Annotated in this window: 43 protein-coding genes and 2 tRNA genes (1 of these 45 running past the window's edge); 10 read left to right on the forward strand and 35 right to left on the reverse strand. The window is 71.1% G+C overall.

Translation table 11 applies throughout. The features are described from left to right. Positions 1-127: 127 nt before the first annotated feature. Entirely contained in the window at positions 128-1,264 is a 1,137-nt protein-coding gene (gene dnaJ, locus ABT147_RS33340) for a molecular chaperone DnaJ (protein WP_351413192.1), read from the reverse strand. Beyond that, positions 1,265-2,281 carry a heat-inducible transcriptional repressor HrcA gene (gene hrcA, locus ABT147_RS33345; protein ID WP_184894198.1) on the reverse strand — a complete coding sequence of 339 codons (1,017 nt, stop codon included), beginning with the start codon at positions 2,279-2,281 and terminating at the stop codon, positions 1,265-1,267. It lies immediately after the preceding gene. A gap of 276 nt (positions 2,282-2,557) precedes the next feature. Between hrcA and ABT147_RS33350 the strand changes: the two genes are divergently transcribed. After that, positions 2,558-3,298, forward strand: a complete 741-nt coding sequence (locus ABT147_RS33350; RefSeq protein ID WP_351413194.1) for an MBL fold metallo-hydrolase — start codon at positions 2,558-2,560, stop codon at positions 3,296-3,298. A gap of 42 nt (positions 3,299-3,340) precedes the next feature. Next, positions 3,341-4,156 carry a DUF3097 domain-containing protein gene (locus ABT147_RS33355; RefSeq protein WP_351413197.1) on the forward strand — a complete coding sequence of 272 codons (816 nt, stop codon included), beginning with the start codon at positions 3,341-3,343 and terminating at the stop codon, positions 4,154-4,156. A 13-nt stretch (positions 4,157-4,169) separates the two neighbouring features. Here ABT147_RS33355 and hemW read toward each other — a convergent pair whose 3' ends face one another. Together hemW and ABT147_RS33365 are read right to left on the reverse strand one after the other, a co-directional pair. Beyond that, positions 4,170-5,402, reverse strand: coding sequence for a radical SAM family heme chaperone HemW (hemW, locus tag ABT147_RS33360; protein WP_351413199.1), 1,233 nt, complete (start codon positions 5,400-5,402; stop codon positions 4,170-4,172). 80 nt (positions 5,403-5,482) lie between these two features. Continuing rightward, the gene (locus ABT147_RS33365) at positions 5,483-7,804 is read right to left on the reverse strand and encodes a SpoIIE family protein phosphatase (protein WP_502983201.1); all 2,322 of its coding nucleotides are present in this window, start codon (positions 7,802-7,804) and stop codon (positions 5,483-5,485) included. 284 nt (positions 7,805-8,088) lie between these two features. On the opposite strand from ABT147_RS33365, the gene ABT147_RS33370 reads away from it, so the two are divergent. After that, on the forward strand, positions 8,089-12,162 hold the full coding sequence (locus tag ABT147_RS33370) for a HAMP domain-containing protein (RefSeq protein ID WP_351413311.1): 4,074 nt from the start codon (positions 8,089-8,091) through the stop codon (positions 12,160-12,162). Next, positions 12,159-12,731 (forward strand): response regulator, encoded by a 573-nt coding sequence (locus ABT147_RS33375; RefSeq protein ID WP_351413204.1) that lies wholly within the window; start codon positions 12,159-12,161, stop codon positions 12,729-12,731. The genes ABT147_RS33370 and ABT147_RS33375 overlap by 4 nt, the downstream gene beginning before the upstream one ends. 82 nt (positions 12,732-12,813) lie before the next feature. Here ABT147_RS33375 and ABT147_RS33380 read toward each other — a convergent pair whose 3' ends face one another. After that, positions 12,814-14,691 carry an AMP-dependent synthetase/ligase gene (locus tag ABT147_RS33380; RefSeq protein ID WP_351413206.1) on the reverse strand — a complete coding sequence of 626 codons (1,878 nt, stop codon included), beginning with the start codon at positions 14,689-14,691 and terminating at the stop codon, positions 12,814-12,816. A gap of 299 nt (positions 14,692-14,990) precedes the next feature. Beyond that, positions 14,991-16,859, reverse strand: coding sequence for a translation elongation factor 4 (gene lepA / locus ABT147_RS33385; RefSeq protein ID WP_351413208.1), 1,869 nt, complete (start codon positions 16,857-16,859; stop codon positions 14,991-14,993). Positions 16,860-17,077: 218 nt separating this feature from the next. Here lepA and rpsT point away from each other — a divergent pair, with 218 nt between their 5' ends. Then, a complete protein-coding gene (gene rpsT / locus ABT147_RS33390; RefSeq protein ID WP_152168622.1) occupies positions 17,078-17,344 on the forward strand; it encodes a 30S ribosomal protein S20 in 267 nt (88 codons plus the stop codon). Between the two features lie 335 nt (positions 17,345-17,679). On the opposite strand, the gene holA is transcribed toward rpsT, so the two are convergent. The 8 genes from holA to leuS all read right to left on the reverse strand — a co-directional run bounded on the left by holA (position 17,680) and on the right by leuS (position 28,854). Then, a complete protein-coding gene (gene holA, locus ABT147_RS33395; protein ID WP_351413211.1) occupies positions 17,680-18,666 on the reverse strand; it encodes a DNA polymerase III subunit delta in 987 nt (328 codons plus the stop codon). A gap of 144 nt (positions 18,667-18,810) precedes the next feature. Continuing rightward, positions 18,811-19,056, reverse strand: coding sequence for a hypothetical protein (locus ABT147_RS33400; RefSeq protein ID WP_351413213.1), 246 nt, complete (start codon positions 19,054-19,056; stop codon positions 18,811-18,813). 86 nt (positions 19,057-19,142) lie between these two features. Continuing rightward, a complete protein-coding gene (locus ABT147_RS33405) occupies positions 19,143-19,961 on the reverse strand; it encodes an arylamine N-acetyltransferase family protein (protein WP_351413216.1) in 819 nt (272 codons plus the stop codon). 4 nt (positions 19,962-19,965) lie between these two features. Beyond that, positions 19,966-22,593 (reverse strand): ComEC/Rec2 family competence protein, encoded by a 2,628-nt coding sequence (locus ABT147_RS33410; RefSeq protein WP_502983202.1) that lies wholly within the window; start codon positions 22,591-22,593, stop codon positions 19,966-19,968. Beyond that, entirely contained in the window at positions 22,590-23,648 is a 1,059-nt protein-coding gene (locus ABT147_RS33415) for a ComEA family DNA-binding protein (RefSeq protein WP_502983203.1), read from the reverse strand. Before ABT147_RS33415 ends, ABT147_RS33410 begins: the two co-directional genes overlap by 4 nt. Positions 23,649-24,034: 386 nt before the next feature. Next, entirely contained in the window at positions 24,035-24,880 is an 846-nt protein-coding gene (locus tag ABT147_RS33420; protein WP_351413221.1) for a DegV family protein, read from the reverse strand. 110 nt (positions 24,881-24,990) lie between these two features. Then, positions 24,991-25,818: a hypothetical protein gene (locus ABT147_RS33425; protein WP_351413224.1), complete on the reverse strand. Its 828-nt coding sequence runs from the start codon at positions 25,816-25,818 to the stop codon at positions 24,991-24,993. A 156-nt stretch (positions 25,819-25,974) separates the two neighbouring features. After that, entirely contained in the window at positions 25,975-28,854 is a 2,880-nt protein-coding gene (gene leuS, locus ABT147_RS33430; RefSeq protein ID WP_351413226.1) for a leucine--tRNA ligase, read from the reverse strand. A gap of 444 nt (positions 28,855-29,298) precedes the next feature. Between leuS and ABT147_RS33435 the strand changes: the two genes are divergently transcribed. After that, positions 29,299-30,732 (forward strand): cytochrome b/b6 domain-containing protein, encoded by a 1,434-nt coding sequence (locus ABT147_RS33435; RefSeq protein WP_351413229.1) that lies wholly within the window; start codon positions 29,299-29,301, stop codon positions 30,730-30,732. Beyond that, on the forward strand, positions 30,729-32,342 hold the full coding sequence (locus tag ABT147_RS33440; RefSeq protein ID WP_351413231.1) for an NADH-ubiquinone oxidoreductase-F iron-sulfur binding region domain-containing protein: 1,614 nt from the start codon (positions 30,729-30,731) through the stop codon (positions 32,340-32,342). Before ABT147_RS33435 ends, ABT147_RS33440 begins: the two co-directional genes overlap by 4 nt. 149 nt (positions 32,343-32,491) lie before the next feature. Here ABT147_RS33440 and ABT147_RS33445 read toward each other — a convergent pair. From ABT147_RS33445 to ABT147_RS33485, 9 genes are all read right to left on the reverse strand, one after another. Next, positions 32,492-32,564 (reverse strand) — tRNA-Ala (locus ABT147_RS33445). 254 nt (positions 32,565-32,818) lie between these two features. Beyond that, positions 32,819-33,052, reverse strand: coding sequence for a hypothetical protein (locus ABT147_RS33450; protein WP_005479297.1), 234 nt, complete (start codon positions 33,050-33,052; stop codon positions 32,819-32,821). A 400-nt stretch (positions 33,053-33,452) separates the two neighbouring features. After that, positions 33,453-33,525: transfer RNA gene (locus ABT147_RS33455), tRNA-Ala, on the reverse strand. Positions 33,526-33,630: 105 nt separating this feature from the next. Continuing rightward, positions 33,631-34,299 (reverse strand): histidine phosphatase family protein, encoded by a 669-nt coding sequence (locus ABT147_RS33460; protein WP_351413233.1) that lies wholly within the window; start codon positions 34,297-34,299, stop codon positions 33,631-33,633. Then, the gene (rsfS, locus tag ABT147_RS33465; RefSeq protein WP_351413236.1) at positions 34,296-34,742 is read right to left on the reverse strand and encodes a ribosome silencing factor; all 447 of its coding nucleotides are present in this window, start codon (positions 34,740-34,742) and stop codon (positions 34,296-34,298) included. Before rsfS ends, ABT147_RS33460 begins: the two co-directional genes overlap by 4 nt. 170 nt (positions 34,743-34,912) lie before the next feature. After that, positions 34,913-36,679 (reverse strand): LCP family protein, encoded by a 1,767-nt coding sequence (locus ABT147_RS33470; RefSeq protein ID WP_351413239.1) that lies wholly within the window; start codon positions 36,677-36,679, stop codon positions 34,913-34,915. Positions 36,680-36,695: 16 nt separating this feature from the next. Then, positions 36,696-37,406: a nicotinate-nucleotide adenylyltransferase gene (gene nadD / locus ABT147_RS33475; protein WP_351413241.1), complete on the reverse strand. Its 711-nt coding sequence runs from the start codon at positions 37,404-37,406 to the stop codon at positions 36,696-36,698. A 58-nt stretch (positions 37,407-37,464) separates the two neighbouring features. Further along, the gene (locus tag ABT147_RS33480; protein ID WP_351413324.1) at positions 37,465-37,605 is read right to left on the reverse strand and encodes a hypothetical protein; all 141 of its coding nucleotides are present in this window, start codon (positions 37,603-37,605) and stop codon (positions 37,465-37,467) included. A gap of 236 nt (positions 37,606-37,841) precedes the next feature. After that, a complete protein-coding gene (locus tag ABT147_RS33485) occupies positions 37,842-38,012 on the reverse strand; it encodes a hypothetical protein (protein ID WP_351413242.1) in 171 nt (56 codons plus the stop codon). 99 nt (positions 38,013-38,111) lie between these two features. Here ABT147_RS33485 and ABT147_RS33490 point away from each other — a divergent pair, with 99 nt between their 5' ends. Continuing rightward, positions 38,112-39,197, forward strand: a complete 1,086-nt coding sequence (locus ABT147_RS33490; protein ID WP_351413245.1) for a M48 family metallopeptidase — start codon at positions 38,112-38,114, stop codon at positions 39,195-39,197. Positions 39,198-39,321: 124 nt separating this feature from the next. Here the strand turns inward: ABT147_RS33490 and ABT147_RS33495 are convergent, their stop codons facing one another. From ABT147_RS33495 to proB, 5 genes are all read right to left on the reverse strand, one after another. Beyond that, positions 39,322-40,392, reverse strand: a complete 1,071-nt coding sequence (locus ABT147_RS33495; protein WP_351413247.1) for an SCO2583 family membrane protein — start codon at positions 40,390-40,392, stop codon at positions 39,322-39,324. 111 nt (positions 40,393-40,503) lie between these two features. After that, positions 40,504-41,097, reverse strand: coding sequence for an SCO2584 family spore wall biosynthesis protein (locus ABT147_RS33500; protein ID WP_351413249.1), 594 nt, complete (start codon positions 41,095-41,097; stop codon positions 40,504-40,506). Between the two features lie 121 nt (positions 41,098-41,218). Continuing rightward, positions 41,219-42,505 (reverse strand): glutamate-5-semialdehyde dehydrogenase, encoded by a 1,287-nt coding sequence (locus ABT147_RS33505; protein ID WP_351413251.1) that lies wholly within the window; start codon positions 42,503-42,505, stop codon positions 41,219-41,221. An 85-nt stretch (positions 42,506-42,590) separates the two neighbouring features. Beyond that, on the reverse strand, positions 42,591-43,058 hold the full coding sequence (locus ABT147_RS33510) for a DUF8830 family protein (protein WP_351413315.1): 468 nt from the start codon (positions 43,056-43,058) through the stop codon (positions 42,591-42,593). Positions 43,059-43,231: 173 nt separating this feature from the next. After that, entirely contained in the window at positions 43,232-44,359 is a 1,128-nt protein-coding gene (gene proB / locus ABT147_RS33515; RefSeq protein ID WP_351413254.1) for a glutamate 5-kinase, read from the reverse strand. A gap of 356 nt (positions 44,360-44,715) precedes the next feature. Between proB and ABT147_RS33520 the strand changes: the two genes are divergently transcribed. Beyond that, positions 44,716-46,773 (forward strand): CDP-glycerol glycerophosphotransferase family protein, encoded by a 2,058-nt coding sequence (locus tag ABT147_RS33520; protein WP_351413256.1) that lies wholly within the window; start codon positions 44,716-44,718, stop codon positions 46,771-46,773. 195 nt (positions 46,774-46,968) lie between these two features. Here ABT147_RS33520 and obgE read toward each other — a convergent pair whose 3' ends face one another. The 7 genes from obgE to ABT147_RS33555 form a co-directional block, all read right to left on the reverse strand. Then, complete coding sequence (gene obgE, locus ABT147_RS33525) at positions 46,969-48,405, reverse strand: GTPase ObgE (protein WP_351413258.1); 1,437 nt, start codon at positions 48,403-48,405, stop codon at positions 46,969-46,971. A 197-nt stretch (positions 48,406-48,602) separates the two neighbouring features. After that, positions 48,603-48,857, reverse strand: coding sequence for a 50S ribosomal protein L27 (gene rpmA / locus ABT147_RS33530; protein WP_351413260.1), 255 nt, complete (start codon positions 48,855-48,857; stop codon positions 48,603-48,605). A gap of 14 nt (positions 48,858-48,871) precedes the next feature. Continuing rightward, complete coding sequence (rplU, locus tag ABT147_RS33535; protein ID WP_007381993.1) at positions 48,872-49,192, reverse strand: 50S ribosomal protein L21; 321 nt, start codon at positions 49,190-49,192, stop codon at positions 48,872-48,874. 281 nt (positions 49,193-49,473) lie between these two features. Beyond that, positions 49,474-53,628, reverse strand: coding sequence for an Rne/Rng family ribonuclease (locus ABT147_RS33540; RefSeq protein WP_351413262.1), 4,155 nt, complete (start codon positions 53,626-53,628; stop codon positions 49,474-49,476). A gap of 245 nt (positions 53,629-53,873) precedes the next feature. Beyond that, positions 53,874-54,743 (reverse strand): TIGR03936 family radical SAM-associated protein, encoded by an 870-nt coding sequence (locus tag ABT147_RS33545; protein WP_351413264.1) that lies wholly within the window; start codon positions 54,741-54,743, stop codon positions 53,874-53,876. Between the two features lie 48 nt (positions 54,744-54,791). Further along, a complete protein-coding gene (locus ABT147_RS33550) occupies positions 54,792-56,045 on the reverse strand; it encodes a hypothetical protein (RefSeq protein ID WP_502983204.1) in 1,254 nt (417 codons plus the stop codon). Between the two features lie 89 nt (positions 56,046-56,134). Next, the gene (locus ABT147_RS33555; protein ID WP_351413269.1) at positions 56,135-57,298 is read right to left on the reverse strand and encodes a glycosyltransferase; all 1,164 of its coding nucleotides are present in this window, start codon (positions 57,296-57,298) and stop codon (positions 56,135-56,137) included. Between the two features lie 267 nt (positions 57,299-57,565). Between ABT147_RS33555 and ABT147_RS33560 the strand changes: the two genes are divergently transcribed. Continuing rightward, positions 57,566-57,671: the beginning of a collagen-like domain-containing protein gene (locus ABT147_RS33560; protein WP_351413271.1), read on the forward strand. Its footprint extends 1,535 nt past the window's final position; only the first 106 of its 1,641 coding nucleotides appear in the window; the start codon lies at positions 57,566-57,568; the stop codon falls past the right edge of the window.

Genomic DNA, 57,671 nt, shown 5'->3' on the forward strand with positions numbered 1-57,671 from the left:
GTTCCCCGCGCCCCTGAAGATTCAGGCCCCTGCGGGCCTGAGAAGCACAGGGCGCAGCCCGTGCTTCTCAGGGGCGCGGGGAACTGCGCGAGAAGCCCCACGCACCCGTACCCGACAACGCACCCACTCAGCGCCCGTTGAACGCGTCCTTCAGCCGAGAGAACAAGCCCTGCTGCCCGGGCTGGAACTGCCCCGTCGGCCGCTCCTCACCCCGCAGCGCGGCGAGCTGCCGCAGCAACCCCTCCTGCTCGGGATCGAGCTTCGTCGGCGTCTGCACCTCGACGTGGACGATCAGATCCCCACGCCCCCCACCGCGCAGATGCGTGACACCCCGCCCGTGCAACGGAATCGACTGCCCGGACTGCGTCCCGGGCCGGATGTCGACCTCCTCGAGACCGTCCAGCGTCTCCAACGGCACCTTCGTACCCAGAGACGCCGCCGTCATCGGAATCGTCACCGTGCAGTGCAGATCGTCCCCGCGCCGCTGGAACATCGCGTGCGGCAGCTCGTGGATCTCGACATAGAGGTCACCGGCGGGCCCGCCACCGGGCCCGACCTCACCCTCTCCGGCCAGCTGGATCCGCGTGCCGTTGTCGACACCGGCCGGGATCTTGACCGTGAGCGTCCGCCGCGACCTCACCCGCCCGTCGCCCGCGCACTCGGGGCAGGGGTTGGGGACGATCGTGCCGAAGCCCTGGCACTGCGGACAGGGCCGGGAGGTCATGACCTGACCGAGGAAGGACCGCGTGACCTGCGAGACCTCACCGCGACCGCGGCACATGTCACAGGTCTGGGCGGTGGTGCCCGGAGCCGCGCCCTCACCGCTGCACGTGGTGCAGACGATGGCCGTGTCGACCTGGATGTCCTTCGTCGTGCCGAAGGCCGCCTCGTCGAGGTCGATCTCCAGCCGGATCATCGCGTCCTGGCCGCGCCGCGTACGCGACCGGGGGCCCCGCTGGGACGCCGTACCGAAGAAGGCGTCCATGATGTCCGAGAAGTTGCCGAAGCCACCGGCGCCGAAGCCGCCCGCGCCCCCGCCGCCCGCCTGGGACAGCGGGTCGCCGCCGAGGTCGTAGACCTGCTTCTTCTGCGGGTCCGACAACACCTCGTAGGCGGCGTTGATCTCCTTGAACCGCTCCTGGGTCTTCGGATCGGGATTGACGTCCGGATGCAGCTCGCGCGCGAGCCTCCGGAACGCCTTCTTGATCTCGTCCTGAGACGCGTCGCGGCGCACGCCGAGCACGGCGTAGTAGTCCGTGGCCACTTAAGACTCCGCCAGGATCTGTCCGACGTACCGTGCCACCGCTCGTACCGCTCCCATCGTTCCCGGATAGTCCATGCGCGTAGGTCCGACCACGCCCAGTTTCGCTACTGCCTCGCCGCCCGAACCGTAGCCGACGGAGACGACGGACGTGGAGTTGAGTCCCTCATACGCGTTCTCATGACCGATGCGTACGGTCATGCCCGAATCCCCGGCCTCGCCAAGCAACTTGAGGAGGACGACCTGCTCCTCCAAGGCTTCCAGAACGGGCCGGATGGTGAGGGGGAAGTCATGTCCGAAGCGGGTGAGATTGGCGGTTCCGCCGATCATCAGCCGCTCCTCGCTCTCCTCGACGAGTGCTTCGAGAAGGGTGGAGAGCACGGTCGCGACCGTGCCCCGGTCCTCGACGTCGAACGCCTCCGGCAGGTCCTCGACCAGCCGGGGCACATCGGTGAACCGGCGGCCCGCGACCTTGCTGTTGAGCCGGGCCCGCAGATCCGCGAGTGACGTTTCTCCGAACGGCGCCGGACAGTCGACCAGCCGTTGTTCCACCCGTCCCGTGTCCGTGATCAGCACGAGCATCAGCCGGGCGGGGGCCAGCGACAGCAGCTCCACATGCCGCACCGTCGATCGTGTGAGCGACGGGTACTGCACGACGGCGACCTGCCGCGTGAGCTGCGCGAGCAGCCGTACGGTCCTGGCGACCACATCGTCCAGATCGACCGCGCCGTCCAGGAAGTTCTGGATGGCGCGCCGCTCGGGCGGGGTCATCGGCTTGACGCCGGCCAGCTTGTCGACGAAGAGCCGGTACCCCTTGTCGGTGGGGATGCGGCCCGCGCTGGTGTGGGGCTGGGCGATGAAACCCTCGTCCTCCAGCGCCGCCATGTCGTTGCGGACGGTCGCCGGGGAGACACCCAGGTTGTGCCGCTCGGTGAGCGCCTTGGAACCGACCGGCTCCTCGGTGCCCACATAGTCCTGGACGATGGCGCGCAACACCTGGAGCCTGCGTTCACTGAGCACCGCGCACACCTCCAGTCCGCTCTCCTGTGACTCTCTCTTGGCACTCACCCCGGGCGAGTGCCAACACTCCCCGCCCAGTGTACGGCGGTGGGGTACGCCCCCGGCAAGGCCGGTCCAGCCATGTCATGCCGACGTGTACCGACCTGTCCGATGATGTCGGGCGCCTTCCTACCGACGGGTATGCGACGGCTGCCTCCGTCCGGTCCCTCCCTCCGGCACGCGGAATTCGGCGGGGAGGCTCAGTGGGCCTCGGGGAGCTACAGCTAGCGTCGGCGCATGACGGTGACTTGGGAAGAGTGCGGATGGCAGGGATTGACGCCCCGGGTCGGACGGTGCCGCCTTCCCGGCTGGGACTGCACGGTCGGGCTGGTGGCCGGGGACGGCGCGGCCCTCGTGATCGACGCGGGTTCGAGCCTGCGGGAGGGCGCGCGGTTGCGCACCGAGGCGTGCCGGCTGCTCGGCGGCGCCCGTGTGACACATCTCGCGCTCACCCACCCCCACTTCGACCATGTCTTCGGGGCGGCGGCGTTCGCCGGGGTGGAGGTCTTCGGCGCGGTGGGCGTCGACGGTGTCCTGATCCGTGACCGCGACATCCTCCACGCGGACGCCGTGCACCACGGTCTCGCCCCGGTGGACGCGACGGAGGCCGCCGACCTCCTGGTACGCCCCCGTCACCAGGTCTCCGGCGAGTGGACGCTCGACCTGGGCGGCGGCGTCCGGGTCCTGCTGGCGAACGTCGGCCCGGGTCACACGGGCCACGACCTGGCCGTCCTGGTGCCGGGGGCCTCGGACGGCTCCCCCGACGTGGTCTTCTGCGGGGACCTCGTCGAGGAGTCCGGCGAACCGCAGTCGGGCCCGGACTCCGTCCCCTCCCGCTGGCCGGCCGCTCTGGACCGCCTCCTGAACCTGGGCGGCGAGGACGCGCTGTACGTCCCCGGGCACGGGGCGGTGGTGGACGCGGCGTTCGTACGGGCCCAACGCGACGCGCTGGCCCGCCGCTTCGGCGTGTCGGGCTGAGGGCGCGGGCATCCGGGCGCGGCTTCTCCTATCGTCACTCGAATGCGCCAGTACTCACCCGACCTGACCCCTCCCTGGAAGAAGCCCCAGCCGGCCCCCGAGGTCCCGGCAGACCCCGGTCTGGTCGTCGAGGAGCCCACCACCGGGTTCTGCGGGGCGGTCGTCCGCTGCGAGGCGGGCACGGTGACGCTGGAGGACCGCTTCGGCAAACACCGCGTGTTCCCGCTGGAACCCCGGGGCTTCCTGCTGGAGGGCCGGGTCGTGACGCTGGTCCGCCCCTCCTCCGCCGCCCCGGTCCGCCCCAGCCGCACGGCCTCCGGCTCGGTCGCCGTCCCCGGCGCCCGCGCCCGCGTGGCCCGCGCCGGCCGCATCTACGTCGAGGGCCGCCACGACGCCGAACTCGTCGAGCGGGTCTGGGGCGACGACCTGCGCATCGAGGGCGTGGTCGTGGAGTACCTGGAGGGCGTGGACGACCTGCCCGCGATCGTCGCGGACTTCGCCCCGGGCCCGGACGCCCGCCTCGGCGTCCTGGTCGACCACCTGGTCCCCGGCAGCAAGGAGTCCCGTATCGCGGCGTCGGTGACGAGCGACCACGCCCTCGTCGTCGGCCACCCGTACATCGACATCTGGGAGGCCGTGAAGCCGTCCTCGGTGGGCATCACGGCCTGGCCACGCGTGCCGCGCGGGCAGGACTGGAAGACGGGGGTGTGCCGGGCGCTGGGGTGGCCTTCGGAGAACACGGGGGCGGTGTGGCAGGCGATTCTGGCGCGGGTGGGCTCCTACAAGGACCTGGAGCCCGAGCTGCTGGGGCGGGTGGAGGAGCTGATCGACTTCGTCACGGACAGCGGTGGTGCCTGACAGTCGCCCTGGATCAGTCCACCAGGTCCCGCACCACCGCGTCCGCCAGCAACCGCCCCCGCAGCGTCAGCACCGCGCGCCCCTCCTCGTACGGCCCCGCCTCCAGCAGCCCGTCGGCCAGTGCCCGAGCGGCTGCGGCCAGGCCCTCTTCCCGCAGCAGCGACAACGGGCAGCCCTCCCGGAGCCGTAGCTCCAGCAGGATGCGTTCGACCCGGCGGTCCTCGTCCGCGAGGAGCTCCCGCCCGGCGCCCGGTGAGCGCCCGGCGGCCAGTGCGCCCGCGTACGCGCCGGGGTGCTTGACGTTCCACCAGCGGACGCCGCCGACGTGGCTGTGGGCGCCCGGCCCGGCGCCCCACCAGTCGGCGCCGCGCCAGTACAGCTCGTTGTGGAGGCAGCGCCCGGCGTCGGAGGTGGCCCAGTTGGAGACCTCGTACCAGTCGAAGCCGGCGGCCGAGAGCATCTCCTCGGCGATGAGATAGCGGTCGGCGTGGACGTCGTCGTCGGTCATCGGGACCTCGCCCCGGCGGATGCGCCGGGCGAGCTGCGTGCCCTCCTCGACGATCAGCGCGTACGCCGAGATGTGATCCGGTCCGGCGCCGAGCGCGGCGTCCAGGGAGGCCCGCCAGTCGTCGTCGGACTCCCCGGGCGTGCCGTAGATCAGGTCGAGGTTGACATGGTCGAACCCTGCGGCGCGCGCCTCCGCCACGCACGCTTCCGGGCGCCCCGGCGTATGCGTACGGTCGAGGATCTTCAGGACGTGCTGCCGGGCGCTCTGCATACCGAAGGAGAGCCGGTTGAAGCCGCCCGCGCGCAGGGTCTCCAGATAGGCGGGGTCGACCGACTCCGGGTTCGCCTCGGTCGTCACCTCCGCGTCGTCCGCGAGCCCGAACTCCTCCCGGATCGCCCCCAGCATCCGTACGAGGTCGTCGGCGGCCAGCAGCGTGGGTGTGCCGCCGCCGACGAAGACCGTACGGACGGGGCGCGGGTCGTCGCCGAGGACCTTGCGGGCGAGGCGGATCTCGTCGACGACCGTGTCCGCGTAGTTGTCGCGGGAGGCGAGGACGCCGCCGGTGCCGCGCAGCTCGGTCGCGGTGTAGGTGTTGAAGTCGCAGTAGCCGCAGCGGGTCGCGCAGTACGGGACGTGCAGATAGAACCCGAGGGGCCGCTCGGCCGCGCCGGCCAGGGCGTGCGCGGGCAGCGCCCCGTCGTCGGGGACGGGCTCACCGTCGGGGAGTGCGGAAGGCATGTCCTCCATTGTCCAGCACCGGCCGACTGCCGGTTTCCGTCACTTTCCGTGCTTCCGCCGCTCCTCCGCCGTACGTTCCGTCACTCCGCCTGCAGCACCAGCAGCGCCAGATCGTCGTCCGGTGGCCGTTCCCCGAACTCGTGCACGAGTCGGCGGATGCGTTCGGCGATCAGCTGGGCGTCGAGTCCGGCGCAGCCGACGAGCGCCGTGGCGAGACCGTCCTCGTCGTCGAACATGTGCGGCCCGCTGCGTCGCTCGGTGACCCCGTCGGTCACGCACAGCAGCGTGTCGCCGTGGCGCAGCTCGAAGGTCTCGGAGACGTACTCGGTGTCCTCGATCACCCCGAGCAGCGTCTGCGGCTCGGCCACGGCCCGTACGTCGCCGTCGGGGCCCAGGAGCAGCGGCAGCGGGTGCCCGGCGGAGGCGAGGGTGCAGTGGACGCCGCCGTCGAAGGGGACGAGTTCGCCGTAGAGGAGGGAGAGGAAACGGGTCTGCGGGCCGTCGGGGTCGACGAGGCCGGGGTCGCCCGCCGTGACCAGGGCACGGGCGGCGGCGTCGGCCGCCTCGGTGGCGTCGTCGAGGAGGAGCTGATTGAGGCGGTCGAGCACGTCCGCGACGCCGTACCCCTCGCGGGCGAGCAGCCGCAGCCAGGGCCGGGCGAGGCCGATGACCACCGCCGCCTCGGGGCCCTTGCCCTGGACATCGCCGATCGCGAAGCACCAGCGGCCCCGGCCCGCCGGGAACAGATCGTAGAAGTCGCCGCTGGGCCCGCCCTTGTCGCACGGCTCGTACACCAGCGCGCTGGACACCCCGGGGATCTCGGCGACCGCGCCGGGCAGCAGCCCGCGCTGGAGGACCCGGCTGATGGTGGCCTGGCGGGCGTACTGCCGGGCCGCCCCGATGGAGAGCGCGATCCGCCGGCTGAGGTCCTCGACCAGCCCGGTCACCTCGTCCGGGAAGCGGAGCAGTCCGGCCCGGCCGATGACGAGGGTGCCGAGGGGACGCCCGCCGGCGATGAGCCGGTAGGCGAGCGCGGCCCCGCCTTCGCGCTCCGCCGCCGCCCCGTCCTGGCCCTCCGCGACCGCCGAGCCGTCACTCGTCTCCGCCGGCCCGCCTCGGCCGCCGCCTTCCGCGACCGCCGAGCCTTCGCCCTGCCCCGTCACCGAGCCGTCACCCGGGCCTACCGAGCCGTCACCCGTGTCCGCCGGGCCGTCACCCGTGCCCACCGGGCCGTCACCCGTGTCCACCGAGCCGTCACCCGTGCCTACCGGCCCGCCCCCACCCCGTCCCGGCCACGCCACAGGCACCGCCCGTGACCGCACCGACTCGGGCAGCCTGGGCGGGTCCTGCTCCAGGGCGCGGCGCAGTTCCTCGATGCGGTTCTCGCTGCCGTGCCAGACGCGGGCGAGCCGTGGCGCCGGGCCGAGCGAACCGTCGCCGCCGCGCCAGCCCAGCCCCTCGTCCTCCAGCCACACCGCGCACCAGTCGGCCAGCCTCGGCACCAGCAGTTGTCCGGCGAGTGCGGCGACCAGGTCCTCGTCCAGTTGCCCGGCGAGCAGATCGGACGCCTCGGCGAGGAAGGAGAGCGCGCCCCGGTTCAGCCACTCCCGGTCGCGCTCCCCGCCGGGCCGGGGCACAGGGGCGACCAGATCGACCGGGCCCGCGCCGGGGTCCGCGCCGGGGCCAGGACCGGCCTCACCGGCGAAGCCGGAGCAACCGGCGTACGCCCGCGCATCCCAGTCCTGGGCCCCCTCGCCCCCGGCGGCTCCCTCGACCCCCTCATCACCGGCGTACGCCCCGAACGCCCCCTCCACCGCCATCGCCCCGTCGACCGCCATCGCGCCGTCGACCGCGCCGTCCACCGCCATCGCCCCGTCGACCGACAGCCGCGCCCAGACGGTCTTCACGCCGGTCCGGTAGGTGATCCCCCACGCTTCGGAGAGCGCGGCGACCAGGCGCAGACCGCGTCCGTACTCGGCGGCCCCGTAAGGCCGTTCGACGAGGTAGGGGCGTTCGGTGCCCTCGTCCCGTACCGCCCTGGAGGGATGGTGGTCCGAGACCTCGACGAGCAGCCATCCCGCGCCGGTCGGGTCGTCGCTGCCGAGACGGCACAGCAGTTCGACGTCCGTGCCCGCGTGGACGACCGCGTTGGTGACCAGCTCGCTGACCACCACGAGCGCGTCCTCGACGAGGCGGGCGGAGAGGGCGGAGGCGCCGGGCAGATCGAGTTCGGCCCACTCCGCGAGCGCGGCACCGACGAAGCGCCGGGCGGCTCCCGGCGCGAGCGGACCTCCGGGCAGCGCCACATGCGCCACCGCACGCCGGTCGATGCCCGCGTACGCGGGCGCGGCGTACAGCGACTCGGACCCGACGCGCGCCGGCGCATCGGGAGCACAGGACACGGTCTCCCGTTGCGTCGGAATGGCCCCCACTGAGCGGCTCCCTGAGAAAGTTCGGACGAATAGGCCTCAGGCGGCATGGACAGAGTGACAGACTGACCTCGCCCATAAGCGCCGAGTTACCGAAGTGGGCCACCATGAGTGAGAACAGTGCTACGCGGCTGCTCGAAAACGGCCAAAAAGTCGGCCAAAAGGACATCCCAACGGACAGCCACGAGGGCGGCCGAGAAGGCAGCCGCACCGACGGACAGATCCACGCATCGGATCTCCGCGCGCTGACCGCCGCCATGACCGCCGCCCGGGACGGCAGCTTCACGAAGGTCCCGGAGGCGGGCCCCGCGCCGGTGGCGGAGCTGTGCGCCCTCTTCAACCAGATCATCGACCGTAGCACCCACTTCGGCTCCGAAGTGCAGCGTGTAAGACGGGAGTTGGTCCGGCACGGCCGTCTCGACGAGCGGCTGTCGGCCAGCCCTGGACAGGGTGCCTGGGCGACCCGTGTCGACGACGTGAACCAGACGCTCGACGCCCTGGTGGCGCCCGCCGCGAACGCGACCCGCGTCCTGGACGCGGTGGCCGGCGGCGATCTGACCCAGCGCGTCGACCTGCACGACGGCAACCGTCAACTCCGGGGCGATCTACGGCGGTTGGGCCGTGCCGTGAACAAGATGGTGGACCAGCTGTCGCTGTTCACGGGTGAGGTGACCCGGGTCGCCCGCGAGGTCGGCACGGAGGGGCGGCTCGGCGGCCGGGCCAAGGTCCGGGGCCTGTCCGGGAGTTGGCGGGACGTGACGGAGGCCGTGAACACCATGGCCGCCCGGCTGACCGCGCAGGTGCGTGACATCGCCCTGGTGACCACCTCGGTGGCACGCGGCGATCTCACCCGTACGGTGACGGTCGAGGCGACCGGCGAGTTGCTCGAACTGAAGCTCACCGTCAACACGATGGTCGACCAACTGTCCGCCTTCGCCGACGAGGTCACCCGGGTCGCCCGCGAGGTCGGCACCGAGGGGCAGCTCGGCGGCCGGGCCCAGGTCAGAGGTGTCTCGGGGGTCTGGAAGGACCTCACCGACAACGTCAACTTCATGGCCTCGAACCTGACGTCGCAGGTCCGCAACATCGCCCAGGTCACCACCGCCGTCGCCAACGGCGACCTCAGCCAGAAGATCACCGTCGACGCGCAGGGCGAGATCCTGGAGCTGAAGTCGACCATCAACACGATGGTCGACCAGCTCTCCGCCTTCGCCGACGAGGTCACCCGGGTCGCCCGCGAGGTCGGCACCGAGGGCAACCTCGGCGGCCGGGCCCAGGTCCGGGGCGTCTCCGGCGTCTGGAAGGACCTCACCGACAACGTCAACTTCATGGCGGACAACCTGACTTCCCAGGTCAGGAACATCGCCCTCGTCTCCACCGCCGTCGCCCAGGGCGACCTCGGCAAGAAGATCACGGTCGAGGCGAAGGGCGAGATCCTCGAACTCAAGTCGACCATCAACACGATGGTCGACCAGCTCTCCGCCTTCGCCGACGAGGTCACCCGCGTGGCCCGCGAGGTCGGCACCGAGGGCAACCTCGGCGGCCAGGCACAGGTCCGGGGCGTCTCCGGCGTCTGGAAGGACCTCACCGACAACGTCAACTTCATGGCCCTGAACCTGACGTCGCAGGTCCGCAACATCGCCCAGGTGACGACGGCCGTCGCCAACGGCGACCTCTCCAAGAAGATCACCGTCGACGCGCGCGGCGAGATCCTGGAACTGAAGGACACCGTCAACACGATGGTGGAGCAGCTGCGGGCCTTCGCCGACGAGGTGACACGGGTGGCCCGCGAGGTCGGCACCGACGGCGCGCTCGGCGGCCGGGCCCAGGTGCTGGGCGTGTCGGGCGTGTGGCGGGACCTCACCGACAACGTCAACTACATGGCGGACAACCTGACTTCACAGGTCAGGAACATCGCCCAGGTGACCACGGCGGTGGCCAACGGCGACCTCTCCAAGAAGATCGACGTGGACGCGCGCGGCGAGATCCTGGAGCTGAAGACCGCCATCAACACCATGGTCGACACGCTCTCCTCCTTCTCCTCCGAGGTCACCCGGGTCGCCCGCGAGGTCGGCTCCGAGGGCCAACTCGGCGGTCAGGCAAGGGTGGAGGGCGTGTACGGCACCTGGAAGCGCCTGACGACGAACGTGAACGAACTCGCGTCGAACCTCACCACCCAGGTCCGCGCCATCGCCGAGGTCGCCTCCGCCGTGGCCCAGGGCGACATGTCCCGCTCGATCACGGTGGAGACGCAGGGCGAGGTCGCCGAGCTGAAGGACAACATCAACCTGATGGTGGCCAACCTCCGTGAGACCACCCGCGCGAAGGACTGGCTGGAGTCCAACCTCGCCCGCCTCGCCGCCCTGATGCAGGGCCACCGCGATCTGATGGAGGTCGCCGACCTGATCCTGCGCGAGCTGACCCCGCTGGTGAACGCCCAGTACGGCGCCTTCTACCTGGCCGACCCCGATGAGGACGGCGCGGCCCCGCTCCCGGTGGCGCCCACCAAGGGCCTCGCCTTCATCGCGGGCTACGGCGCGGCACAGGGCGCGACCGTCGAGACCGGCGGCCTTCCCGTGCACGGCCTGGTGGCGCAGGCGGCCCGCGAGAAGAAGCGGATCCTGGTGGAGGAGGCCCCACCGGGCTACATCAAGATCAACAGCGGCCTTGGCGAGGCCTCCCCGTCCAGCGTCGTGATCATCCCGATCCTCTTCGAGGACAAGCTCCTCGGCGTGATCGAGCTCGCCTCCTTCTCCCGCTTCTCCGATGTCCACCTGGCGTTCTTCGACCAGTTCGTGAACACCATCGGCGTCGCCATCAACACCATCATCGCCAACTCCCGTACGGAGTCCCTGCTCGGCGAGTCCCAGCGCCTCGCGATGCAGCTCCAGGAACGCTCGGACGAACTCCAGAAGCAGCAGGCGGAGTTGCAGCGCTCGAACGCCGAACTGGAGGAGAAGGCAGCCCTGTTGGCCACCTCTTCACAGTACAAGTCGGAGTTCCTGGCGAACATGTCCCATGAACTGCGCACCCCGCTGAACTCCCTGCTGATCCTGGCGCGGCTGCTCTCCGACAACCCGGACGGCCACCTCACCGACCAGGAAGTGCAGTTCGCGACCACGATCCACCGCTCCGGCTCCGACCTCCTCCAGCTGATCAACGACATCCTCGACCTCTCGAAGATCGAGGCGGGCCGGATGGACGTCCGCCCGAAGCGCCTGCCGCTCATCAAGCTCCTGGACTACGTCCACGCCACGTTCCGCCCGCTCACCCTCGACCGGGGCCTGGCCTTCGAGGTCACGGTCGGCGAGAACGTGCCGCGCGAGATGTACTCGGACGAGCAGCGCCTCCAGCAGATCCTGCGCAACCTGCTCTCCAACGCGATCAAGTTCACCGCGTCCGGCCGGGTCGAGCTGACCGTCAGCCGCGTCAAGGACCCGGACCACCGTTTCACCCGTGAGGACCACGACGAGGTGATCGCCTTCGCCGTCTCCGACACCGGCATCGGTATCGCGGCGGAGAAACTCCCGGTGATCTTCGAGGCGTTCCAGCAGGCCGACGGCACCACCAACCGCAAGTACGGCGGCACCGGCCTCGGTCTCTCCATCAGCCGGGAGATCGCCGGCCTCCTCGGCGGCCGCATCATCGCCGAGAGCGACCCCGGCCAGGGCTCGACCTTCACCCTGTACGTCCCGGTGTTCAGCCCCGGCCACGGGGTGACGGGCCCGGCCGCCGAGGAGCCCGGCAGCCTCGTACCCGAGCAGCCGGCCGGCGAGCCGTACCCGGCCGCCCAAGACAGCGACGACACCTGGCCCGCGCCCACCAAGCTGGAGGCGTGGAAGGCGGGTCGCGCGGGCCAGGTGCTGCCCGGCCGCCGGGTGCTGATCGTGGACGACGACATCCGCAACGTCTTCGCGCTCACCCATGTCCTGGGCCGCGTCGGCATGCCCGTCCTGTACGCGGAGAACGGCCGCGAGGGCATCGAGACCCTGGAGCGCAACCCGGACGTCGAACTCGTCCTGATGGACATCATGATGCCGGAGATGGACGGCTACGAGACGATCTCCGCCATCCGCCGCACCCCCCGCTGGGCCGGTCTGCCCATCGTCGCCCTCACCGCCAAGGCGATGCCCGGCGACCGCGAGAAGTCCATCGTCCGCGGCGCCAACGACTACGTACCGAAGCCGGTGGACGTCGACCAACTGCTCACGGTCGTCTGCGCGGTCCTGGACCCGGACGGCGCGGAGAACCTGCGGGCCGACGCCGAGCCGTCCCCCGGGAAACGCACCGGCGAGAAACGTACCGACGAGAACGAGGCACCCTCACCATGACCACTCAGGACCGGACCGACGGACGCGCGGGCATCCTCCTCGTCGACGACATGGAGGACAACCTGCTCGCCCTGGAGGCCGTCCTGGCATCCCTCAACGAGCCGCTCGTACGCGCCCGTTCGGGCGAGGAGGCGATGAAGGCCCTCCTGCGGCAGCGCTTCGCCGTCGTCCTCCTCGACATCCGTATGCCGGGCATGGACGGCTTCGAGACCGCCGCCCACATCAAGCGGCTCGACCAGACCAAGGACGTCCCGATCATCTTCCTCACCGGCACCGACGCCGACGCGGGCTACACCTTCCGCGGCTACGCCACCGGCGCGGCCGACTACCTGACCAAGCCCTTCGACCCCTGGGTTCTACGGGCCAAGGTGAGCGTGTTCCTGGACCTGCACCGCAAGAACCAGCAGCTGGAGAGCTTATTGGCGCGGCAACAGGAGCACACAGAACTGATCAGCTCCCGCCTGGCGGCCGTGGAGAAGCAACTGTCCGAAGCATCCCCGGACTTGACGGAGGCCCGAATACAGATCCAAGACCTCCGAGCCCTGGTGACAAGGGCCGACGCCGGCTAGGTCAGGGGCGCGGGGAACTGCGCGACCAGCCACGACGATCCCGCAGCCGCCAAGCAGTCCCCGCCACCCCGTACATCAGGCGCTACGCTTCCCGAGCCCCCGCGTACATGTCCTCGATGAGGTGCTGGTACTCCTTCTCCACCACCGGCCGCTTCAGCTTCAGACTCGGCGTCAACTCACCGTGCTCGACATCGAGATCCCGAGGCAGCAACCGGAACTTCTTGATCGTCTGCCACCGCTGCAGCCCCTCGTTCAGCTGCGCGACATGTCCCGCGATCATCTCCACCGTCGCCGGCGCCGAGATGACCTCCTCGTACGACTTGCCCGCCAGCCCGTTCTCCGCGGCCCACCCCTGGAGGGACACCTCGTCGAGGGCGATGAGCGCGGTGCAGAAGTTACGGTCCGCGCCGATCACCATGACGTTGGACGTGAACGGGCACAGCGCCTTGAACTGCCCCTCGATCTCGGTCGGCGCGATGTACTTGCCGCCGGACGTCTTGAACAGGTCCTTCTTCCGGTCGGTGATCCGCAGATACCCGTCGGGCGACAGCTCCCCGATGTCACCGGTGTGGAACCACCCGTCGGCCTCCAGGACCTCCGCGGTCTTCTCCGGCAGCCCGTGGTAGCCCTCCATGATGCCGGGGCCGCGCAGCAGGATCTCGCCGTCGTCCGCGATGCGCACCTCCGTACCGGGCAGCGGCTTGCCCACCGTGCCCGTACGGAAGGCCTCGCCCGGGTTGAGGAAGGAGGCGGCGGAGGACTCGGTGAGACCGTAGCCCTCCAGGATGGGGATGCCCGCGCCGGCGAAGAAGAAGCCGATCTCGGGCGCCAGCGCGACCGAGCCGGAGACACAGGCGCGCAGCCGGCCGCCGAACGCCTCGCGCAGCTTCTTGTAGACCAGCGCGTCGGCGACCTTGTGCTTGGCCTCCAGCCCGAACGGCACGGACGCGGTACCGGTGCGGCGGAAGTTGTCCTGGCTGACCTTCGCGTACTCGCGGGCGACCCCCGCCGCCCACTGGAAGATCTTGTACTTGGCCGGACCGCCCGCGCGCGCCTTGCCGACGACGCCGTTGTAGACCTTCTCGAAGATGCGCGGCACGGCGGCCATGTACGTCGGCTGCACGACCGGCAGATTCTCGATGATCTTGTCGACGCGGCCGTCGACGGCGGTGATGTGCCCGACCTCGATGTGCCCCGAGAGGAGCACCTTGCCCATGACGTGCGCGAGCGGCAGCCACAGGTACTGCACGTCCTCCGGTACGAGCAGACCGGTCGCGCCGATGGCCTTCGCCATGTACGCCCAGTTGTCGTGCGGCAGCCGGACACCCTTGGGGCGGCCCGTGGTGCCCGAGGTGTAGATGAGGGTGGCGAGCTGGTCCTTGGTGATCGCGCCGACCTTCTCCTTGATCAGGTCGGGCTTCTTCTCCAGGTACGCGGCGCCCCGCTTCTCCAGCTCGGCGAGCGAGAGCACCCAGTCCTCCGAGAGGTCGGCGCCCTCGGGGTCGATCACGATGACATGGGTCAGCTCGGGCAGCTCGGCCTTCTTCTCCCGGGCCTTGTCGAGCTGCTCGGCGTTCTCGGCGATGAGGACGCGGCTGCCGGAGTCGGACAGGATGTACGCGGATTCCTCGGCGTTGGTCTGCGGATAGACCGTGGTGTTGGCCGCGCCCGCGCACATGATGCCCAGGTCGCAGAGGATCCACTCGATCCTGGTCGCGGACGACAGGGCGATGCGCTGCTCCGGCTGTACGCCGAGCTCGACGAGGCCGGCCGCGATGGCGTTGACCCGCTCGGCCGCCTGCGCCCAGTTCAGCGACTTCCAGTCCGAGGGTCCCTCGCCGGAGGCGGGCGGCACGGGGTAGCGGAATGCCTCGGCATCGGGCGTGGCCGCCACGCGCTCCAGGAAGAGGGCCGCCATGGACGGCGGACGGTTCTCGATCAGTGTCTGTGTGTCGCTCACGACATCCTCCGGGGCACGCGACAGTGCGGCTGGCTCATGGACTGTGCGGCTGGCTCAAAGCGGCTGTTGTTTAACTCGCGAGTAACCATCGAGTGGTGATCAGGGTAGAGCGAGGTTGGCTGGTTCGTAAGGGGCGGCGGGCAGTCACTTTCCACCGAGAACGACCGTACGAACACGCGCCGGTGTCTCCCGGAAGACCTGCGGGCCCGCCGCGCCGAAACGCGACGAGCCCGCATTGTGCCCGAGTTTCCGGGGGTAACAGCGACCGCCCCACGGACGGCGGCGGTCACCTCCGGTGGCTACTTCTTGCCCTTGCCGCCCCCGCCGCTGTCATCGCTGGACAGCACGGCGATGAAGGCCTCCTGCGGAACCTCCACAGAGCCCACCATCTTCATCCGCTTCTTGCCTTCCTTCTGCTTCTCCAGCAGCTTCCGCTTACGGGAGATGTCACCGCCGTAGCACTTGGCGAGGACGTCCTTGCGGATGGCGCGGATGGTCTCGCGGGCGATGACACGCGACCCGATGGCGGCCTGGATGGGCACCTCGAAGGCCTGCCGCGGGATCAGCTCGCGCAGCTTGGCGACGAGCCGCACCCCGTACGCGTACGCGGCGTCCTTGTGGGTGACCGCCGAGAAGGCGTCCACCTTGTCGCCGTGCAGCAGGATGTCGACCTTGACCAGGCTGGAGGTCTGCTCGCCGGTGGGCTCGTAGTCCAGCGACGCGTACCCGCGTGTCTTCGACTTCAGCTGGTCGAAGAAGTCGAAGACGATCTCCGCGAGCGGCAGCGTGTAGCGGATCTCGACCCGGTCCTCCGACAGATAGTCCATGCCGAGCAGGGTGCCGCGCCGGGTCTGGCACAGCTCCATGATCGACCCGATGAACTCGGAGGGCGCGAGGATCGTGGCCCGGACGACGGGCTCGAACACGGAGTCGATCTTCCCCTCGGGGAACTCGCTCGGATTGGTGACCGTGTGCTCGGCGCCGTCCTCCATGACCACGCGGTAGACCACGTTGGGCGCGGTCGCGATCAGATCGAGCCCGAACTCGCGCTCCAGCCGCTCACGGATCACATCGAGGTGCAGCAGCCCGAGGAAACCGACACGGAAACCGAAGCCCAGCGCCGCCGAGGTCTCCGGCTCGTACACCAGCGCGGCGTCGTTGAGCTGGAGCTTGTCGAGGGCGTCGCGCAGCTCGGGGTAGTCCGACCCGTCGAGCGGATAGAGCCCCGAGAAGACCATGGGCTTGGGGTCCTTGTAACCCCCCAGCGCCTCGGTCGCGCCCTTGTGGAGGGTGGTGATCGTGTCACCGACCTTGGACTGCCGGACGTCCTTCACACCGGTGATCAGATAGCCGACCTCACCGACACCGAGCCCGTCGGCCGCCTTCATCTCCGGGGCCGAGACACCGATCTCCAGCAGCTCGTGCGTGGCACCCGTGGACATCATCCGGATCCGCTCACGCTTGTTGAGCTGCCCGTCGATGACACGGACGTACGTCACGACACCCCGGTAGGAGTCGTACACCGAGTCGAAGATCATGGCCCGCGCCGGGGCGTCCTGGACACCGACGGGCGCCGGAACCTCTGCGACGACCCGGTCCAGCAGCGCCTCGACCCCCAGCCCGGTCTTGGCGGAGACCTTCAGCACATCCTCGGGGTCGCAGCCGATGAGGTTGGCGAGCTCCTCGGAGAACTTCTCCGGCTGGGCCGCCGGCAGGTCGATCTTGTTCAGTACGGGGATGATCTTGAGGTCGTTCTCCATCGCCAGGTAGAGGTTGGCGAGGGTCTGGGCCTCGATGCCCTGGGCCGCGTCGACGAGGAGCACGGTCCCCTCACACGCCGCCAGCGACCGCGACACCTCGTACGTGAAGTCGACGTGCCCGGGGGTGTCGATCATGTTGAGGATGTGCGTGTTGCCCGGATCGTCGGTCGGCGCCCAGGGCAGACGCACCGCCTGGGACTTGATCGTGATGCCACGCTCACGCTCGATGTCCATGCGGTCGAGGTACTGAGCACGCATCTGCCGCTGCTCGACCACACCGGTCAGCTGAAGCATCCGGTCGGCGAGCGTGGACTTGCCGTGGTCGATGTGCGCGATGATGCAGAAGTTGCGGATCAGAGCCGGGTCGGTACGGCTCGGCTCGGGCACATGGCTAGGGATCGCGGGCACGCAGGGTCCTGATTCTTGAGGTGTCCGCAGCCGTCTGCGGTCTCGGGTCGGATCTGGAGGGTCTGACGAGTCTGGTACGTAGGCACCATGGTCCCACGGGTGGAGAACTGCGACCGGTTTGGGCCGACCCGTGGACGGCTGGTAGCGTGGGCGGCTGTGTCTCATGCCCTCTCAGCAGGAGGCACATCCCAAGAAAATCAAGCTGAAAAGGCTCATTCGTGGCGAACATCAAGTCCCAGATCAAGCGGAACAAGACCAACGAGAAGGCGCGCCTTCGCAACAAGGCCGTCAAGTCGTCGCTCAAGACCGCGATCCGCAAGGCCCGCGAGGCCGCTGCCGCGGGTGACACCGAGAAGGCAACCGAGTACCAGCGCGCTGCCGCGCGTCAGCTCGACAAGGCCGTCTCCAAGGGCGTCATCCACAAGAACCAGGCCGCCAACAAGAAGTCGGCGCTTGCTTCCAAGGTCGCTTCCCTCAAGGGCTGAGCTTCACCTTTGATCTGACAGCCGGCTGGACCCGAGCGGGCCCTCTCTCTCCGCTCCCACCCGGCCCCCCGGACCCGTACGCGGCCTGCGTTCGCCACGCGGGTATGGGTCCACCATCGTGACCCGAGGCCCCGCCCTCCGTCCCTTCCCCAGGGCCGGATGCGGGGCCTTTGGCATAGGGCTCAGCCTCATGCTTTTCAGGGGCGCGGGGAACGGCGCGACAAGCCCCAACGCTCCCGCACGTACGAAACTCACCGCACACCCCCTCCCCCCTCCCGGGGTCGAAGGGGCAGCGCCCCTGATGATGGGACGGGTAGGGGCGGCGGGGGCGAAAATCACCCCCGACGAGACCGCGCCGCCCGAGCGATCACCACAACCGCCTTCTCCAACGCGTACTCGGGATCATCCCCCCCACCCTTCACCCCTGCATCGGCCTCGGCCACCGCCCGCAACGCCACGGCCACCCCATCCGGCGTCCACCCCCGCATCTGCTGCCGCACCCGATCGATCTTCCACGGCGGCATCCCCAACTCCCGCGCGAGATCCCCCGGCCGCCCACCCCGCGCCGACGACAACTTCCCGATCGCCCGCACCCCCTGAGCCAGCGCACTGGTGATCAACACCGGCGCCACCCCCGTCGCCAGCGACCACCTCAGCGCCTCCAACGCCTCCGCGGCCCGCCCCTCGACGGCCCGGTCGGCCACCTCGAAGCTCGACGCCTCGGCCCGCCCGGTGTAGTACCGCCCGACCACGGCATCGTCGATCGTCCCCTCGACATCCGCGACCAACTGCGACGCCGCGGCCGCCAGCTCCCGCAGATCACTCCCGATCGCGTCGCAGAGCGCCTGACACGCCTCGGGCGTGGCGGACCGCCCGAGCGTCCGGAACTCCCCCCGCACGAACGCCAGCCGATCCGCCGGCTTCGTCATCTTGGGGCACGCCACCTCCCGCGCCCCCGCCTTGCGCGCCGCGTCCAGCAGCGCCTTCCCCTTGGCGCCGCCCGCGTGCAGCAGCACGAGGGTGATCTCCTCGGCGGGAGCCCCCAGATACGCCTTCACGTCCTTGACCGTGTCGGCCGACAGATCATGCGCATTGCGCACGACCACGACCTTCCGCTCCGCGAAGAGCGACGGACTCGTCAGCTCGGCGAGCGTGCCGGGCTGCAACTGGTCCGAGGACAGATCCCGTACGTCCGTGTCGGCGTCGGAGGCCCGGGCAGCGGCCACCACCTCCCGCACGGCACGGTCGAGCAGCAGATCCTCCTGGCCCACGGCGAGCGTCACGGGGGCGAGAGGGTCGTCATTCACACTCTTCTTGGCCATCCCCCACAGCATCCCACGGCCCACTGACAACCCATCCCCGCGGCAACCGCGCCCCTGTCAAGGGCGCGGGGAACCGCGCGAACACCCCCACCACCCCGCAGCCGGCGAACAACCGAGCAGTCACCCGGCGCCCCCGGCGGAGCGTCACGGCTCCTCCCGCCACCCCTCCCACTCCCCCGCGAACGCGTCCAACGCCACCGGATCGAGCCGCCCCCTCTCGTCCCGCAGCACCAACAACCACTGCGCGTCCTCGGCGTCGTCCTCCCCCGCCAACGCGTCCCGCACCAGCTGCGGCTCCTCATCCAGCCCGAACCGCTCCCCGAGCACCTCGGCCGCCGCCTCCGCCGCGTCCCGATCGGGCAACACCAACACATGCCTCACATCACTCACGCCCCCATTTTCCGCCACGCCCACCCGACCTTGGCCCCCTCCCCCCCTCCCTCCCCCTCCCCCTCCGCCCTCCCTCCCTGCCCCTCTCAGCGCCCCCCGCGTCCCTCCCTCACCTCCGGCACCCGCCCCAGCTCCATCCCGAAGCGCTCCCGGTACGCCGCCAGCACCTCCCCGTCCGTCGTCAGCTCGGTCACCTCCCGGGTGCCCTCCGCCGAGGTGACCGTGAGTGTGCGGCCGCTGAGGGTGATGCGGCCACCGTCCTCGGCGACCCGGGAGCAGACGAGGGAGCGGGTGAAGTGGGAGGCCGGTGAGGTGCTGTGCCACCAGGCCCCGGCCACGAAGTCCCCGAGCTCTCTCGGCCGCGCCTCCAGTCGGTACTGGGGCTTGCCGTCCCGGAACACGTCCAGGTCCCCGAACTCCCGCCCCCCACTCTCCCGGTCCGCCTCCGCCACCCGGAACGTGCCGCCCGGATCCGCCTGCTCCCCCCGGTCCCCGAACTCCAGCGGATAGTGGCTGTTCGTCCCGAACCCCACATCGGCCAGCCAGTCACCCCCGTCCACCGTCCGCACCCGCAGCGCGAGATGGTCGAACGGGATACCGAGCCGCCCCTCCTCTCCGTACACCCGCGCCGCGAGCAGCGTCACGTCGAAGCCGAGCGTCGCGAGCAACGCCCCGAACAGCCCGTTCAGTTCGTAGCAGAAGCCGCCCCTGCGCTCCCCGACCACCTTGTCCAGCAGCCGCTTCTCCTCCAGGACGATCTCCTCTCCGAGGTGGATCGACAGGTTCTCGAACGGCACCGTCCGCAGATGGCGCAGGTGCAGTTCACGCAGCACGTCGACAGTGGGCCAGGCCGGCTGCTCCGCTCCGAGACGGCGAAGGTAGGCGTCAAGCTCTGCGGTATCCATGCCCTCAGTCTCTCGCCACCAGCAGCTCCTTCGCCGTACCCGCGACGGCGATCGCGCCGTCCTCGTCCGTACGCAGCACCGTCGCACCCCCGGCCCGCAGCGCCGCGACCGTACTGGGCGCCGGATGCCCGTACGGGTTGTCCGCACCCACCGAGATCAGGGCCAGCCGGGGGGCCATCGCCCGTATCAGGCCCGGGTCCTGGTAGGCCGAACCATGGTGGGCGACCTTCACCACGTCCACGCCTCCCAGCGCCGCGGCCTCCGGGGATCTCACCAGTTCCCGCTGGCCCGGTGGTTCAAGGTCGCCCAAGAGCAGCAGGGTCAGCCCGGCCGTGCGGACGAGCATGGTCACACTGGCGTCGTTCGGCCCGTCCGGTGCGACGGCGTCGCCCGGCGGCCACAGCACCCGCCAGGTGAGGCTCCCCGTGCGCCGCTCCTCCCCGGCCACGGCCCGCGTCAGCGGAATCCGCCGGGCCGCCGCCTCCCTGCGCACGAACGCGGCCTGGTCCGCGGGCTCCTCGAACCCCGTCGCCGCGATCGCCCCCACCGAACGCCCCCGCAGCACTCCCGGTAGCCCCACCACATGGTCGGCGTGGAAATGGGTGAGCACGACCAGGGGGACCCTGGTGATACCGAGTGCCGTCAGACAGCGGTCGACCAGCACCGGATCGGGACCGGCGTCCACGACCACCCCGGCACCGTCGCCCGCCGCGAGGACGGTCGCGTCCCCTTGTCCCACATCGCACATCACGAAGCGCCAGCCCGGCGGCGGCCAGCCCGTGATCACCCTGGTCAGCGGGGGTGGCTGCACCACGACCAGCAGGAACGCCACCAGACAGGCCCCCACCAGCCAGGGGTGGCTGATGAGCCGCCGCCCGACGAGGACGACGACCACGGTGACCAGGACGAGCAGCAGCGCGCCGGTCCAGCTGCCCGGCCAGTCCACTCCCGCGCCGGGCAGCGACGCCCCGGTGCGGGCGATGTCCGCGATCCAGCCGGCGGGCCAACCCGCGCACCAGGCAAGGCACTCGGCCACCGGCATCGCCACCGGGGCCGTCGCCAGCGTGGCGAACCCCAGCACCGTGGCCGGGGCCACCGCGAACTCCGCCAGCAGATTGCACGGCACCGCCACCAGGCTCACCTTCGCCGACAGCACCGCGACGACCGGCGCGCACACCGCCTGCGCGGCTCCCGCCGCCGCCAGCGCCTCCGCCGGACGCGGTGGCACCCGGCGCCGCTGGAGCGCCGCACTCCAGCGCGGGGCGAGCGTGAGCAGGGCCCCGGTCGCGAGAACGGACAGCAGGAATCCGTAACTACGGGCCAGCCACGGGTCGTACAGCACCAGCAGCAGGACCGCCGTCGCCAGCGCGGGGATGAGGGATCTGCGGCGCCCCGTCGCGATGGCCAGCAGGGCGATCGAGCCGCAGGCCGCGGCCCGCACCACGCTCGGGTCCGGCCGGCACACGATCACGAAGCCCAGCGTCAGCGCGCCGCCGGCCAGCGCGGTCGCCCGCAGCGGAATCCCGAGCCGGGGCGCGAGCCCCCGCCGCTCGGCCCTCTGTGCCAGCCCCGGCGGCCCGATGAACAGGGCCAGCAGGATCGTGAAGTTCGCCCCGCTGACGGCGAGCAGATGAGTGAGGTCGGTCGCCTTGAACGCCTCGTCCAGCTCGGCCGGAACCCGCGAGGTGTCCCCCACGACGAACCCCGGCAGCAACGCCCGCGCGTCCGGGTCCAGCCCGTCGGTCGCCTCCCGCAGCCCCGCACGCAGCCGCCCCGCGAACCGCTGCACCGCGCTGGGCTCCTCCACCACCACCGGCGCCCCACCGCCCCGCACCCTCAGCACGGCCGCCACCCGGTCTCCCCCGACCATGGCCGGTACGACCTGCGCCGCCACCCGCACCCGCGTGGACGGCAGCAGCGAGAGCCACGACGATCGACCGGACCGCTCCCGCACATCGACGATGACCAGCACCGGTGCCCGCGTGTCCACGACCGCCCCGTCCGGGCTCCCCACACGTCGTACCTCGGCCTGGAGGAGCACGGCCGCCGGGGCCGCGTGGTTGCCCCTGATCCGGGGGCGGGTGAGGCGCGGGTCGGACGTCAGCTCGACCTCCGCGGTCGCCCGGGCGTACCGCTCGGCCAGCGCCGGCACGGGCCCCCGCCTCAGATCAGCCCCATGCAGCCCGGCGGAGGCGGCAGCCGCCCCCGCACACAGCAGCACAGCGGCGACGGACACCTTCGTCCAGCCCCCGGCCCCACGCCGCCCCCACCCTCGCCCTTCCTCGTCCTGGTCCGGGTCCTGGTCCTGGTCCTGCTCCCGCCGCCCTTGCCCTTGCCCTTGCCCTTGCCCTTGCCCTTGCCCTTGCCCTTGCCGAGGAACGAGCAGGGCCAGGCCCCCTACCAGGCAGACCGCGACCACTCCCGTCACCCACCCCGGCGAGGCGTGCACCATCAGCGCCGCCGTCCCCCACGCGGCCAGCGCCGGCGGCACGAGACGTAGATCGGTCGGCCCCTCCTGCCTGGGGTGCGCGTCGCCGAGCCGGGTGCCGGAGGCCGCGTGCACGGCGGGCCGCGCCGGAGCGGCCCGCGCACCGGCCGCCGCCGTCCGCACCCCCTCTTCCGTCGCCCTCATGGCCGTACGAGATTCCGCAGGTCGGCGAAACGGCGGTCGCCGATGCCGTTCACTTCACGCAGTTCGTCGACCGAGCGGAAACCGCCGTGCTGGGCGCGGTAGTCGATGATGTGCTGGGCGAGGACAGGGCCGACGCCGGGCAGGGTGTCCAGCTGGTCGGCGGTGGCCGTATTGAGGGAGACGGGAGCCGCAGGAGCGGCCCCGCTCCCGACCGCACCACCACCGCCCGCCACTGCCCCCGCCCCGGGCACCGGCGCCGGAGTGCCGACCAGGACGTGTTCGCCGTCCACGAGGAGCCGGGCGCGGTTGAGCCCGTCGGTGTTCGCCCCCGGCCGCACACCGCCCGCCGCCCGCAGCGCGTCGGCCACCCGGGAACCGGCCGGCAACCGCTGGATGCCTGGTCTGCGTACCTTCCCGCCGACGTCCACCACGATCGAGGGCCCGGCCGTGGCACCGACCGCCCCGGCCGCGTCGCCCGACACCGGAGCCGCCCGGCCGTCCCCGGGCACCCCAAACGAGGCCGCCGGACCTCCCGCGTCCCCCGAAGCCCCTGGGGCACCCGCCCGCACCACCTCGGGTGCGCTCACCGGCTGGGTCCGGCCCGCCCAGAAGTGCTGTGCCGCGAACACCGCCGCGACGACCAGCACCACGCTCAGCGCGACCACGCTCTTCCGCTCGATGCCGCACCGCATCTGCAACCACAACGGCAACCGCTCCCGCACGGCGGGCGCCACCCGCTCCCGCCACGCGCCCCGCCCCTCACGACCGACAGCGCTGTCGTCGGCGTCACGGTCAGGCACGGCCCGCTCCCCAGCGGAAGCACCGGAGCCCTCAGCCCTCCCCACCCGAACCTCGCCGACCCCACCGCCTCCGCCGACCCTGCCAAGCCCATCGACCCCGCTGACCCCGCTGGCCCTGTCGGCGCCACCAACCCTGCCGACCTCGCCGACCTCGGCGACCCCGCCCCCTACCGTCCCCCTGCGCGCCCCCGGCGGCCCATGCCCCAACTCCCTTGGCTCCCTGGCCCTCTCGGGAAACAGCGCCTCCGCGCGCATGCGGAGCGTCTCCGCCGATGCCCGGCGACGGCCGGCCCTGCCCCTCGGCTGTCGGGAGCGGTGCCGGGCGCGCCCGTCGGAGGACGGGCCCCGGCCCGGGCCGCTGGTGACCGTCGCAGTACCTGAACGTGAACGTGAACCTGATCGAAGTGCCATGCGACGAGGATCGGGCAACTCCGCCCACTCGCGATGATCTTGCTGATTTCCCGTGGATTACTGCCCAGTTGTGGATAACTCCGTCACCCACACGAGCGACGACCCCACACACGAGCCAGCCTCGATCACCTACCACGGCCGGGGTCACCTCACCCAGACACGGCATCACCCCACCCAGGCAGGAATCACCTCACCAAGGCAGGACTCACCCCACCAAGGCAGACATCACCTCACCGAGGCGACACAACCGCCCCCAACAACCCAGGCCCCGTATGCGCCCCGATCACCGCCCCGACCTCGCTCACATGCAGATCGACCAGCCCGGGCACCCGGTCCCGCAGCCGTTCCGCGAGTGCCGAGGCCCGCTCGGGCGCGGCGAGGTGGTGGACGGCGATGTCGACCGGCGCGCCGCCCGCCCGCTCGGCGACGATCTCCTCCAGGCGGGCGATGGCCCTGGACGCCGTACGGACCTTCTCCAGCATCTCGATGCGGCCGCCGTCCAGCTGCAGCAGCGGCTTGACGGCCAGCGCGGAGCCGAACAGCGCCTGTGCCGCGCCGATCCGTCCGCCCCGGCGGAGGTAGTCCAGGGTGTCGACGTAGAAGAAGGCGGACGTCCCCGCGGCGCGTTTCTCGGCGGCCGTGACCGCCTCGTCCACGGTGCCGCCCGCCTCCGCGGACTCGGCGGCGGCCAGGGCGCAGAACCCGAGGGCCATCGCGACCATCCCGGTGTCCACCACGCGCACCGGCACGGGTGCCTCGCGTGCCGCGAGCACGGCCGCGTCGTACGTGCCGGAGAACTCGGCGGAGAGGTGGAGGGAGACGATGCCCGTGGCGCCCGACTCCGCGACCCTGCGGTAGGTCTCCGCGAACAGTTCGGGGCTGGGGCGGGAGGTGGTGACGGATCGTCGTTTCTGCAGGGCCTGGGCCAGGGACCGCGCCGAGATCTCGGTGCCTTCTTCGAGCGCCTGGTCGCCGAGGACCACGGTCAGGGGCACCGCGGTGATGCCGTGACGCTCCATCGCCGGCGGCGGCAGATAGGCCGTTGAATCGGTGACGATCGCGACATGGCGGGACATGAGCTGGAGGTTACCCGCCAAGCCCCGCCGACGGCAGCCCGGCCCCTCTCACCTGCGATCGTACAGAGCGGCATGGCCGACGGCCGGGGCGCCCGACGGAGCCCACCGGCTCAAGTCGTGCTCTCCGGGCGGGGCTTCTTCTGCCACGGGTACGTCGGCCGCGCGCTCGGCGGCGTGATCGCGGGCTTGGGCGGCTCCCCACCACGGGACTCGGCACCGCGGGAACCGGCGCCACTCGACTCACCACTACGGGCCCCGGCGCCACTCGACCCACCACCACGGGCCCCGGGCGTCTCCTGCCAGGTCTGTCCCGTGGAGGCGTTGGCCTCGGGCTTCGGCGCCTCGGGCCACACCGAGGCGGGTTCCGTCGTCCAGTGCCGCAGCGCGCCCGCCTCGACGTCTATCTGCGCGCTGAGCGTGTCCAGGTCGTCCTCCGCGAACTTGCGGGCCCGGTCGTGCGCCGCCCAGCGCAGTGAGTCGGCGGACTTGATGATCCGCTCCGTGCGTTCGCGCAGCGCCGGCAGCCGCTGGGCCAACTTGGCGCGGTCCGGCTCGGGCTCCAGGCGCCGCAGCTCGTCGTCCAGCTCCCGGCCGTGCTTGCTGAGCTGCTCGAAGAGGGCCAGGGACTCCTTCAGGGACGCGTCCTCACCCACACCCGCCTGCAACGCCTCCTGGGTGGACCGCATCGAGGTGCGCAACTTCAGCCGCAGATCGGCCAATTGCCCCACCGGGCCCGGCTGGGCCAGGCTTCTGGCGCGCAGGGTGGTGTCCTCGACGGTCCGCTTGGCCTGGGTGATCGTACGGTCCACGCCGCGCTTGGCCGCGCCGACGGCCTTCACCGTGGCGTACACGCCCAGCACCACGAACAGCACGAAGAGCAGGGCGACGACTGCGATGACGGCTTCCACGACGCGCTCCTTCTCCGACCGGCACGGCATGTGCTGCGGCGCTCTTCAACGGTAAACGCAACAGGCAGGTCCCGAGTTCCATCGGAACCCGGAACCTGCCCGTAGGGGACGACCCCGAACCGCTACCCGCCGGCAGTCGAACGACTACCCACAGCTACCACACGGCTATCACCCGGCTCTCATCGCCTACGTGACGATGTTGACCAGCTTCGGCGCCCGCACGATCACCTTCCGGATCGGTGCCCCGGCCAGCGCGGCGACCACCTTCTCGTCGCCCAGGGCCACCTTCTCCAGCTCCTCCTCGGAGATGGCGGGCGAGACCTCCAGGCGGGCCTTGACCTTGCCCTTGATCTGGACGACGCAGGTGACGGCCTCGTCGACGACGTACGCGGGGTCGGCGACGGGGAAGTCGTGGTGCACGACCGACTCCGTGTGCCCCAGCTTGCGCCACAGTTCCTCGGCGATGTGCGGGGCCAGCGGCGCGACCAGCAGGACCAGCGCCTCGGCGACGGAGCGGGACACCGGGCCGCCCACCTTGGTCAGGTGGTTGTTCAGCTCGGTGACCTTGGCGATCGCGGTGTTGAACCGCATGCCCTCCAGGTCCTGCCGTACACCGTCGATGGCCTTGTGCAGCGCCCGCAGGGTGTCCTCACCGGGCTCGGTGTCGACGACCGTCACCTCGCCGGTGGCCTCGTCGACGACGTTGCGCCACAGCCGCTGCAGCAGCCGGAACTGGCCGACCACCGCGCGCGTGTCCCACGGCCGGGACACGTCCAGCGGGCCCATCGCCATCTCGTACAGACGCAGCGTGTCGGCGCCGTACTCCGCGCAGATGGACTCCGGAGTGACCGCGTTCTTCAGGGACTTGCCCATCTTGCCCAGCAGGCGGCTGACCTTCTCGCCCTCGTAGAAGAAGGCGCCGTCGCGCTCCTCCACCTCGACGGCCGGCACCGCGAAACCACGGCTGTCGCGGTAGACGAAGGCCTGGATCATGCCCTGGTTGAACAGCTTGTGGAACGGCTCGGCCGACGAGACGTGCCCCAGGTCGAACAGGACCTTGGACCAGAAGCGCGCGTACAGCAGGTGCAGCACGGCGTGCTCGGCGCCGCCGACGTACAGATCGACACCGCCGTGCGGCTGCCCCTCGCGCGGGCCCATCCAGTAGCGCTCGATCTCCGGGTCGACCAGCTTCTCGGAGTTGTGCGGGTCCAGGTAGCGCAGCTCGTACCAGCAGGAACCGGCCCAGTTGGGCATGGTGTTGGTCTCACGGCGGTACGGGCGCGGGCCCCGGCCGTCGCCCAGGTCCAGGGTGACGTTCACCCAGTCCTCGTTGCGCGACAGCGGTGTCTCGGGCCGGGTGTCGGCGTCGTCCGGCTCGAAGGTGCGCGGCGAGTAGTCCTCGACCTCGGGCAGTTCCAGCGGCAGCATCGACTCGGGCAGCGAGTGGGCGACGCCGTCCTCGTCGTAGACGATGGGGAAGGGCTCGCCCCAGTAGCGCTGGCGGCTGAACAGCCAGTCGCGCAGCCGGAAGTTGACGGTGCCCTGACCGATGCCGGACCGCTCCAGCCACTCGGTGATGCGCGCCTTGGCCTCGACGACGCCCAGGCCGTCCAGGGAGACACTCCCACCAGCGGAGTTGACGATCTTCGCGTCGTAGGACACGAAGGCCTCGTCCCACGTCGACGTGTCCGTGCCACGGCCGTCCGTCGGCTCGACGACGCAGTTGATCGGCAGCTCGAAAGCGCGCGCGAACTCGAAGTCGCGCGAGTCGTGGGCCGGGACGGCCATGATCGCGCCGGTGCCGTAGCCCATCAGGACGTAGTCGGCGATGAAGACCGGGATCCGCTCGCCGTTGACCGGGTTGGTCGCGTACGAGCCGGTGAAGACGCCGGTCTTGTCCTTGGCCTCGGCCTGCCGTTCGACGTCGGACTTCGAGGCGGCCTGCGCGCGGTAGGCGGCGACGGCGTCGGCCGGGGTCGCGTGACCGCCGGTCCACACGTCGTGGGTGCCCTCGGGCCAGGCGTCCGGGGTGAACTTGTCGACCAGCGGGTGCTCGGGCGCCAGGACCATGTAGGTCGCGCCGAACAGGGTGTCGGGGCGGGTGGTGAAGACGGTGATGTTCTCGCCGTCGATGGGGAAGTCGACGCGGGCGCCCTCGGAGCGGCCGATCCAGTTGCGCTGCTGCAGCTTGATGGCCTCGGGCCAGTCCAGCTCGTTCAGGTCGTCCAGCAGCCGGTCGGCGTACGCGGTGATGCGCATGTTCCACTGGCGCAGCTTGGCCTTGAAGACGGGGAAGTTGCCGCGCTCGGAGCGGCCGTCGGCGGTGACCTCCTCGTTGGCCAGCACGGTGCCCAGGCCGGGACACCAGTTGACCGGCGCGTCGGAGGCGTACGCCAGGCGGTACTCGCCCAGGACGTCGGCGCGTTCGACGGCGCTCAGCGCGCTCCAGGAGCCGCCGCCGGGCAGCGCGCGCTCACCGGACTCGAACTGGGCGACCAGTTCGGCGATCGGGCGGGCCTTCGCGGCCTCGTCGTCGTACCAGGAGTTGAAGATCTGCAGGAAGATCCACTGGGTCCACTTGTAGTAGTCCGGGTCGATCGTGGCGAACGACCGGCGCTTGTCGTGGCCCAGGCCCAGCCGGCGCAGCTGGGACTTCATGTTGTTGATGGCGGCTTCGGTGGTGATCCTGGGGTGCTCGCCGGTGGCCACGGCGTGCTGCTCGGCGGGCAGGCCGAAGGCGTCGAAGCCCAGGGTGTGCAGGACGTTGTGGCCGGTCATCCGCTGGAAGCGGGCGAAGACGTCGGTGGCGATGTAACCCAGGGGGTGGCCGACGTGCAGGCCCGCACCGGACGGGTACGGGAACATGTCCATGATGAACTTCTTGGGCCTGGCCGCCTGGTCGGGGTCGCCCGCCAGGTCGCCCTTCGGGTTCGGGGCCGCGTAGGTGCCCTCGGCGTCCCAGAAGTCCTGCCAGCGTGCCTCGATCTCGGCCGCGACGGCGGCCGTGTAGCGGTGCGGCGCGGCCTCCACCGATACACCTGTGGCGGCGGGGTTCGTCTCGCTCATGATCCTCAAAGCTCCATCGATCGTCTCTGCCAGCGGCTGTGTCGTCAGGAAACGAAAAATCCCCTCGCACAGGAGGGGACGCCGCGCCGATTCCGACCACGCCGTTCATCGGCGGTCGGGACTGATCAGCGCGGCTCACTAAGCAGAAGGCGTACGGCACGCATGGCGTCAGGGTACCGCAGCCCTCACAGCCGTCGCGACGAGGTTCCGGCCCGCGGGAGCGTCCCGACGGGCGGGAATCAGCGGTGTGTCAGCCACGGGATCCGGCCAAAAAAGTTGAACTTTATTCAAAACTTACTTCGCGTAACAACCTCTAAGGGGCATCACAGATGTGAGATTGCCCCTTGATAACAACGCAATAACTCAAACCTCGTACCGCTCGGTTTGGCACCACTTACAGTTCGATGACGGGACCGCTTTCCCGAACTGTTCGGAGTTGCCCCCATGAACCCTCGTCGCAGTAACAGCTCGCTGCCCCAGACAGGCCGCTCGGCCTACGGGATAGCCACAGCTGCCGCGCTGCTGCTGATACCCGTAAGTGTGCTGGTCGGAGGTGACGCGTACCGGGAGTTCCTCGACTTCGGAGCGGGCGTTCTCTCGCTCGTCTCGTTGACCTGCTCGGTGCTCTGGGGGCTCGTCGCCCAGGACCGGACCCTGCTCACCGTGCGCCAGCGGATCATCGGCCAGGCCGTCCACCGGACGACCGCCATCGCCTCGGTCGCGTTCCTCGTCCTGCACGTCTCGGTGAAGCTGGCGCTGAACCACGTCTCCGCGATCGCCCTGTTCCCCTTCGCCCTCGGCGTGACGGGCACGGGAGCGCTCATCGGCTTCGGCGCGACCGCCGGGGCCATGATGGTCTTCGTCGCCATCACCGGTGCGCTGCGAAGCAACTTCGCGTCCCCCGCACCGGTCGCGGCCCGCTGGCGCGCGATGCACATGATGGCTTACCCGGCCTGGTGTTTCGCGCTCGTGCACGGACTCTACGCGGGTCGCGAAGCCAAGCCGATCTTCGTGATCCTCTACTCGGCCGGCCTGATCGCCGTCGCCGCAGCCCTGCTGCTGCGGGCCGCGCCGCGCCAGGTCAAGCGCCAGGTGGTCGAGCGCATCGCCGCCATCCTGGGCACCGACGGCCAGCGTCCCCCCGAGGTCGACGAACTCGTGAAGTCCCGTTCGGCCCTGCAGGGCATGGACGAGCCCGGCGGACGGCGCGAAGGCGGTCGTCGCGAGGGCGGTCGTCGCGAGGGCGGACAGCGCGACCAGATGCGCGACACCGGCCAGTTCCCGCTGCCCGGCTTCGGCGGCGGCCAGGGCCAGAACCCCCCGCTCGGCGACCCGCTGGTGCCCCCGCAGCGCGGGGCGGCAGCCGCGGCCGACAGCGGCCCCGGCTTCGCGGCCGCGTACCGCGCGGTGTCGATGACCCCTCGCGCACAGGAGCCCACGGCGCCCTATCTGACCCAGCAGCAGCCGCCGTTGGACATGCAGCCCACGCAGGCCATGCCCCGGATGGACGACGGCTCGACCACGGGCGGCACCCGCTGGCCGGCCCCGTCCCCGCCGCCGGTCGGCGAGGCGCCCCCGTCGTCGTACGACCCGATGCAGGACACCTTCGCCGGACAGCCGCTGGGCGGACAGCCGTTGGGCGGGCAGACCTATCCGGGCCAGGCGTACCCGGGTCAGGCCTACCAGGGCGAGACGTACAACACAGGCGCTTCCGAAACTTCCTACGGAACGGCTGAGACGAACGCCCCCTACGGCACGTACAACCCGAACGACACGTACAACAGCGGTCCCGCCACTGAAACGCTGCCCGGCTACGAGGATTACAACCAGCCGGGCTCAGGCGAACCCTGGAACGCGCCTTCCGGAGGATTTAAGTGAACGAGGCCCTTCCCGACGTCCCCGAAGTCCGTGTGGTGGGGCTCCCCCAGCTCACCTCGGGCTTCGACCTCGTCGAGAGACTCGACCTCCCCATGCACCTGAAGGTGCATGGTCCGCTCGAACCGATGGGCGGCGAGCAACTCGCCCAGCTGTCCGAGCGGATCAACCTGAAGGGCAGGGGCGGCGCGGGCTTCCCGTTCCACAAGAAACTGCGGTCGGTCGCCGAGTCGGCGATCAAGCGCGGCATCCGGCCCGTCGTGGTCGTCAACGGCAGCGAGGACGAACCCGCCTGCCGCAAGGACACGGTGCTGATCAACCGTGCCCCGCACCTCATCCTGGACGGCGCCCTGCTCGTCGCGGAGGCCCTGGGCGCCCGACAGCTGGTCATCGGGGTGACACGTGAATCCACCGAGCGATCGATGGAGGCGGCCCTCGCCGAGCGCGGACTGAGCAACCGGCGCGGCGCCGCCATCCGCGCCAGCGTGCAGCGCAACCCGGTCCGTATGGTCACCGGCGCCGCCGGCTCGCTGATCCGTTCCATCGACGGCGGCCCGCCCATCCCGCCGGGCCGCAAGACCAGCGCGTCCAAGAGCGGTGTCGGCGGCGCGCCGACCCTGCTCTCGAACGCCGAGACCTTCGCCCAGCTCGCCATCGGCGCCCGCATCGGCCCCGAGCGGTACGGCAACACCGGTCTGTACGACGAGCCGGGCACCGTCATGCTCACCGTGTCCGGCGCGGTCGCCCGCCCGATGGTGATCGAGGCGCCCACCGGCGTGCCGCTGCGCTACATCCTGCAGCTGGCCGGCGCGCCGCCGGTCCCGCAGGGCGTGCTGACCGGCGGCTACCACGGCAAGTGGATCGACGCGGCGACGGTCAACGAGGCGGTCGTCTCACGCAACTCGCTGGACGCGGTGGGCGGTGCGCTGGGCGCGGGCGCGATCCTGCCGATCAGCCAGGACACCTGCCCGCTCGGCGAGTCGCTCCAGGTCGCCAAGTGGCTCGCCGAGGAGAGCGCGGGACAGTGCGGTCCCTGCTACCTCGGTCTGCCGGCCGCCGCGCGCGGTATGGAGGACATCCTCAACGGCGGCGGTCCTGCGGCCCTGGAGGCCCTCAAGCAGGTCGCGAAGAACGTCAAGCGGCGCGGCGCGTGCTCGCACCCGGACGGTTCCGCGATGTTCCTCGAATCGACCGTCAAGGCGTTCACGGACGACCTCGCCGCCCATGTCCTCGGCAACGGCTGCGGCCGTCCCGTGGAGGGCGTACTGCCGCTCTTCGAGGGCGGCAGGATGCCGACCGGTATCCCGGGCGGCGCGGCCGAGGAGGAGAGCGGCAGCCGCCAGAAGATCTTCGTCGACTGGACGCTCTGCCGGGGTCACGGCCTGTGCGCCGACATCCTCCCCGAGGTCTTCCAGCTCGGCGCCGACGGCTTCCCCACCGTCGCCCAGGCGAAGGTCCCCCAGTACGCCGAGGCCAAGGCCCTGCGCGCGGTGCGCCGCTGCCCGGCGCTCGCCCTGCGCCTGGAGGAGGACAACCGCGCCTCCGCCCCGTCCCGCAACCTCCCGGTCCTCTCCCAGGGCCGTGGCCGGCGGGCCCTGGGCAGCGGTCGCTGAAGTCCCTTACGACGAAGGGCGGGCCACCCGGTGAGGTGGCCCGCCCTTCGTCGTCGACCACCGCGGCTCGTCCGCCCGTTCGCTCGCCCATCCGCCCGCCCGTCCTGGACAACGCGAAGACCCCGTCCATGTGGACGGGGTCTTTTCTGTGGAGCTAAGGAGAATTGAACTCCTGACCTCCTGCATGCCATGCAGGCGCTCTACCAACTGAGCTATAGCCCCTTGCGGTGTTGTCCGCCCGGTCTCCCTGGCGACGACGCCAACATTACCGGTCCCCCGCGCACACCACCAAATCGTTTCCGTCGCGTGCGAATTGTGGGTGGATTTGGTGGTTGATGCCGGATTCCGAATCACCCACGGCACATCCGGCGCTCGCGCCCCCGCCGACGATGGCCGTCACGAGGGCGCTGAAGCACCCGTGGCGGCCCAACGGCGGCCGGTGGGCAGTACGGGGCCCACCGGCGCCGAGGCGACGCTCAAGCCGTCACGAACGAGTAGAACCGCTTGAGCGTGCAGTGCTCTTCGAGCAGCCGGCCATAGATCGGCTCACCCTCCAGCTCGCGGTACGTCTCGATCGGGTCGCCTTTTATGATCAGCGCCCGCGCGCATTCCTCGCACCAGTACTGGTAGTCGGCGTTGACGGGCTCCATGTCGCGGACGATGGGCGTGCCGCTGCCGCACCAGTCGCACTTTCTCCTGTGTGCACCCATCGATCAGCTCCAGCTGTGGCCGCAGGCCGTGCACACGTAGGAGATCCCTCCGTTGTCACCGAGGACTTGGGCAACGTGGAGCGAGCCGCAGGAAGGGCAGAGGAGGGTGGTCTTGCTCCGCATCACCACCCCTGCGGGAAGGTCGTGGACCCTCCCGCGGATGCTCGCAGGCATCGCTTCTCCCTCCCGTCGGGCCGCGCCCCCTTCCGGCCGTTTGATTCTGCCACGGCCGGACCAATACGGTCAGCGACGCCTTCGTACCAGTCCGGGCGAGCGGCGGGAAAGAAGGCAGTCCGCAGAGGTATACGCCTCCGGAGCGGCGCGTGCTCAAGAAGGGACGCAGGTCACACACGAAAAAATCCCGCTCCCTCACGGGAACGGGATCTTCTGTACCGATCTGTGGAGCTAAGGAGAATTGAACTCCTGACCTCCTGCATGCCATGCAGGCGCTCTACCAACTGAGCTATAGCCCCTTGCGTTCTTCCCGCTCGGCGGGCGAACAAGAAGAACTTTAGCCTGCGACCAGCCGGAAAGTGAAATCCGGGTCCCGGGCCGCGTGACCAGGCCTCTTACGGGGCTCAGTCGTCGTCGCCGAGCACCGGCTCGGGCAGCGTGCCGGCGTTGTGCTCCAGGAGCCGCCAGCCGCGGGCGCCCTCGCCGAGGACGGACCAGCAGCAGTTGGAGAGGCCGCCGAGGCCCTCCCAGTGGTGGGGGTCCAGGCCGAGGAGGCGCCCGATGGTGGTGCGGATGGTGCCGCCGTGGCTGACCACGACGAGGGTGCCGTTCTCCGGGAGTTTGTCGGCGTGCCGGAGCACCACGGGGGCGGCGCGGTCGGCGACCTCGGTCTCCAGTTCGCCGCCGCCGCGGCGGATCGGCTCACCGCGCTTCCAGGCGGCGTACTCGTCGCCGTGCCGGGCGATGATCTCGTCGTGGGTGAGGCCCTGCCAGACGCCCGCGTAGGTCTCGCGCAGGCCCTCGTCGTGGCTGATCTCCAGCCCGGTGAGCGCGGCCAGCTCGGCGGCCGTGTTCGCGGCGCGCCGCAGGTCGGAGGCGACGATCGCGTCGGGCCTGAGGGAGGCCAGCAGCCGGGCGGCGCGGCGAGCCTGACCGAGGCCGGTCTCGGTCAGCTCGACGTCCGTGGTGCCCTGGAAGCGGCGCTCCACGTTCCACGAGGTCTGGCCGTGCCGCCAGAGGATGAGGCGGCGGCCCCTGCCCTTCCGCTCCGCGGCGTCGATCCCCGCGGTCACCGCAGTTCTCCGCCCAGCTCCGCTTCCTCCTCGGCGGCGCGCAGCTTGGCGTGCTCCGCGCCCTTGCCCCGGGTGGCCTTGGCGTCGGCGGGCAGCTCCAGCTCGGGGCAGTCCTTCCAGAGCCGCTCCAGGGCGTAGAAGACCCGCTCCTCGCTGTGCTGGACGTGCACGACGATGTCGACGTAGTCCAGCAGCACCCAGCGGGCCTCGCGGTCGCCCTCACGGCGGACCGGCTTGGCGCCGAGCTCCTTGTTCAGGCGCTCCTCGATCTCGTCGACGATCGACTTGACCTGGCGGTCGTTGGGCGCGGAGGCGAGCAGGAAGGCGTCCGTGATGGACAGCACATCGCTGACGTCGTACGCGATGACGTCGTGCGCGAGCTTGTCGGCGGCCGCCTGCGCGGCGGTGGTGATGAGCTCGAGAGAGCGGTCGGTGGCGGTCACTACACGGCTTTCGGTCGTCGGTCAGGAACCCTCACGGGCTACCCCAAGGGTCTCACGGCCCACCGACCCCGCCCCACGTGTTAATCGATCAGGCCCCGGAGCAGTGCCGATACGGCGGCTCCGGGGCCTGATCGCTGATCACGCCGGTTCGATCTGTTCGATCTGTTCGATCAGCCCGTGGTTCCCGTAGTTCCCGTGGTTCCCGTCGTCCCCGCGTCCCCCGTCGCGGCCGTCGTCTCGTAGTTCTGGCCGAGTACGACCGAGACGTCGGCGTTGGACGTGGTCTCGCCCTTCTTCACCGCGCCGGCCGGGAGGCCGAGGGTCTTGGCGACCTCGACGGCGTCCTGCTTGCGGGCCGCGTCGGAGTAGGTGACCTGGGAAGTGGCCTGGGAGGTGGCGGTGGTGCCGGCGTCGAGGAAGGTGTAGCCGCCGTTGAGCACGGCCACCCGGGCCTGTTCGGTGGCGTCCTTCTCGCCGGTGGCGTTGCGGATGCCGACCCGGACGGCGTCCCCGGCGTCGGGGCTCTTCGCGGTGCCGCCGAGCAGGTTCTTGACCACGCTGTCGGAGTCCTCCGCGCTGAGCGTGCCGTCCTGCTGGACGGGCAGCGCCTCGGTCTTGTAGTCGCCGCCCTTGGCGTGGTCGGCGAGCTTGGCGAGGAAGGTGCCGAGGTCCTTGTCGCTGAGCGAGGGGTCGAGGATCTGGGCCAGCGTCTGCACGGTGACCGTGGCGGCCTGCGCGTCGGAGGACAGCTTGCGCAGCACGCCCTGCATGACCTGCCCGAACCGCTCCAGCTGCGCGTTCTGCGACTCGCCGGAGGCCCGGTAGGTGGCGTAGGCGACGGCCATCTTGCCGCTGAGGGTCTGCGCCTTGCCCTTGGTGACGAGGGGGGCCGCGCCCCTCTTCTCGGCCTCGGGGTCGGGCACGTCGGCGTTCGTGTCGATGTCGATGTTGCCGACGAGTCCGACGAGGTTGTTCAGGTACGGGGTGTCCAGCCGCCAGGTGCCCTGGATGTCGGTGCCGAGGACGGTGTCGAGCGCGTCGCGGGTGCCGGAGGAGCCGTCGTCCTCGACGGACTTGGCGAGGGTCGTCGTGATGCCGTCGTCGCCGGTCAGGGCGAGGGCGTTGGGGATCAGGACGGTGGCGCCCTGCTTGGTGGTGGTGTTGTCGACGAGCAGCGCCGTGGAGGTGCCGCCGTTCTTGGTGTCGTGCAGATGCACGACGACCACGTCCCGTTTCTGGGCCGCGGCGGAGGTCGTGGTGCCGGTCTGCTCGTCCGAGGACGCCCCGGGCAGCATGCCCGCCCACCACATGTAGCCGACGCCGCCGACCGCGACCAGGGCGAGGACCACGGCCAGGGCGACCAGCCGGCTCTTGGCCCGCCGCTTGGCCTCCTCACGGCGCTCGGTGCGGTTCTCGGTGAAGTTCAGCCAGTCGATGACGTCCTCGGAGTCGCCGTCGGGCTCCTCGACGAACGCGAACTGCTCGGTGCGGTAGTCCGGTTGACCGTCGGCGTCCCGCTCCGGGCGGGTGTCACCGGTCCGGGGCCCGCTCTCCTCGGCGGTCCCCGGCGGCGCCGACTGCTGCGGGATGTAGGCGGTCTGCTCGGCGACGGGCGCCTGCAGGCCGGTGACCGCGGTCTGCCCGTAGGGGTCGTACGGGTCGTAGGCGGGCCCCGGTGCCTGCTGGCCGGTGTCGTAGCCCGTGCCGTACCCCTGCGGGTGCTGCTGCGGGACCTGGCCATGGCCGGTCGCGTACGGGTCGTAGCCGTAGCCCTGGCCGTACCCCTGGGGCACTTGCGTCCCGTAGGGGTCGTACGCCTGTTGCTGAGGCACCTGCTGGGCGGGCGCCTGTCGGTACACCGGCTGCCCGTACTCGTCGTAGCCGACGAGTTCGTACTGCTGGTCGCCCCCGTGGCCAGCGTCGTATCGGTCGTTCACCGGTGCCCCTCTCGGCTCACTCGCCGCGGTACAGCTGCCGCTTGTCGATGTAGCGCACCACGCCGTCCGGCACCAGGTACCAGACGGGATCGCCCTTGCCGACTCTCGCACGGCAGTCCGTGGAGGAGATGGCGAGCGCGGGGACCTCGACCAGGGAGACCCCGCCCGCGGGCAGGCCCGGGTCGGCCAGGGTGTGACCCGGACGGGTGACCCCGATGAAGTGCGCGAGGGAGAAGAGTTCCTCGGCGTCGCGCCAGGTGAGGATCTGGCCGAGCGCGTCGGCGCCGGTGATGAAGAAGAGGTCCGACTCGGGGTTGAGCTCGTGCAGTTCGCGCAGGGTGTCGATGGTGTAGGTGAGGCCCTTGCGGTCGATGTCGATGCGGCTCACGGAGAAGTGGGGGTTCTCGGCCGTCGCGATGACCGTCATCAGATAGCGGTCCTCGGCCGCCGAGACCGAGCGGTGGGACTTCTGCCAGGGCTGGCCGGTCGGTACGAACACGACCTCGTCGAGACCGAACTGCGCGGCGACCTCCTGGGCCGCCACGAGGTGTCCGTGGTGGATCGGGTCGAACGTCCCGCCCATGACGCCGAGACGGCGCCGACCGGGCGCCGACGGGCGGTTTCCCGGTGCGCCGGAGGCGCTGTCGGCCCGGCCGTCCGTGGTGTCGTGTGCCTGGTCCGCCGCCTTGTCGTGCTCCGGACCGGTAGGCATTTCCTGCTCTCCCATGCGTGGAGAGCCTACCGGCCCGGCCGACGCGCACCGTTCGAACGTCCTTTTGCGCGGATTAGCGATCGCGGTTGAAGCGAGTGGTGATCCACAGCAGCAGCATCAGGGCGAAGAAGGCTCCGCCGCCGGTCAGGTAGGGGCTCAGGCTCTCGTGGTTGCCGCTGTGCTCCCCGCCGCCCTCGGCGGCGAAAGTGACCAAGTCGGCAGCTGTGCTGTGGAAGCTCATCGTCGGCGTGACCTATCCGGGTGTGGGATCGGGATAAAGACCCGCCCATCGTATGCGGGAGCCTCGACCGCGCTCACGTCGACTCCGCCCAGCGGTGAACGCGGGCACCGCCGGCCGCGTACTTCCCTCACGAGACACGCGTACTTCCCGTCGCTTCCCGTACGAGACAACCGTTCGCGCGTGCCGGGCGTCCTTCCCGTCGGCGGGCGTCATTCGTCCCGCTTGTATCCCCGTAGCAGGAACCACGCCATGAGGACGGAGCCCAGGACCATCACGATCAGCACCACACGCAGCAGGTTGCCCGCTCCCTGTTCCTTCGCGGCGGTGTCCGCGGCCTCGGTGAGCCAGGCGGATGCCGGCAGGTGCGGGAGATGTCCCATGGAGATCGCTCCTTACGGTTGATGCCCTGCCACGGTAACTCCGCCTAGGCTGGACCCCGCTTCGGGGGCAACATGGGCAAAACAGAGCATGGGGGAAACATGCCGGACGACAGCCACGAGCAGAACGGGCACGAGAACGTGCCGAGCAGGCAGCGCAGGCGCTTCGAGGGGATCTCCTCCCGGGCGTACGAACACCCCGCGGACCGCTCGGCGCTGGTGGCGCTGCGCAAGCTCAGCGGCTTCGACACGGTGTTCAAGGCACTCAGCGGTCTGCTGCCGGAACGCAGCCTCAGGCTGCTGTTCCTGTCCGACTCCGTACGGGTCTCGGACCAGCAGTTCGCCCACCTCAACACCATGCTGCGGGACGCGTGTTACATCCTGGACCTGGAGAAGGTCCCGCCGATGTACGTGAACCAGGACCCGCAGCCGAACGCGATGTGCATCGGTCTGGACGAGCCGATCATCGTCGTCACCACCGGGCTCGTCGAGCTGCTCGACGAGGAGGAGATGCGGGCGGTCATCGGGCACGAGGTGGGCCACGCGCTCTCCGGCCACTCGGTGTACCGGACGATACTGCTCTTCCTGACGAGCCTCGCCCTGAAGATCGCCTGGATCCCGCTGGGGAACCTCGCGATCATGGCGATCGTGACCGCGCTGCGTGAGTGGTTCCGCAAGTCGGAGCTGTCCGCCGACCGTGCGGGTCTGCTGGTCGGCCAGGACGTCCAGGCGTCGATGCGCGGTCTGATGAAGATCGCGGGTGGCAATCACCTGCACGAGATGAACGTGGACGCGTTCCTCGCGCAGGCCGAGGAGTACGAGGCAGGGGGCGACCTGCGCGACTCCGTCCTCAAGATCCTCAACGTGCTGCCCCGCTCGCACCCCTTCACCACCGTGCGCGCGGCGGAGCTGAAGAAGTGGGCCGAGTCCCGCGACTTCCAGCGGATCATGGACGGGCACTACCCGCGGCGCAGCGAGGACAAGGACACCTCGGTGACCGACTCCTTCCGCGAGTCGGCCTCGCACTACTCCAGCACCGTCAAGAACTCCAAGGACCCGCTGATGAAGCTGGTCACGGACATCGCGGGCGGCGCAGGCGACCTCGGCGGCCGGGTCCGGCGGGGCTTCGGAGGAGGAGGCGGCGGCACGGCCACCGCCCAGGAGGACCCGCCCCGCGACGACGCGTAGGACGTCGGGTGCGGGTGGGTGGGGGCTGGTCGCGCAGTTCCCCGCGCCGCTGCCTTTTCAGGGGCGCGGGGAACTGCGCGAGAAGCCCCACTCACCCGCGGCCGAAGAACGACCCGGCCCGCCCTCACACCTTCGGCTGCGCACTCTCCGCCAAGGTGCCGCACAGGGCCGTCGCGGCGCCCGTGCCGTACGGGTCCGTGCCGGCGGACGGCCCGCCCGCCTTGGCCGTCTGCCCGGCAAGCAGCGGCCGCAGATGGTTCGTGGCGTCGTCGGAGCAGGCCAGCGGCCCGGCCTGGACGTAGGAGACGACGACCTCCACCTGGTGGGTGCGCAGGTCGTCCTGGTCGAAGCGGAAGTGCAGCTCGCGCCGGACCGTGAACAGCGAGGCCTCCGCCCCCGCCTCGCCGCCCGCCGGCCGCAGCGCGTACACGAAGGTGTGGGCGGCGACGACCTCCAGGGTTCCGGAGTCGAACTCGGCCGCCTGGAGGGTGCCCTGGACACGCACCTTGCGGTCGGCGAGTTCCGCGCGGGACGGGTCGAAGCGGACCAGCCAGCCGGTGGGGGCGTGCCGCCCGTCGGCCGCCGGGCGGTCGAAACTCTGCTCGAACTGGTCGAGCTGCTCCGAGTCGAGCAGCCGCCGTACGGGCTGGACGGTGGCGCCGCCGAGCACCTCGGGGTCGAGCGCGGAGGCGACCAAGTACTCCTTGGCGATGGCCAGCGCGGAGACGACCTGACTGTCGGTGAAGTGCTCGGTACGCCGGGTGGCCGGCATGGTGATGCCCTCGGCGCCGATCCGGAACTGGGCGGCCGGGCTGTGCGCGTACAGCGTCTCCGGCTCTACGGCGCCGGGCACCGCGGCCTGCGGGGACAGCGGGATCACCGTCATCCGCAGCGGTTCGGTGGGCTTCGCGGCCGGGGTGTCGTACGGGTGGCGGACGCCCATGTAGATCGCGGTGCCGAAGGCGAGGGCGACCAGCAGGACGAGGACCAGGGCCTGCCGGGAGAGGCCGCGGCGCAGGGGCGGGCGGCGGCGGACGGCCGGGGCGTGGTCGGAGAGGCGCTCGTGGGCGGAGAACTCCTGGAGGCGGGCAGCACGGACGAACGATTCGTCGAAGACGACGGATCGGTATTCGTCCTCTCCACCGCCGGGGGCGCCCTCGGGACTCCCCTCAGGTGGGTTTCCAGGCCCGCCCATACATGGAGAGTAGGTCTTCCGAGGCCTCGATAAACGCGCCGGTACACGTCAAGTTCTGACAGGTCCTCACCAGGTCCGCGAACCGCTCGCCAGGGCCCGTGCGAGGCCGCCTCAGGGCGTGCGGGGGTCCGCCGACACCGCCGGCTGGGAGAAGTCCGCGGAGGCGGAGGGCCCGGTCGGGGTGCCCTGTCCGACGCCGGTGGTGGCGGGCGGCGGCGGGACCTCGCCACGGCCCGAGGAGGCGCCCCGGTAGACCGCGGTGAAGGCCAGTGCGACCATGCCGATGCCCATCACGAGGGCGAGGATCCAGGCGACGGGCCGGTGCCAGCGGGTCTGCTTGCCGTACGGACCGTAGGCCCCGTCGGCGCCGTAGCGGCCCTGAAGGATCTCGGAGTCGTCGAGGTCGTCCAGCTCGTCGTCTCGGCCGTGGCCGAAATCGGGGCCGAAGCCGTCGTCGTAGCGGTCGTCGTCGCCGCGGGCGCCTCTGGAGTGCGCCCGGCGGGCCTCGGCCTCCTGGGCCGCGGCGCGGGCCTCCGCGGCTGCGAGCAGACGTTCGACCGCGGTCGGCTCGTGGACCACGGCCGCCCGTACGAAGTCCTCGTCGAAGACCACGGAGGCGAACTCTTCGTCCATACCCCCGCGGTCGCGGTCGTCGTCGGGCTCCCAGCCGTCAGGGAACGGCGTGCCCCCCACGTCCTCCGGCACGGATCCAGAGTAGACCGGGGTGGTCAATTTGGGCAGACGGTAAGGAAATTCATCCGTTTTGCCAGCTGGGTGCCAGGCTGTTCACAGAAACCGCCCGGCACCCCACACGCCCCGCGCCCGGTTAGCGGCGGACGTGTCCGTCGCCCGTGACGATGTACTTCGTGCTGGTCAGCTCGGGCAGACCCATCGGGCCCCGGGCGTGGAGCTTCTGGGTGGAGATGCCGATCTCGGCGCCGAAGCCGAACTGACCGCCGTCGGTGAAGCGGGTCGAGGCGTTGACGGCGACCGTCGTGGAGTCGACCAGCTGGGTGAAACGGCGGGCGGCCTGCTGGGAGGTCGTCACGATCGCCTCGGTGTGACCGGAGCTCCACAGCCGGATGTGCTCCACGGCCCGGTCGAGCGAGTCGACGACGGCGGCGGCGATGTCGTACGACAGGTACTCGGCCTCCCAGTCGTCCGTGGTGGCCTCCACGACCGTGGCCCGGCTCTCCTTGGCGAACGCGAGCACACGTTCGTCGGCGTGGACCGTGACCCCGGCGTCGGCGAGCGCGTCGAGGGCGCGGGGCAGGAACTCGGGGGCGATGTCCTGGTGGACGAGGAGGGTCTCGGCGGCGTTGCAGACGCTGACCCGGTGGGCCTTGGAGTTGATCAGGATCTCGATCGCCATGTCGAGGTCGGCCTGGGCGTCGACGTAGACATGGCAGTTGCCCGTGCCGGTCTCGATCACCGGGACGGTGGACTCCTCGACGACCGTGCGGATCAGGGAGGCGCCGCCGCGCGGGATGAGCACGTCGACCAGGCCGCGGGCGCGCATCAGCTCGCGCACGGACTCGCGGCTCTCGCCGGGGACGAGCTGGACGGCGTCGGCGGGCAGGCCCGCGCCGCCGACGGCGTCCCGCAGGACCCGTACGAGGGCGGCGTTGGACTCGTAGGCGGAGGACGAGCCGCGCAGCAGGACCGCGTTGCCGGACTTCAGGCAGAGGGCGGCGGCGTCCACGGTCACGTTCGGGCGGGCCTCGTAGATGATGCCGACCACGCCGAGCGGGACACGGACCTGGCGCAGGTCGATGCCGTTCGGGAGGGTGGAGCCGCGGACGACCTCGCCGACCGGGTCGGGCAGGGCGGCCACGTCACGGACGTCGGCGGCGATGGCGCGGACCCGCTCCGGGGTCAGCGTCAGCCGGTCGATGATCGCCTCGCTGGTGCCGGCCTCCCGCGCCCGCTCGATGTCCTTGGCGTTGGCCTCGACGACTTCGCTCGTACGGACCTCCAGCGCGTCCGCGATGGCGAGCAGCGCGTCGTCCTTGTCGGCGCGCGGGAGCGGCGCGAGGTCGGCGGCGGCGGCCTTGGCACGGTAGGCGGCCCGGGTGACCGGCGTCATGGAGTCGTACGGCGAGAGCGAGGTCATGGGAAAAGGGTAGTGCGCCCGGCGGAGGCGTTCATCGGCTGTTCCACAGCGCGAGACGCGCTCTGCGGGGCCGCCCGCGGGACGGTCAGAAGGGATGGACGCCGACGGACGTGGCCGGGGGCGGGCCGAAGCCCTCGGCGATGCGCAGGTGGTACGTCTGGCGGTCGATGACCTCCAGGCCGACGATCTCCCAGGGCGGCAGCCCGGCCGTGCGGCGGTGCTCGCCCCACAGGCGCAGGGCGACGGCGGCCGCGTCGTGGAGGTCGCGGGCCTCCTCCCAGTAGCGGATCTCGGCGTGGTCGTTGGCATAGCGGCTGGTCAGCAGAAAAGGGTGGTCGTGGGCGAGCTGTTCCAGGCCGCGCCGCACCTCCTTGAGGGGGGCCTCGGGCCCGGACACGCTGAGCGTGACATGCCAGAGCCGGGGCAGGTCCTGCGGCTTCTCGGCGCTCTCGCCCTCGTACGTGTCCGAGGCGGCGACGCTGGTGAGCGTCCGCTCCTCGCCGGCCGCACGGGAGGTACCACCACCACGGGACGCCGCGGCCCCGGGGCGCACTCGTCTCACGACGGCCTCCTTCGCAACGATGTCGTGCCTGGCAATAGGTCGTGCAATGGGTCGTGCGGAATCTCCCTGGGACAAAGTTGAGCAGGCTCAGGGGCTTCGCGTGGCGGTTTTACGGAACGCGCACCGCCGGGGCACGCGCTCCACCCCCTCTCCGGGGCCGCTGGTCAGGGGCGCAGGAGGACGAGGTCGTCCCTGTGTACGACCTCTCGTTCGTACGCGGGACCCAGCTCGCGCGCCAGTTCCCGGGTCGAGCGGCCGATCAGCTGGGGGATCTCCTTGGCGTCGAAGTTCACCAGTCCGCGTGCGACCGCCCGGCCCGTGCCGTCGCGCAGTTCCACGGGGTCGCCGGCGGTGAAATCGCCCTCGACGGCCGCGATCCCGGCCGGCAGCAGCGAGGTGCGGCGCTCGACGACCGCGCGTACGGCCCCGTCGTCGAGGGTGAGCGCGCCCTGCGGGGTGGAGGCGTGCTGGAGCCACAGCAGCCGGTCGGCGGACCGCTTGCCGGTGGGGTGGAAGTAGGTGCCCGTGTCACGGCCGCCGAGCGCGTCGGCCGCGTGGACGGCGCTGGTCAGGACCACGGGGATGCCCGCTCCGGTGGCGATCGAGGCCGCCTCGACCTTGGTCACCATGCCGCCGGTGCCCACGCCCGCCTTGCCGGCGCTGCCGATCTCCACGTGCGCGAGGTCGGCGGGACCGCGCACCTCCGCGATCCGCGAGGTGCCGGGCTTGCCGGGGTCCCCGTCGTACACACCGTCCACGTCCGACAGCAGGACCAGCAGATCCGCCCGTACGAGGTGGGCGACGAGGGCGGCGAGGCGGTCGTTGTCGCCGAAGCGGATCTCGTCCGTGGCGACGGTGTCGTTCTCGTTGACCACCGGCAGGGCGCCCATAGCGAGGAGCTTGTCCAGGGTGCGGGAGGCGTTGCGGTGGTGGGCGCGGCGGCTCATGTCGTCGGAGGTCAGGAGCACCTGGCCGACGCGGATGCCGTACCGGGCGCAGGAGGCCGTGTAGCGGGCCACCAGCAGGCCCTGGCCGACGCTGGCGGCGGCCTGCTGCCGGGCGAGGTCCTTGGGACGGCGGCGCAGGCCCAGCGGCGCGAGTCCGGCGGCGATGGCGCCGGACGAGACCAGCACGACCTCCCGCTCGCCCCCGCTGCGGGCCTTGGCGAGGACGTCCACCAGGGCGTCCACCCGGTCCGCGTCGAGGCCCCCGGACGCGGTCGTCAGCGACGAGGAGCCCACCTTGACGACGATCCGGTGCGCTTCCGCCACGCCCTGCCTTGCCGCTGACACGCCTATCCCCAATGCTCCGAACAGCCCGGTCTGTGTACTCCGCAATCTACGGGAGCGCGTGGACCGGCCGCGTCCTCATTTCGAGGGGCGGACGGCACCGGATCCCGACGGGGACCGCCCCGCTCCCGGGGCGGACCGTGGCCCTCCGTCTCTGAGCCCTTTATGAGGAGATGCCGAGACACCCCTCAAGGTTCCCTCAAGGTTCCCTGCGTTATGCCCGGCTTCCGGTGATTGTTCCCACCGAAGATTGCTCCCCGGCCTCCCTAGGTCATACGGTCAGGGATCGGCCTGCCTCAGGCCGCCCCCGGACTCACCCTCCCCCCTCCGTCGTCGCACCCTCCGCAGGAGCCCAGCCCGTGCCCTCCGCAGGCCTCGCACCCCGCCGCATCGCGCAGCTGTCAGCGCTGCTCGCGATGTTCGCGCTCTTCACGGCCCAGATCGTCTCCGCGCTGCTGCCGAACATCCCCCTGTTCGTCGCCGCCGGCGCGGCGGGCCTCGCCCTGGACACGTATCTCCAGTACCGGGATCCCGGGCTGCTCGCACCCCTGGGCAAGGTCCGCTTCGACGCGCTGGTCCGCCAGCTGATGCGCGACATGCTGCTCCTGGTGGGGCTGCTGCGCATCGACGGCCTGCCGTTGAGCGAGCAGGCCCCGCTCGTGGTCGGCCTCCTCGTCTTCTACGGAGTGCACTTCACCTGTCAGGCCGTCTCGGTACTGGTCCGCCGCACCCGGACGCTGCCGATCGTCACCCGTAACATCGACGCCTCCGAGCTGCGGCTGACCGCCGCCCCGCCGCGCATCCTGGCCCGCCGCCAGGCCCACCGGCTGCTGACCTTCTCCCTGCCGATCACGGCCGGCCTGGTCCTCACCGCGGCCACCCAGGACGCCACCTGGGGCGGCCTCGGCCTCGGTGCCTCCCTCACCCTGCTCGTCGCCGGTACCGCGTACCTGGCGACCTGGCTGCTGCCGAAGAAGCGCGCCAGGAGCGAGCAGCAGGTCATGGAGTGGCTGGACAAGTGGCTGGCCGACTACCGGCCGACCACCGCGATGTACTTCTCCGGCGGTACGACGTCGGCGTACCAGGCCAACATGTGGCTCTCCACGCTCGCCCGGCTGGAGAAGCCGCTGATCGTGCTGCGTGAGCGTTTCATGGTCCAGAAGATCGACGCGACGGACGTGCCGGTCATCTGCTTCCCGAAGGTCTCGACGATGTTCTCCCTGGAGACCTCGACGCTGAAGATGATGCTGCACCCGGCCAACGCCGCGAAGACCTCCCAGGTGCTGCGCATCCCCACGATCAAGCACGCCTTCATCAACCACGGCGAGAGCGACAAGCTGTCCTCCTGCAACCCGTACGCGAAGGCGTACGACGAGGTGTGGGTCGCCGGTCCCGCGGCGCGCGAGCGGTACGCGCTCGCCGACGTCGGCGTCGAGGACAAGGACATCGTCGAGGTCGGCCGTCCGCAGCTGGCGCCGATCCGCCCGTACGCGGGCCCGCCGACCGGCACGTACACGACCGTCCTCTACGCCCCCACCTGGGAAGGCTGGGACGGCAACCCCGGCAACACGTCGGTGGTCCTGGCCGGCGAGAACATCGTCCGGCAGCTCCTCGCCGACGACAAGGTCCGGCTGCTCTACAAGCCGCACCCGATGACCGGCTCGGTCGACCCGCGCGCGGGCGCCGCGAACGAGCGCATCAAGGCGATGATCCGCGAGGCCAACACCAAGCGCTCGGGCGCGCGGCCGGGCGCCGAGGCGGCGGCCGAACTCGCGCGCCGTACGGCCGAGTTGGACAAGCTCACCTCGACCTCCTTCCGTGCCAGCGCGGACGAGATGGAGCGGATGCTGCTGCAGGGCACGCCCAGCGGGGACCGTGAGGCGGCGATCGCCGAGGCGACGCTGGCCTGGGAGAAGGCGTACTGGGCGTCGTTCCCGGAGTGGGAGCACCTGATCGTCACCGAGGCGCGGCCCGCGATCTTCGCCTGCTTCAATGTGTCGGACCTGCTGATCAGCGATGTCTCGTCGGTGGTCTCGGACTGGCTGTCCAGCGAGAAGCCGTACTCGGTCGCCAATACGTCCGGACTGCCGGAGGCGGCGTTCCGGGCGGCCTTCCCGACGGTCTCCGCGGGTGTCGTCCTGACGCCGAAGGCGGGCGGTGTACCGGACCTTCTCGACTCGGTCCGCCACCCCGAGAAGGACCAGTTCACCAAGGCTCGCGCCGATCTCAAGGAGCAGTTGCTCGGTCCCTCCGACCCGCCGTCGCTCGTCCGCTTCGACCTCGCGGTGAAGGCGCTGTGCGCCGAGGCCGACGAGCGTCGGGTGCGGATGGGGTCCCGGCTCGTCGACGAGATGCCGTCGCCTCGGGAGGCGGGGGACGAGCTCACCGAGGGGGAGCCCAGCGAGGCGCTCCGCTAGGGAGCAGCCGAAGGGGCCCCGGGGATGTTCCCGGGGCCCCTTCTTGTTGTTCAGGTGTGAAGTGCGACGCCTGATAGCTCGGGGGGTGCGGTCGTGCGGCGGCTGCGGGTGCGTCGTGGCTGATCGCGCAGTTCCCCGCGCCCCTGACGGGGCCTCCGCCCCGGCCGGCACCAGCCCCGGGCGCCCAGGGAACCCCTAGAACGGCTCGAAGTCGTCGTACTCCTTCTGGATCTCGTCCCGCTCCGCCTGGCGGTCGCGGCGGCGCTGGACGGCCGGGCGGGGCTCCTCGAAGCGGTGGTCCTCGCCGCGGCGGCCGAGCATCTCCGCGCCGGCCATGACGGTCGGCTCCCAGTCGAAGACGACCGCGTTGTCCTCGGGGCCGATGGCGACGCCGTCGCCGGAGCGGGCGCCCGCCTTCATCAGCTCCTCCTCGACGCCGAGGCGGTTGAGGCGGTCGGCGAGGTAGCCCACGGCCTCGTCGTTGCTGAAGTCGGTCTGGCGGACCCAGCGCTCGGGCTTCTCGCCCCGGACGCGGAAGAGTCCGTCCTCCTCGCGCACGACCGTGAAGCCCGCGTCGTCGACGGCCTTGGGCCGGATGACGATCCGCGTCGCCTCCTCCTTCGGCTTGGCGGCACGCGCCCCGCCGACGAGGTCGGCGAGCGCGAAGGACAGCTCCTTCAGCCCCGTGTGGGCGACGGCGGACACCTCGAAGACCCGGTAGCCACGGGCCTCCAGGTCCGGCCGCACCATCTCGGCGAGGTCCTTGCCGTCGGGCACGTCGATCTTGTTGAGGACGACCATCCGGGGCCGCTTGTCGAGCCCGCCGTACTGCGCCAGCTCCTCCTCGATGATGTCGAGGTCGGAGACGGGGTCGCGGTCCGACTCCAGCGTCGCCGTGTCGAGGACGTGGACGAGGACGCTGCAGCGCTCGACGTGGCGCAGGAACTCAAGGCCGAGGCCCTTGCCCTGGCTGGCGCCCGGGATGAGGCCCGGGACGTCGGCGATCGTGTAGACCGTGTCGCCGGCCGTCACCACGCCCAGGTTCGGCACGAGGGTCGTGAACGGGTAGTCGGCGATCTTCGGCTTGGCGGCGCTCAGTACCGAGATCAGCGAGGACTTGCCCGCGCTCGGGTAGCCGACCAGCGCCACGTCGGCGACGGTCTTGAGCTCCAGGACGATGTCGCCCATGTCCCCGGGCACGCCGAGCAGCGCGAAGCCGGGCGCCTTGCGGCGGGCGGAGGCGAGGGCCGCGTTGCCGAGGCCGCCCCGGCCGCCCTGTGCGGCGACGAAGGAGGTGCCGTGGCCGACGAGGTCCGCGAGGACGTTGCCCTGCCGGTCCAGCACCACGGTGCCGTCCGGCACGGGCAGGACCAGGTCCTGCCCGTCCTTGCCCGAGCGGTTGCCACCCTCGCCGGGCTTGCCGTTGGTGGCCTTGCGGTGCGGGGAGTGGTGGTAGTCGAGGAGAGTCGTCACGGACTGGTCGACGGTCAGGATGACGTCGCCGCCCCGGCCGCCGTTGCCGCCGTCGGGGCCGCCGAGCGGCTTGAACTTCTCCCGGTGGACGGAGGCACAGCCGTGGCCTCCGTTACCCGCGGCGACATGCAGCTCGACGCGGTCCACGAAGGTGGTCATGGTGGGTGCCTCCAGATACGCGCTCCATACAAGCCGTAAGCCGTATACGCGCTGTGCGTGATGTTCGGGAATCTCTTACCTGTAACACGTCAAAGGCGGACCCGCTTCCCGTACGGAATCCCGTACGAGAAGTGAGGTCCGCCTCGACGAATCGCTCTACGGAAGCCTTGGTCGTGAGACCGGGCGAGTCAGCAGACTCAGGCGGCCGGAACGATGTTGACGACCTTGCGACCACGGCTGGTGCCGAACTCGACCGCACCGGCGTTCAGCGCGAACAGCGTGTCGTCCTTGCCGCGGCCGACACCCGAGCCCGGGTGGAAGTGCGTGCCGCGCTGGCGGACCAGGATCTCACCGGCGTTGACGAGCTGACCGCCGAAGCGCTTCACGCCGAGCCGCTGAGCGTTGGAGTCGCGACCGTTCCGGGTGGACGATGCGCCCTTCTTGTGTGCCATGTCTCCTCAGTCCCTTACTTCGCAGCCGCGGGGATCTCAGTGACCTTGATCGCCGTGTACTGCTGGCGGTGGCCCTGACGACGGCGGTAGCCGGTCTTGTTCTTGTAGCGAAGGATGTCGATCTTCACACCCTTGTGGTGGTCCACGACCTCGGCCTGGACCTTGATGCCGGCCAGCACCCACGGGTCGCTGGTCACAGCGTCGCCGTCGACAACGAGCAGGGTCGAGAGCTCGACCGTGTCGCCAACCTTGGCAGTGGAAATCTTGTCAACCTCAACGATGTCACCGACAGCAACCTTGTGCTGGCGGCCACCGCTGCGCACGATGGCGTACACGCGGATCTCACTCTCTCGCTCGGGAACGGCACCCCCGCAGTCCAGCCGCCCGACACGCGAGCGGCCTCTCCCACGGCGCCCGGCGCGCGCGGAAGGGAATGAGGTTTACGGGGATGTGGCGCGTCTATACCTACGGACACGCCGACGGTCAAGGTTACGGGGCTACGCCCGAAGGGGTCAAACCGAGCCCCTCCCCCGCACACACCGGTGCCCCCACCCGGTGGTGAAACCACCCGGCGGGGGCACCAGTTGGAGCGGACCGAGCGTCCGCCCGGTGGGGCTCAGCTCTCGTCGGTCGAAGCGGTGACCGTGGCCGACGACTGCTCGGCGGCCACCGTCTTCTTCGCGGCCGACTTCTTCGTCGCCGTCTTCTTGGCCGTGGCCTTCTTCGCGACCGTCTTCTTGGCCGCCGCCGTCTTCTTCGTGGCGGCCTTCTTCGCCGTGGCCTTCTTGGCCGTCTTGCGCGCCGCCGTCTTCTTGGCGGGCGCCTCGGTCCCGGTCTCGGTCTCCCCGGTCACGTCGGCGGCCGGAGCGGCCTCCTCGACCGGAGCCTCGGCCGTGCCCTCGGCGGAAGCCGACGGAACCACGACCACGGCCGCCTCGGCGGACGCGGTGGGCGCCGTCGCCTTGCGCACGGCACGCCGACGCGGACGGGCCGGAGCCGCGCTCTCGGCGGCGGCAGCCGCCTCGGGCTGCGCGACCGGCTCAGCGACCGGCTCAGCGGCCTCCTCGACCACGGGCTCGGCGACCGGCTCGGCCACCGTCACCACGGCCTCGTCCGCAGCGGCCCCGGCCGGCGCGCCCGCCGGAGCGGACACCTTCCGGGTCGCCCGGCGACGCGTACGGCCCTTCGGCGCGGCCTCCTCGGTGCTCGGCGCGGCGGCCGGCATCTCGACGACCGGGTCCTCCACCGCGACGGGCTCCGCCTCGGCGGCCTCCCGCGACTTCGGGGCACGGTCCTCGGAGACGGTGGCGGCCACGGCCTCGCGGGACTTCGGGGCACCCGAGGGGGCGGACGCCCGCCGGGTCGCGCGGCGACGCGAACGGCCGCGCCCGACCGCCGCCTCGGCCTCGGCGACGCTGCTGTACAGCTCCTCGTCGGGCTCGTACTCCGGAGAGGGCAGCGCCACGGGCTCGGCGACCTCGGCGGCCACCTCCGCCTCGACCAGCTCGGCCGACTCCGCCGGCTCGGCGGCCTCGATCACATGCTCGTGGTCGTGCTCGGCGCCACCGCGCCCGCGCTTGCGGCGCTTGCCGCCACCGCCGGTGGCGGTCGGCTGGTCCATGTGCACGATCACGCCGCGCCCGTTGCAGTGGACACAGGTCTCGGAGAAGGACTCCAGCAGGCCCTGCCCGACCCGTTTACGGGTCATCTGGACCAGGCCCAGCGAGGTGACCTCGGCGACCTGGTGCTTCGTACGGTCGCGTCCCAGGCACTCCAGGAGGCGCCGCAGCACCAGGTCCCGGTTGGACTCCAGGACCATGTCGATGAAGTCGATGACGACGATGCCGCCGAGGTCGCGCAGCCGCAGCTGGCGCACGATCTCCTCGGCCGCCTCCAGGTTGTTCCTGGTGACCGTCTCCTCCAGGTTGCCGCCCTGGCCGGTGAACTTACCGGTGTTGACGTCGACCACGATCATGGCCTCGGTCTTGTCGATCACCAGCGAACCACCGCTCGGCAGCCACACCTTGCGGTCCAGCGCCTTCATCAGCTGCTCGTCGATGCGGTACGTCGCGAAGACGTCGACCTCGGAGGTCCACTTCTGCAGCCGGTCGGCCAGGTCCGGCGCGACGTGCGAGACGTATCCGTGGATGGTCTCCCACGCCTCCTCGCCGCTGACGATGACCTTGGAGAAGTCCTCGTTGAAGATGTCGCGGACGACCCGGACGGTCATGTCCGGCTCGCCGTACAGCAGCGTCGGCGCGTTCGAACTGCCGCCGTTCTTCGCCTTCTTCTGGATGTCCTCCCACTGCGCCTGCAGTCGCTCGACGTCGCGGCGCAGCTCGTCCTCGCTCGCACCCTCGGCGGCGGTGCGCACGATGACGCCAGCGTCCTCGGGGACGATCTTCTTGAGGATGGTCTTCAGCCGGGCCCGCTCGGTGTCGGGCAGCTTGCGGCTGATCCCGGTCATCGACCCCTCGGGGACGTAGACCAGGTAACGGCCGGGCAGGGAGACCTGGCTGGTCAGACGCGCGCCCTTGTGCCCGATCGGGTCCTTGGTGACCTGGACGAGCACGGACTGGCCTGACTTGAGGGCGGACTCGATGCGGCGCGGCCCGTTGGCCATGCCCAGCGCCTCGAAGTTGACCTCACCGGCGTACAGGACGGCGTTGCGTCCCTTGCCGATGTCGATGAAGGCGGCCTCCATCGACGGCAGCACGTTCTGCACCTTGCCGAGGTAGACGTTGCCGACGTACGAGGTCGCCTGCTCCTTGTTGACGTAGTGCTCGACGAGCACGTTGTCCTCAAGGACGCCGATCTGGGTGCGCTCGCCGCTCTGGCGGACGACCATGACCCGCTCGACGGCCTCGCGGCGGGCGAGGAACTCGGCCTCGGTGATGATCGGGACGCGACGGCGGCCCTGCTCACGGCCTTCCCTGCGGCGCTGCTTCTTGGCCTCCAGACGGGTCGAGCCCTTGATGGACTGCACCTCGTCGGAGAACTCGGTCTCCTTGGCGCGCCGCTCGCGCGGCTCACGGACCTTGACGACCGTGCGCTCGGGGTCGTCGGGCGTCGCCTCGGCCTCGGTGCCCGAGTCGCCGGCGCGACGACGACGGCGACGGCGCCGACGGCTGCTGCTGGAGCCCGAACCGGAGTCCTCGCGCTCGTCGGCCTCGTCCTCGGCGTCCTCGTCGACCTGCTCGGCGGTGTCCTCGGCGTCCTGCGTGACCTGCTCGGCGGCGAGCTCGTCACCCTCGGCGTCGTCGGCCGACTCGCCCCGGCGACGGCGGCGGCCACCCCGGCGACGGCGACGCCGCGACCCGGTGGACTCCTCCTCGCCGTACTCGTCGCCCTCGGCGGCGTCCTCGGTGCCCTCCTCGGGCTCCTCGGGCTCCTCCGGCTCATCGGCCACCACGGTGGCGGCCACGGGCTGCTCGGGCTCGGCGGGCTCGCCCCGACGGCGACGGCGGCGGCGCGACCCGCCAGTGTTCTCCTCCTCGGCGAAACCGCCGAAGTCGGTGGTCTCGGCGGGCTCCTCGACCTCCACGGTCTCGGCGACCGCCTCGGCGGCGGCCTGTGCGGCGGCCCGCTCCGGGGTCTGGAACATCGGCTCGGTGAACACCGGCGCCTGGAACACGGCCACCGCGGGTCGCGACGGCCGCGACGGCGTGTCCTCCGCGGCCGGCGCGGCGGGCGCCGAGAAGCCGACGGCGGCCTTGCGCGCGGTCCGACGACGGGCACGGCGCGGCCCGGCGTCCTCCGCCTCGGCGGCGGGCTCCTGGGCGGCCCGGGCGGGCGCGGTCTCGGCGGCGGGGGTCTCGGTGACGGCCGTCCGCGCGGACTGCGGCGCGGTGGCCTCGGCGGCGACGGACTCGGCCGCCTCGACGGTCTCGCCCTCGGGCGCCCCGGCGGCCGTGGTCACCCGACGGGTGGCCCGACGACGGGCACGACGCGGCGCGGCCTCCTCGACGGCCTCCTCCACGGGCTCCTGAGCGGGCTCCCGCACGGCGACGGGGGCGGCTTCCACAGCCTCCGCCGGAGCCTCCACGGCCTCGGCGACCGGCTCACCGGCGGGCGCGGACACCCGCCGCGTTGCGCGACGGCGCGTACGGCCGGCGGGCGCCGCCTCCTCGACGGCGGCGGGTGCCTCGGCGGCGGGAACCTCGGCGGGGGCGACGGTCTCGGGCTCGGCCACGGCGGCACTCTCCCCGGCGTCCTTGGGCGCGCCGGTGGGGGCCGAAGCACGGCGGGTCGCACGACGACGCGTACGACCGGCGGGCGGGGCCTCCTCGACGGCGGGCGCCTCGGGGGCATCGACGGTGCTCTCGGCCACGGCGGTGGCGGCGGCCGGCACCACGGTCTCGACGACCTCGACGGCCTCGGTGTCCTTGGGCGCACCGGCGGGCGCGGAGGCGCGGCGGGTCGCACGACGGCGCGTACGACCGGCGGGGGCCTCCTCGGCGACGGCCGGTGCCTCGGCGGCCTCGGCCTCGTCGGCTTCCTCGTCCACCTCGGCATCCACGACGGCCTCAGGCGTCACAGCGGCCTCGTCCACCACGGCCGTCTCTTCAGCGGCCGCAGCCGCCGCGAGGTCCTCGGACTCGGCGGCCGGTATGGCCGGCGCGGTGGTCTCCGCGGCCTCTTCCGAGGCGGCGGACGGCGGTCCCGCGGGGCGGGACGCGGCACGGCGCCGACGGCGCGGCGGCAGGGTGTCGCTCGGTGTGTTGTTCTCGGAGCCCTGCTCGGGCTCTGCGGGTTCGATCGATTCGGGCATGCGGGCGTTTCTCCCGTCGGGCTCCCGGGCGCCGCACCCGGTCCGGCGTGGCCGGTGACGTCCGCGGCTCGCGTCGTACGCGACTGCCGCCGTCCGGGGCGCGGGCGCCGCACGGGAGCTTTCTGTGTCCTGTCTCGCCGGTTCCGTACGCCATGTTGCGTACGGCCTGGCGAAAGTCTTGTGGTCGGTGCGCTGCCCGACCCAGGTGGCTCCCGGATACGAGGGCGGCGCTACGGCGTTCGTCCCTACGCGGGGCCTACCGGCGCCGACGCCTTCGCGGCGGCAGCGGGTTCGGCCGTTGAGAGGGCCGGCGCTGCCTCGCGGTCGGGCGCGAGCGGGTCGGTCACCGTGCCGGTCTCTTCATCGAAAAGCCCCTGCGCCAGCCTGGTCACCGCTGCGGGGACCGGCGGCGCCAGGTCGGCCACGGCGCGGAGACCGGACAGGACGTCGTCGGGTCGTACGGCAGGCGTCACGTGCCGAACAACCAGCCGCAGTATCGCACAGGGCTGGTCCGTCGGCCCAGCAAGGGGCGCGGCGCCAGCCGCTCCAGTGGAGCCGACGCTCGCGGCGGGCTGTGGACTCGGCGTCTCAGAACCGGCGGGGCCGTCGCTTGCGTCCCGTCCGTCACCGCTGTCGAGATCGACGACAGCGGCCCTGGCGTCGAAGGTCCGTACGCCGTTCTTGGTCCTGCGCTGGACCTCGACGAGGTCCGCCGCTTTGAAGGCCTCGACCGCGCGCGCGGCGTCCGCCGGGTCCACGCCCTCCAGGCGCAGCTCCCACACGGAGGCCGTGAGCCGGTCGGCGAGCCCGGAGGTCCGGGCCTCGACCGCGTCGACGATGTCGAGCCCGGTGGGCAGCGACTCGTCGAGCAGGATCCTGAGCTTCTCGGGATCGCGCGCGTCGGTGAGCGCGATCTCCAGATATTCCGCCTCACTGCCCGTGCCGGTGGGTGCGGCATTGGCGTACGACACCTTCGGATGCGGCGTGAACCCCGCCGAGTACGCCATCGGCACCTCGGCACGGCGCAACGCACGCTCGAAGGCGCGCTGGAAGTCACGGTGGCTGGTGAACCGGAGGCGGCCGCGCTTGGTGTAACGCAGTCGGATGCGCTGCACCGCGGGTGCGGGCGGCGGGCCTTCGGGCTGTCGCTTGCCCAGTGTCGTTCAGTCCTTCGTGAGAGCGGTCGTACTTCTACCAAGAGTACGTGCCTCGGCGGCCCCCGGTTCCCGCCTGTGGACAGGCCGCGGCTCCGCCGGCTGTCCGAAGAGCGCCGACCGCACACCGGCGCGGGCCTGCCGGACGGACTCGCGGGCGGTGGCGAGGGCCTGCCGGGTGGTACGGCCCACAGCGCGCGCGACCTCCACGGCCGGCTTCCACACGACGTCCCGTACGAGGTGACCGGCGGGTGTGAGGACGGTCCGGTACACCCATCGCGTCGGCTCGACGAGGAGCCACCGGAAGAGGTTCGCCAGGAACCGTCCGACGGCGAGCGAGATCCACCCGGCCACCCGCCACGCGTGTCCGAGGGCGGCCCAGATCTCCCGCCCGACGACGGCGAGCGCCCGCCCGACCGGGGTCAGCACCCACCGCCACACGGCGAGCGCGGGCAGCACGAGCAGTACGCGCGAGGTCCAGTAGATGCCGAGCCAGAGTCCGGTGAAGATCATCCGTACGAGCCACACGGCACCCCGGGCCACCCACGCGATCGCGTGTCCCACGGGCGTCAGCACATACCGGTACAGCCATACGGCAGGGACGACCAGGAGGTACCGCACCAGCCAGGCCGCGGCCGTGAACAGCGCGACGGCGACGGCGGCGAGCCCGACCCCGACGCCCCTGGCCAGCCAGGCGAGGCCCCGCCCGAGCGGCGCCAACGTCCACCGGTACAGCCACCCGAGCCCGGCCCCCACACCACGGGCGGCCCAGACGATCCCGGCCCACACCCCGGTGGCCATCCACACCACTCCACGCCAGAGCCCCGTGGCCGCCCAGGCGATCGCGTGCCCCACGGGTGTCAGCGCGTACCGGTACACCCACACCACCGGTACGACCAGCAGCCGGTATCCGAGCCACCCGAGCCCCTGGGCGACCGGCACGACGACGTACCGCCACAACGCCACCCACGGCCACACGAAGACGGCCCTGCCGACCCACAGCGACGCCCGCCCCAACGGCCGCAGCACGGTGTCCCTCAGGAACCGCCCGACCACCACGAGCACGTCCCACACCATCCGCACCGGCACGACCAGCACGAGCACGACGATCCGCACGGGAACCCGGATCGCGACGGCGAGACAGCCCTCAGGTGTCTGCTGTCGCACAGGCATGTGCCCCGCCGGCGGCTGGGCAGTCGGTGCGTCGATCGGCTCGGCAGACGGTGCGACGGGCTGCGGAGCGGGCCTCTTCTCCAGGTCCATGACGACATAGACGCCGCAGCGGCCCGTACGGATCCATCCACACGTCTGCAAATCACGGCCTCGCGGTCTCGTGGGCTCTGCCGAGGCCGCTACCGTCTGCGCCCGGAAGCCCTGGTGGACTTGGTCGCCTTGGCGGACTTGACGGCCTTGGCCGACCTGCCGGACCGAGTCGCCTGGGGGCGGCGCACCACGGCGGACAGGTTCGGCCGGGAGGCGTGCGGTGCGGAGAACTCCCGGTTGATCTCGACCTGGCGGCGGATGCGCTCGGGCAGGTCCCGCATGGCCAGCAGACGGTCACAGGCCCGCAGAGCGGCGGCGTGGTCACCCACCCAGTGGGCGGTGATGGAGAACTCGAACAGCAGGCCCCACCGGTAGACCCAGGGCCTGGTGAAGAGCAGATCGTCCGGTGCGGGCCTGTCGACGACCTCGACGAGGAGGGCGTGCGCCATGTGGAAACGGCGCCGGATACGCAGGCGGGAGGCCAACTCGTAACAGGCTTCGAGCCTGCCGGGACGCGCCTCCCAGGCCCGGGAGAAGGTGTCCATGGCTCCCGGCCAGTCCCCCTCCCGCTCCGCCCGCAGGATCCCCGCTTCGAGCAGCGAGCAGTAGACCTCCTCGCCCCAGCCGCCCATCGCCGCACGCCGCTCGTACAGGGCGATCGCCTCCCGGGCGTGTCCCAGGTCGCGTTCGGTGTTGGCCAGGTAGAAGACGGTGCGGGGGTTGGCGGGGTCGCGTGCGAGTTCCCGCCGGAGCAGACGTGCGTCGCGTTCGAACTTGTCGCCGCGGCAGCCGCCGTCGGCGTGGTCCTCGATGACGATCGCGTCCAGGTTCTCCTGGACATCGGGCGCGTCGGTGCACGGGTATTCGTGGGTGACCCCTTCGTAGCGCCAGAGCAGATCGCCCCGCATCAGATGCTTGAAGCGGTGCTGGGTGCCGGGGGTGTCGTAGCGCAGCATGTACGAGGTGGCTGTCAGCCGGGGCAGCGGCGCGTCCTGGCGCAGTACGTGGTCGGCGTCGACGGTGAGCAGGAAGTCGGCTTTTCCCCGGGCGTGTTGGATGTTCCGCGTCCGGTTGTGCCCGAAGTCGACCCAGGTGTCCTGGCGCAGTTCGCCCGGGATGCCGTCCAGCGCCTCGCGGATCAGGTCCTGCGTACCGTCCGTCGAGCCGGTGTCGGAGATGACCCAGGTGTCGATCAGCGGGCGGACCGAGGCGAGACAGCGCTCGATCACCTGCGCCTCGTTCTTGACGATCATGCAGAGACAGAGGGTCTGCGGCTTCACGGCGTCACCGGTCCCGGGAAGTTGGAACGCTGCCGGAGCGGCTGCGTGACATACCTCCTCATATCTCACGAACGCCTTCTGACGGCGCCGAATTAGCCCACCCGTGACACCGGGTTAGGCCGACTTGATGATCTACGTCCCCGTCCGGGCCAGCGCGCTGGTCGGGTCGGTGGACAGGGGTGAGGCTCACGATCGAGTGAGGGGAAAAGCCCCAAACCGGTTGAAACAAGGAGCACATAGATGAGTCCTGAGCGCAGGACGATCTCGCTGATAGGCCCGCTGGCCCGTGACAGGATCACCAGGGTCAGCACGTTTGCCTCGCTCGCGCTGGTTGTGACAGCCGGAC

This window comes from Streptomyces sp. NPDC001868 (assembly GCF_040297125.1).
Lineage (GTDB): Bacteria > Actinomycetota > Actinomycetes > Streptomycetales > Streptomycetaceae > Streptomyces.

What these genes read in the sequence shown, in the direction of transcription:
- ABT147_RS33350 (WP_351413194.1), top strand. Translation starts at nt 2,558, where the DNA reads ATGACGGTGACTTGGGAAGAGTGCGGATGGCAGGGATTGACGCCCCGG.
- ABT147_RS33355 (WP_351413197.1), top strand. Translation starts at nt 3,341, where the DNA reads ATGCGCCAGTACTCACCCGACCTGACCCCTCCCTGGAAGAAGCCCCAG.
- hemW (WP_351413199.1), bottom strand. Translation starts at nt 5,402, where the DNA reads ATGCCTTCCGCACTCCCCGACGGTGAGCCCGTCCCCGACGACGGGGCG.
- ABT147_RS33370 (WP_351413311.1), top strand. Translation starts at nt 8,089, where the DNA reads ATGACCGCCGCCCGGGACGGCAGCTTCACGAAGGTCCCGGAGGCGGGC.
- ABT147_RS33375 (WP_351413204.1), top strand. Translation starts at nt 12,159, where the DNA reads ATGACCACTCAGGACCGGACCGACGGACGCGCGGGCATCCTCCTCGTC.
- holA (WP_351413211.1), bottom strand. Translation starts at nt 18,666, where the DNA reads ATGGCCAAGAAGAGTGTGAATGACGACCCTCTCGCCCCCGTGACGCTC.
- ABT147_RS33405 (WP_351413216.1), bottom strand. Translation starts at nt 19,961, where the DNA reads ATGGATACCGCAGAGCTTGACGCCTACCTTCGCCGTCTCGGAGCGGAG.
- ABT147_RS33410 (WP_502983202.1), bottom strand. Translation starts at nt 22,593, where the DNA reads ATGAGGGCGACGGAAGAGGGGGTGCGGACGGCGGCGGCCGGTGCGCGG.
- ABT147_RS33415 (WP_502983203.1), bottom strand. Translation starts at nt 23,648, where the DNA reads ATGCGCGCGGAGGCGCTGTTTCCCGAGAGGGCCAGGGAGCCAAGGGAG.
- ABT147_RS33420 (WP_351413221.1), bottom strand. Translation starts at nt 24,880, where the DNA reads ATGTCCCGCCATGTCGCGATCGTCACCGATTCAACGGCCTATCTGCCG.
- ABT147_RS33425 (WP_351413224.1), bottom strand. Translation starts at nt 25,818, where the DNA reads ATGCCGTGCCGGTCGGAGAAGGAGCGCGTCGTGGAAGCCGTCATCGCA.
- leuS (WP_351413226.1), bottom strand. Translation starts at nt 28,854, where the DNA reads ATGAGCGAGACGAACCCCGCCGCCACAGGTGTATCGGTGGAGGCCGCG.
- ABT147_RS33435 (WP_351413229.1), top strand. Translation starts at nt 29,299, where the DNA reads ATGAACCCTCGTCGCAGTAACAGCTCGCTGCCCCAGACAGGCCGCTCG.
- ABT147_RS33450 (WP_005479297.1), bottom strand. Translation starts at nt 33,052, where the DNA reads ATGGGTGCACACAGGAGAAAGTGCGACTGGTGCGGCAGCGGCACGCCC.
- nadD (WP_351413241.1), bottom strand. Translation starts at nt 37,406, where the DNA reads ATGGGAGAGCAGGAAATGCCTACCGGTCCGGAGCACGACAAGGCGGCG.
- ABT147_RS33485 (WP_351413242.1), bottom strand. Translation starts at nt 38,012, where the DNA reads ATGGGACATCTCCCGCACCTGCCGGCATCCGCCTGGCTCACCGAGGCC.
- ABT147_RS33490 (WP_351413245.1), top strand. Translation starts at nt 38,112, where the DNA reads ATGCCGGACGACAGCCACGAGCAGAACGGGCACGAGAACGTGCCGAGC.
- ABT147_RS33495 (WP_351413247.1), bottom strand. Translation starts at nt 40,392, where the DNA reads ATGGGCGGGCCTGGAAACCCACCTGAGGGGAGTCCCGAGGGCGCCCCC.
- ABT147_RS33505 (WP_351413251.1), bottom strand. Translation starts at nt 42,505, where the DNA reads ATGACCTCGCTCTCGCCGTACGACTCCATGACGCCGGTCACCCGGGCC.
- obgE (WP_351413258.1), bottom strand. Translation starts at nt 48,405, where the DNA reads ATGACCACCTTCGTGGACCGCGTCGAGCTGCATGTCGCCGCGGGTAAC.
- rpmA (WP_351413260.1), bottom strand. Translation starts at nt 48,857, where the DNA reads ATGGCACACAAGAAGGGCGCATCGTCCACCCGGAACGGTCGCGACTCC.
- ABT147_RS33540 (WP_351413262.1), bottom strand. Translation starts at nt 53,628, where the DNA reads ATGCCCGAATCGATCGAACCCGCAGAGCCCGAGCAGGGCTCCGAGAAC.
- ABT147_RS33550 (WP_502983204.1), bottom strand. Translation starts at nt 56,045, where the DNA reads ATGGACCTGGAGAAGAGGCCCGCTCCGCAGCCCGTCGCACCGTCTGCC.
- ABT147_RS33555 (WP_351413269.1), bottom strand. Translation starts at nt 57,298, where the DNA reads ATGATCGTCAAGAACGAGGCGCAGGTGATCGAGCGCTGTCTCGCCTCG.